The organism is Verrucomicrobiia bacterium, assembly GCA_035629175.1.
Lineage (GTDB): Bacteria > Verrucomicrobiota > Verrucomicrobiia > Limisphaerales > DASXHY01 > DASXHY01.
Genome location: DASPIL010000079.1, coordinates 1 through 57,671 on the forward strand (window position 1 = coordinate 1; position 57,671 = coordinate 57,671).

39 protein-coding genes, 3 tRNA genes, 1 pseudogene and 1 riboswitch (1 of these 44 running past the window's edge) are annotated in these 57,671 nt (G+C 57.6%); of the genes and pseudogenes, 13 read left to right on the plus strand and 30 right to left on the minus strand.

Annotation, left to right across the window (positions count from 1 at the left end; all coding sequences use genetic code 11):
* Positions 1 to 1,109, plus strand: a 1,109-nt coding sequence (locus tag VEH04_14385; GenBank protein ID HYG23968.1) for a hypothetical protein, incomplete at its 5' end; no start/stop codon positions are given.
* Between the two features lie 184 nt (positions 1,110 to 1,293).
* On the opposite strand, the gene VEH04_14390 is transcribed toward VEH04_14385, so the two are convergent.
* A complete protein-coding gene (locus VEH04_14390) occupies positions 1,294 to 1,506 on the minus strand; it encodes a hypothetical protein (GenBank protein HYG23969.1) in 213 nt (70 codons plus the stop codon).
* A 223-nt stretch (positions 1,507 to 1,729) separates the two neighbouring features.
* On the opposite strand from VEH04_14390, the gene VEH04_14395 reads away from it, so the two are divergent.
* Genes VEH04_14395 through secG form a run of 3 tightly spaced genes read left to right on the plus strand, consistent with a single transcriptional unit; the run spans position 1,730 to position 4,235 of the window.
* Entirely contained in the window at positions 1,730 to 2,983 is a 1,254-nt protein-coding gene (locus VEH04_14395; protein ID HYG23970.1) for a phosphoglycerate kinase, read from the plus strand.
* Between the two features lie 28 nt (positions 2,984 to 3,011).
* Positions 3,012 to 3,776: a triose-phosphate isomerase gene (tpiA, locus tag VEH04_14400; GenBank protein ID HYG23971.1), complete on the plus strand. Its 765-nt coding sequence runs from the start codon at positions 3,012 to 3,014 to the stop codon at positions 3,774 to 3,776.
* 3 nt (positions 3,777 to 3,779) lie between these two features.
* Positions 3,780 to 4,235 (plus strand): preprotein translocase subunit SecG, encoded by a 456-nt coding sequence (secG, locus tag VEH04_14405; GenBank protein HYG23972.1) that lies wholly within the window; start codon positions 3,780 to 3,782, stop codon positions 4,233 to 4,235.
* Positions 4,236 to 4,507: 272 nt separating this feature from the next.
* Here secG and VEH04_14410 read toward each other — a convergent pair whose 3' ends face one another.
* The 3 genes from VEH04_14410 to VEH04_14420 all read right to left on the minus strand — a co-directional run bounded on the left by VEH04_14410 (position 4,508) and on the right by VEH04_14420 (position 13,635).
* Complete coding sequence (locus VEH04_14410) at positions 4,508 to 8,824, minus strand: pectinesterase family protein (protein HYG23973.1); 4,317 nt, start codon at positions 8,822 to 8,824, stop codon at positions 4,508 to 4,510.
* Positions 8,825 to 8,915: 91 nt separating this feature from the next.
* Positions 8,916 to 9,554: a response regulator transcription factor gene (locus VEH04_14415; GenBank protein HYG23974.1), complete on the minus strand. Its 639-nt coding sequence runs from the start codon at positions 9,552 to 9,554 to the stop codon at positions 8,916 to 8,918.
* Between the two features lie 82 nt (positions 9,555 to 9,636).
* Positions 9,637 to 13,635 (minus strand): histidine kinase, encoded by a 3,999-nt coding sequence (locus VEH04_14420; GenBank protein ID HYG23975.1) that lies wholly within the window; start codon positions 13,633 to 13,635, stop codon positions 9,637 to 9,639.
* Between the two features lie 198 nt (positions 13,636 to 13,833).
* Here VEH04_14420 and gap point away from each other — a divergent pair, with 198 nt between their 5' ends.
* The 3 genes and pseudogenes from gap to VEH04_14435 all read left to right on the plus strand — a co-directional run bounded on the left by gap (position 13,834) and on the right by VEH04_14435 (position 17,940).
* Positions 13,834 to 14,883 (plus strand): type I glyceraldehyde-3-phosphate dehydrogenase, encoded by a 1,050-nt coding sequence (gap, locus tag VEH04_14425; GenBank protein HYG23976.1) that lies wholly within the window; start codon positions 13,834 to 13,836, stop codon positions 14,881 to 14,883.
* 117 nt (positions 14,884 to 15,000) lie between these two features.
* Positions 15,001 to 17,358 (plus strand): tetratricopeptide repeat protein, encoded by a 2,358-nt coding sequence (locus tag VEH04_14430; protein HYG23977.1) that lies wholly within the window; start codon positions 15,001 to 15,003, stop codon positions 17,356 to 17,358.
* A 249-nt stretch (positions 17,359 to 17,607) separates the two neighbouring features.
* Positions 17,608 to 17,940 (plus strand): annotated as a pseudogene (locus VEH04_14435) (FKBP-type peptidyl-prolyl cis-trans isomerase).
* A 76-nt stretch (positions 17,941 to 18,016) separates the two neighbouring features.
* Here the strand turns inward: VEH04_14435 and tsf are convergent.
* Both tsf and rpsB read right to left on the minus strand, forming a co-directional pair.
* A complete protein-coding gene (tsf, locus tag VEH04_14440; protein ID HYG23978.1) occupies positions 18,017 to 18,862 on the minus strand; it encodes a translation elongation factor Ts in 846 nt (281 codons plus the stop codon).
* A gap of 102 nt (positions 18,863 to 18,964) precedes the next feature.
* Positions 18,965 to 19,762: a 30S ribosomal protein S2 gene (gene rpsB / locus VEH04_14445; GenBank protein HYG23979.1), complete on the minus strand. Its 798-nt coding sequence runs from the start codon at positions 19,760 to 19,762 to the stop codon at positions 18,965 to 18,967.
* Positions 19,763 to 20,045: 283 nt separating this feature from the next.
* Here rpsB and VEH04_14450 point away from each other — a divergent pair, with 283 nt between their 5' ends.
* On the plus strand, positions 20,046 to 21,050 hold the full coding sequence (locus VEH04_14450; GenBank protein HYG23980.1) for a hypothetical protein: 1,005 nt from the start codon (positions 20,046 to 20,048) through the stop codon (positions 21,048 to 21,050).
* Positions 21,051 to 21,203: 153 nt separating this feature from the next.
* On the opposite strand, the gene glmS is transcribed toward VEH04_14450, so the two are convergent.
* From glmS to VEH04_14470, 4 genes are all read right to left on the minus strand, one after another.
* Positions 21,204 to 23,060 (minus strand): glutamine--fructose-6-phosphate transaminase (isomerizing), encoded by a 1,857-nt coding sequence (gene glmS, locus VEH04_14455; GenBank protein ID HYG23981.1) that lies wholly within the window; start codon positions 23,058 to 23,060, stop codon positions 21,204 to 21,206.
* A gap of 184 nt (positions 23,061 to 23,244) precedes the next feature.
* Positions 23,245 to 23,583 carry a hypothetical protein gene (locus tag VEH04_14460; GenBank protein ID HYG23982.1) on the minus strand — a complete coding sequence of 113 codons (339 nt, stop codon included), beginning with the start codon at positions 23,581 to 23,583 and terminating at the stop codon, positions 23,245 to 23,247.
* Between the two features lie 280 nt (positions 23,584 to 23,863).
* A complete protein-coding gene (locus VEH04_14465) occupies positions 23,864 to 25,936 on the minus strand; it encodes a BamA/TamA family outer membrane protein (protein HYG23983.1) in 2,073 nt (690 codons plus the stop codon).
* 113 nt (positions 25,937 to 26,049) lie between these two features.
* Positions 26,050 to 29,781 (minus strand): translocation/assembly module TamB domain-containing protein, encoded by a 3,732-nt coding sequence (locus VEH04_14470; GenBank protein HYG23984.1) that lies wholly within the window; start codon positions 29,779 to 29,781, stop codon positions 26,050 to 26,052.
* Between the two features lie 32 nt (positions 29,782 to 29,813).
* Here VEH04_14470 and VEH04_14475 point away from each other — a divergent pair, with 32 nt between their 5' ends.
* Complete coding sequence (locus VEH04_14475; GenBank protein ID HYG23985.1) at positions 29,814 to 30,302, plus strand: serine/threonine protein phosphatase; 489 nt, start codon at positions 29,814 to 29,816, stop codon at positions 30,300 to 30,302.
* An 11-nt stretch (positions 30,303 to 30,313) separates the two neighbouring features.
* The gene (locus tag VEH04_14480; GenBank protein HYG23986.1) at positions 30,314 to 31,159 is read left to right on the plus strand and encodes a protein phosphatase 2C domain-containing protein; all 846 of its coding nucleotides are present in this window, start codon (positions 30,314 to 30,316) and stop codon (positions 31,157 to 31,159) included.
* Positions 31,160 to 31,227: 68 nt separating this feature from the next.
* Here the strand turns inward: VEH04_14480 and VEH04_14485 are convergent, their stop codons facing one another.
* The 3 genes from VEH04_14485 to VEH04_14495 all read right to left on the minus strand — a co-directional run bounded on the left by VEH04_14485 (position 31,228) and on the right by VEH04_14495 (position 35,081).
* Positions 31,228 to 32,640: an ammonium transporter gene (locus tag VEH04_14485; GenBank protein ID HYG23987.1), complete on the minus strand. Its 1,413-nt coding sequence runs from the start codon at positions 32,638 to 32,640 to the stop codon at positions 31,228 to 31,230.
* A gap of 19 nt (positions 32,641 to 32,659) precedes the next feature.
* Positions 32,660 to 32,998 carry a P-II family nitrogen regulator gene (locus VEH04_14490; protein HYG23988.1) on the minus strand — a complete coding sequence of 113 codons (339 nt, stop codon included), beginning with the start codon at positions 32,996 to 32,998 and terminating at the stop codon, positions 32,660 to 32,662.
* 271 nt (positions 32,999 to 33,269) lie between these two features.
* Complete coding sequence (locus VEH04_14495; GenBank protein ID HYG23989.1) at positions 33,270 to 35,081, minus strand: amino acid permease; 1,812 nt, start codon at positions 35,079 to 35,081, stop codon at positions 33,270 to 33,272.
* Between the two features lie 54 nt (positions 35,082 to 35,135).
* Positions 35,136 to 35,293: riboswitch (cyclic di-AMP (ydaO/yuaA leader) on the minus strand.
* Between the two features lie 128 nt (positions 35,294 to 35,421).
* Here VEH04_14495 and VEH04_14500 point away from each other — a divergent pair.
* The gene (locus VEH04_14500) at positions 35,422 to 37,206 is read left to right on the plus strand and encodes a glutamine--tRNA ligase/YqeY domain fusion protein (GenBank protein ID HYG23990.1); all 1,785 of its coding nucleotides are present in this window, start codon (positions 35,422 to 35,424) and stop codon (positions 37,204 to 37,206) included.
* A gap of 126 nt (positions 37,207 to 37,332) precedes the next feature.
* Here the strand turns inward: VEH04_14500 and fusA are convergent, their stop codons facing one another.
* From fusA to VEH04_14580, 16 genes are all read right to left on the minus strand, one after another.
* Positions 37,333 to 39,528, minus strand: coding sequence for an elongation factor G (fusA, locus tag VEH04_14505; GenBank protein HYG23991.1), 2,196 nt, complete (start codon positions 39,526 to 39,528; stop codon positions 37,333 to 37,335).
* A 139-nt stretch (positions 39,529 to 39,667) separates the two neighbouring features.
* Positions 39,668 to 40,141: a 30S ribosomal protein S7 gene (gene rpsG, locus VEH04_14510; protein ID HYG23992.1), complete on the minus strand. Its 474-nt coding sequence runs from the start codon at positions 40,139 to 40,141 to the stop codon at positions 39,668 to 39,670.
* 29 nt (positions 40,142 to 40,170) lie between these two features.
* Positions 40,171 to 40,563 carry a 30S ribosomal protein S12 gene (rpsL, locus tag VEH04_14515; protein ID HYG23993.1) on the minus strand — a complete coding sequence of 131 codons (393 nt, stop codon included), beginning with the start codon at positions 40,561 to 40,563 and terminating at the stop codon, positions 40,171 to 40,173.
* Between the two features lie 126 nt (positions 40,564 to 40,689).
* Positions 40,690 to 41,016 (minus strand): quaternary ammonium compound efflux SMR transporter SugE, encoded by a 327-nt coding sequence (gene sugE / locus VEH04_14520; GenBank protein HYG23994.1) that lies wholly within the window; start codon positions 41,014 to 41,016, stop codon positions 40,690 to 40,692.
* 82 nt (positions 41,017 to 41,098) lie between these two features.
* Entirely contained in the window at positions 41,099 to 45,244 is a 4,146-nt protein-coding gene (gene rpoC / locus VEH04_14525; protein HYG23995.1) for a DNA-directed RNA polymerase subunit beta', read from the minus strand.
* Between the two features lie 46 nt (positions 45,245 to 45,290).
* Positions 45,291 to 49,148 (minus strand): DNA-directed RNA polymerase subunit beta, encoded by a 3,858-nt coding sequence (gene rpoB / locus VEH04_14530; protein ID HYG23996.1) that lies wholly within the window; start codon positions 49,146 to 49,148, stop codon positions 45,291 to 45,293.
* Positions 49,149 to 49,373: 225 nt separating this feature from the next.
* The gene (gene rplL / locus VEH04_14535) at positions 49,374 to 49,763 is read right to left on the minus strand and encodes a 50S ribosomal protein L7/L12 (protein ID HYG23997.1); all 390 of its coding nucleotides are present in this window, start codon (positions 49,761 to 49,763) and stop codon (positions 49,374 to 49,376) included.
* Between the two features lie 202 nt (positions 49,764 to 49,965).
* Positions 49,966 to 50,478: a 50S ribosomal protein L10 gene (gene rplJ / locus VEH04_14540; GenBank protein HYG23998.1), complete on the minus strand. Its 513-nt coding sequence runs from the start codon at positions 50,476 to 50,478 to the stop codon at positions 49,966 to 49,968.
* A 19-nt stretch (positions 50,479 to 50,497) separates the two neighbouring features.
* Complete coding sequence (gene rplA, locus VEH04_14545) at positions 50,498 to 51,190, minus strand: 50S ribosomal protein L1 (GenBank protein HYG23999.1); 693 nt, start codon at positions 51,188 to 51,190, stop codon at positions 50,498 to 50,500.
* Positions 51,191 to 51,292: 102 nt separating this feature from the next.
* Positions 51,293 to 51,718, minus strand: coding sequence for a 50S ribosomal protein L11 (gene rplK / locus VEH04_14550; GenBank protein ID HYG24000.1), 426 nt, complete (start codon positions 51,716 to 51,718; stop codon positions 51,293 to 51,295).
* Positions 51,719 to 51,831: 113 nt separating this feature from the next.
* Positions 51,832 to 52,380, minus strand: coding sequence for a transcription termination/antitermination protein NusG (gene nusG / locus VEH04_14555; protein ID HYG24001.1), 549 nt, complete (start codon positions 52,378 to 52,380; stop codon positions 51,832 to 51,834).
* A 7-nt stretch (positions 52,381 to 52,387) separates the two neighbouring features.
* Complete coding sequence (gene secE, locus VEH04_14560; GenBank protein ID HYG24002.1) at positions 52,388 to 52,654, minus strand: preprotein translocase subunit SecE; 267 nt, start codon at positions 52,652 to 52,654, stop codon at positions 52,388 to 52,390.
* A gap of 141 nt (positions 52,655 to 52,795) precedes the next feature.
* Positions 52,796 to 52,885, minus strand: a tRNA-Ser gene (locus VEH04_14565).
* A gap of 58 nt (positions 52,886 to 52,943) precedes the next feature.
* Positions 52,944 to 53,019, minus strand: a tRNA-Trp gene (locus tag VEH04_14570).
* A gap of 82 nt (positions 53,020 to 53,101) precedes the next feature.
* On the minus strand, positions 53,102 to 54,289 hold the full coding sequence (gene tuf / locus VEH04_14575) for an elongation factor Tu (GenBank protein ID HYG24003.1): 1,188 nt from the start codon (positions 54,287 to 54,289) through the stop codon (positions 53,102 to 53,104).
* Positions 54,290 to 54,355: 66 nt separating this feature from the next.
* Positions 54,356 to 54,431 (minus strand) — tRNA-Thr (locus tag VEH04_14580).
* Between the two features lie 264 nt (positions 54,432 to 54,695).
* Here VEH04_14580 and VEH04_14585 point away from each other — a divergent pair.
* Positions 54,696 to 55,241 carry a low molecular weight phosphatase family protein gene (locus VEH04_14585; protein HYG24004.1) on the plus strand — a complete coding sequence of 182 codons (546 nt, stop codon included), beginning with the start codon at positions 54,696 to 54,698 and terminating at the stop codon, positions 55,239 to 55,241.
* On the opposite strand, the gene VEH04_14590 is transcribed toward VEH04_14585, so the two are convergent.
* Complete coding sequence (locus tag VEH04_14590; protein ID HYG24005.1) at positions 55,228 to 57,177, minus strand: PAS domain S-box protein; 1,950 nt, start codon at positions 57,175 to 57,177, stop codon at positions 55,228 to 55,230. The two genes, VEH04_14585 and VEH04_14590, sit on opposite strands and share 14 nt — an antisense overlap.
* Before the next feature lie 158 nt (positions 57,178 to 57,335).
* Here VEH04_14590 and VEH04_14595 point away from each other — a divergent pair, with 158 nt between their 5' ends.
* Positions 57,336 to 57,671, plus strand: partial view of an SPFH domain-containing protein gene (locus tag VEH04_14595; GenBank protein ID HYG24006.1) — the beginning only. 666 nt of this gene lie beyond the right edge of the window; only the first 336 of its 1,002 coding nucleotides appear in the window; its start codon is at positions 57,336 to 57,338; its stop codon lies off the right edge, out of view.

Genomic DNA, 57,671 nt, shown 5'->3' on the forward strand with positions numbered 1-57,671 from the left:
ACGTCCGCGTTTTCCCGCGGGCCTTGACTCCCGTCGAGGCAGCGGGGTTCACCGCCACCAATTTCGGGGCTCTGATTTTTGTGCCCACCAACATCGTCGTGCAAGTCATCACTCCAATGGAACTCGGCGCAATCATTGAAGATGACGATCGCCCTAATCCTCCCGGCGCGCTCATCACGGCGTGGACACAGATCGCGGGACCGGCAGAGATCTCCCTGCCCGATCCAGGGGCGCTGACCAACGTGATCGAGTTCACACAATCGGGCGAGTATGTCTTCCGGATCATCGCTGATGACGGACAGGTCAAGGTCTATCAGGATCTTCCGGTCACCGTCGTGGAACCCACCTCGGTGCAGGTGTATGCGTCGGATGGCGATGCCGCAGAGCTTGGTCCGGACACGGGCGAGTTCACCTTTCAACGGATCGGGGATCTCAACTTCGATCTCACGATGCAGGTCACAATGACTGGGACGGCGAGCAACGCGATCGACTTTGTTCAGATACCCTTCTCAAACATCGTTGTCCTGCCGGCGGGTGTGGAAACGTTGACGCTTCCCGTAACTCCATTCCTGGATCATCGCACCGAAGGCGACGAGACGCTCACATTTACGATCGTGACGAACGTTGCCTACACGGTCATTGGCGGGGAGGCGACCGTGACAATCCACGACTCTCCTTATGGAATGTGGAACATCGCGCGGTTCACGCTTGAAGAGCTGACCGACCCATCGTTGAGCGGCGAGGCCGCGGATTTCGACACCGACGGCCGGTTCAACTTTGTGGAATACGCGTTCAACATGGAGCCCAAATCCGTCGAGACGGATTCGCCGATGATCACGACGCTGGAGCTGAACCCGGCGACTTCGCGCCAGCACATCACGCTCACTTACCAGCGGCGCCTCGAACCGACAGACGTGGGATACGAAGTGCGGACATCCAGCGATTTGGTGAACTGGAATTTCGGTTCCGAACACATTGAAGAGATCGAGGTCGTCGACGACGGAAACGGGCTCACTGAAACGGTGAAAGCTCGGGTCGTGGCTCCGTGGCCAACGGGCAGTCGCCAATTCGTGACGATCCGCGTCTGGCTGCGTTCCACTGGGCCATGAACGCAATGGCGGCGCCTGCAGCATGGCACACCGGGACCTGCACCAGAGAAAGATCGCGGTCCGTGACAAAGACGAATTGTCGAGAAGCGTCCTCGAACGCGAGCTTGGCGAAGACCAACAGGATACCCGCGCGGTAAAGCCAACGTCGGCCTCCAGCAGCTCCCTTGTAGCCGGGCTTCGCCACCTACTTGACTTGTTCCGGCGAGTCCCGCAGCCGCTCCTTGAACAAACCCGGTTGTTCATCAAGGTTCGCCACCATGTTCGTGGCTGCCTGCTTCAGTCCCCTTTCCGCATCGAAGCGCAATGGTTCATTCAAATGGAGGGGCGTGGCCGAGCCTCCGATCTGGCTTACTCCAGGCGCGAGAAAGAGCCGCCGAAATGGGAATCCGACAACCATTTTGGCGGAAGGTTGCGCAGGAGGCAGCGCGCTGTCGTGATTCGGATTACAGGTGCGCTGCCAAAATCGGCGAACACTTTCGCAATTTACCGCAATCCAGCCGGCCCTGAATCGTTTTGACTCACTTGGCGAGTCGGATATTCTCCCCGCTCTCGTTTCCCGGGAAACACCGGATAGTGGAATTCGCCCCGGCCAAGACCGCGCGGCTCATGGAGACTGATTTATGGCAAAGCTGACAATTCGAGACCTGAATGTTCGTGGCAAACGCGTTTTCCTGCGCGTCGATTACAACGTGCCGCTTGAGGAAAAAGATGGCCAGATGGTCATCACCGATGACACCCGGATCAAGGAAACTCTTCCGACCCTGAAAGCGCTGATCGAGCAGGGTGGCAAATTAATCCTGACCGCCCACCTCGGCCGCCCCAAGGGCCAGCGCGAAGCCACCATGTCGCTCCGCCCAGTCGCCGCCCGCCTTGCCGAAATGCTCGCGCGGCCAGTCGCGTTTGTCGACGATTGCATCGGAGAAAAAGTCGAGAAAACCGTCGGCATCATGAAGGATGGCGACATCGTCCTGCTCGAGAACGTCCGCTACTACAACGAGGAGGAGAAGAACGATCCTGCGTTCGCCGAGAAGCTGGCGAAGGTTGCTGATGTTTATGTGAACGACGCATTCGGCGCGGCGCACCGGGCCCACGCATCCACGGAAGGCGTTGCGCGCATCGTGTCCAAACGCGGTGGCAAGTGCGCCGCCGGGTTGCTGATGGAACGCGAGTTGAAGTTCCTCGGCGACGAACTGGAGTCGCCCGCAAAACCGTTCGTGGTCATTCTCGGCGGCGCCAAAGTGTCCGACAAAATCAAGGTAATCGACCGCCTCCTTGAAAAGGCCGACACCATCCTGATCGGCGGCGCAATGGCTTACACCTTCAAGCTCGCGCAGGGTTACAAAGTCGGGCAATCACTGGTCGAACCTGAAAAAACAGACGTCGCCCTCTCAGCGCTCGAAAAGGCAAAGCAACGCGGTGTGCAATTCCTGCTGCCGATCGACAACGTCGTCGCCACGCCCGTCAAGACCGACAAGCTCAACAAGAAGGGCAAGCCGATCATTGATCTCAACAACCCGCGCACCAATTCCGAGGAGAACATTCCGGACAACGAGGAAGGCGTGGATATCGGACCAGCGACAGCCAAGAAGTTCGCTGACGTCCTTCTCAGCGCAAAAACGATCCTTTGGAACGGACCGATGGGTATTTTCGAAGACAAGCGTTTCGCAGCAGGAACCAATGCCGTTGCCCAGGCAGTCGCTGAAGCCACGCAAAAAGGCGCCAAGAGCATCATTGGCGGTGGCGACAGCGTGAAGGCGCTGAACAAGGCAGGCCTCGGCAGCAAGGTGACCTTCATGAGCACGGGCGGCGGCGCCAGCCTGGAATTCCTCGAAGGCTCCGAATTGCCCGGAGTCGCCGCGCTGAGCGACAAATAACGAGGCGAGCCCCTACGCATTTTGACACATGAACAAAGAACGAAAACTGATCATTGCCGGAAACTGGAAGATGAACAAAACCGTCGCCGAGGCGCTGGACCTCGTGCGCGGATTGAAGATCGAACTCTCAGGCGTAAAGGAAGTGGATATCGTGGTCTGTCCTCCCTATACGGCGCTGGGAGAAGTTTCGAAGGCGATTCTCGATTCCAACATCCGCCTGGGCGCCCAGAATATGAGCGAGAACAACGTCGGCGCCTACACGGGCGAAATTGCCGCCGTCATGCTTAAGGAATTCTCAGTGCGTTATGTGATCCTCGGCCATAGCGAACGCCGCCAATATCAAAAGGAACCTGACGCGCTGATCGCGAAGAAAGCGGCCGCTGTCCATGCGGCGTCCCTGAAGCCGATCGTTTGCGTGGGCGAAACCCTCGCTGAACGCGAAGGCGGGCAGATGGAACAGGTGCTCGACACCCAGGTGCGGGGCAGCCTCGCCGGCTTGAGCAAGGAACAGATGGCGGAAACCATCGTTGCCTATGAACCCGTTTGGGCCATCGGGACCGGCAAGACAGCAACGACCCAACAGGCGCAGGACGCCCATGCTTTTATCCGGGGAATCCTGTCCAAAATGTTCGACGACAGCGTTGCCAAGAAGGTGCGCATCCAATATGGTGGCAGCGTTAAGCCTTCCAATGCGCGCGAGCTGATGAGCCAGCCGGACGTGGACGGCGCGCTGGTTGGCGGGGCTGCCCTGGAAGCCCGCAGCTTCGCGGATATCATTAAAAACTCGATCTAACGTATGTTTGTTTTTGTCATTGGCCTGGTGACGCTGCTGTTGCTGCTGGATTGTTTCGTTCTGATCCTGCTGGTCCTGATGCAGCTGCCAAAGAAAGAGGCGGGCGCGGGCCTGGCATTTGGCGGTGCCGCAACGGATGCCCTGTTCGGCGCGGGATCAGGCAACTTTCTGACAAAAGCCACGAAGTACGTCGCGGGCGGATTCTTTGTCCTGACCCTGTTGCTGGCCGTGATGCAGAACCATTACGCTCATCGTCCAAATTCCCAGTTCCGCCGCATGCTGGAACGGCAAGCCCAGGCAGTGCCTGCCGCTTCGCCCGACTCCGCACAGCCGGCAGCGGCTCAATCACCCGCCCCGGGAACGCCAGTTGCGGGTGCAGCCCCGAGCACGAACATTGGCATCCTGCCGCTGAACACCGCTCCTGCAAACACGCCTGCGGGAACGAACTCGGGACAATAATCTAAAATTCTTTCTGAGCGGCGGTCCTTGACCGCCGCTTTTTTTTGCCCGTATCCGGCTTGCGCTGCCGCGGAAAATTGCATGCTTTGGAACCTGCCGCGCCGCACCCGGCGCGGACTTCAAACGCTTCAACGTCACGCATGCGAGAATTGCTGCACCGGACTAAGAGTATTGAGTTCGCGTATTCCAGCGGCATGAACGCCGTGCTCCTAACTAACGCAAAAAAACGCCGCGCCCTTTCAGAGCGCGGCGTTGGAACATACCCCGTCAAATCAAGGCACCGTGATGATATAGAACCGCTGCGGATGGTTCGTCGCGATGCTGTCTGTGTAGGGAACAGCTGATCCATCAAAGGCGCCGCTGCTCAATAATGTCCAGGTGTTTGCAACGGGTGTTGCAAGCAGGTCCGAGCTCGCCCACAAACGATAAGGCTGGCCTGCCGCGCCACTGAATGAGAACGCTACATTCCCATCGCTCAGCCGCGTCATGTTGCTGATCATCGGTGACACTCCAGTTCCAACACTGACACTGGCCGCGTCGGAGATCGCATATCCAAGACTGTTCGTCACCCGCAATGAATACAGCCCCGAATCTGTCATCTGCGCATTGGGAATGACGAGCGTTTCGTTTGTTCCTCCAGGAACCGCCATTGCGCCACGATACCACTGATACGAAGGCTCTGGGATTCCGCCGACCGCGGCGCGAAGCGTCACGGTTTGCCCGACAATTGCGTCCCTCGGTTCAGGCTGTCCCGCGATATACGGCGCCAGAACAGGTTCCCATCCAATCGATGCGAATACATTGGTTGGATTGCTCACGGTCAGATATTCAGCCTCGCTGAGCTGGCGCGACCAGGGAACCCTTGCCGAGACGTCCAGCAACGTGGTCCCCGTGATATCGCGCGTTTGATACTCCCAAAAGCGCAGCGTGCTCTTGTCAGCCAGCCCGCCGTCGGTCCAGCCCGCGGGAATGATATGCGAATCCATGAGGCACTTCAGGTAAGCCACATTGCCGTCAGGTCCGGATGTATTCGCGTCACGGCCGAGGCTCCAGCTATTCACCGCGGGTGAGGAACGGGTGAGGGCACATTCCACAAAGATCAGCCCATACACGCCCGCTGGCGTCCGTGCCTGCGTGGTGACGCCCTGCGCGTTGCCCGCGCGCTGCATCGCGCGGATTTCGGTCTTGTAGAAATAACCGATTCCCGAGCCCCAGATGAAATCAACATCGCCTTGAATCAACCCCTTGTTCACGAACGCCGCACTCGAGTTCCCTGTGTTGATCAACAGCGTGTCCTGGAAACTTGCGAGCTTGCAGTTGTCGAGGATGATCCGGGATCCCTGCGCCCGAACGGCTTCTGCCTGCGAACCGCCTTGGGGCGTGCTGTTCGTGAACACGAGATTGCGAAAGACAAGACCACTGCCGCCCGCAAAGAACATCACGCGCGTCGATGTGCCAGCGTTCGCCCCCTGGAACGTGTTGTTGTTCGCATATACCAAAACGCTCTCCTGGTAACCTTCGCCACTGAACGTCAGGTTGTCCTTCCCCGCCGGAACACGGTTGATCTCTTCGTAAGTACCCTTGCGAATGAGGACATGGCGCGGAGTGGTATTTCCCGCTGGCACCCAGTCAATGGCTCCCTGAACGGTCACAAAGTCACCGCTGCCATCCGACGCAACGACAACATCGTTGACAGATGCGGCATCGGGTCCCGCCGTCTTGGTCGTGAAGCGCCACGTGTTGGGGTCGCTGATGCCAGCCTCGCTCGCGCCGCCTGAGTCCTTGAAGAAGCCCGCATCCATCAGCACGTAATACGTCGTGTTGCTGGCAAGCATTCCCAGATGCGGGAAGATTGCGGCAATGTTGCTGCGGATGATCACGGGATACGTGTTGTAGCTGCCGCCTGCGATCACGCGCAACTGGCCGCCGTTGTTGTCATTGAGGCCGAGATCGATGGTGTCCACCAAAGCGTCGTCGGCGTTGTAGATGCGCAGCGTTCCAGTTCCAAGGACGGGCGTCTTGTTGAATCGGATGTAGAGCGGCGTGTCGTAGCAGACATTGCCCGAGCCGCCGGCAGGCGTGAATTGAATCGCGGCGAGATTGGTTGAAGTAACGGTCAGGCTGACAGTCACACTGGTATCGGATCCGCCATCGTTATTGACGAGGACCGCATACGTTCCCGCATCGGAGGGTTGAACGCTGGCAAACGACAATGTGGCGTTCGTCGCCCCCGAAAGCGTACCGCTATTTTTGACCCATTGGTACGTTGGCGGCGGATTGCCCGTCGCAACGACATGGAACGATGCCGGCGTTCCCTGCGGTGCGGTCACGTTGACTGGTTCCTCCGTGATCACGGGCGGCACGAGGACGGTGAGCGTTGCGCTGTTCGTGACAGCCCCCGCCACGTTCGTCGCAACAATCGAATATGTGGTCTGGTCCGCCGGATACTGGGCATTCTCAACAGTGTACGAGCTGTTGTGAGCTCCTGGAATGTCGACGCCATTTTTCCGCCACTGAATGGCGGGACTGGGAACACCCGAAACCGAAGCCGTGAACGTCGCATCCTGGCCTTGTAGAACCGCAAGATTATTCGGCCCTGTAATCACGGGAGCCACATTGCCGGCGCTGATGGTAAGCGTGGCAACCGAACTTGTGATCGCACCGTAAACGTTCGTGATCACCACGGTGTAGTCGCCGCTGTTGGCGACCTGTGCGCTGTTGATGGTCAATGTGTCTGTTGCCGATCCAGAGATGCCGCCGACATCGGAAAGATCGACGTCGTTACGGCGCCATTGATAAGCTAGGGGCTGGATGCCAGCCGCTGCCACACTGAACTGCGCCAGTGAACCCGGAGGTCCGCTGAAACTGGAGGGGTCTTCGGAAATTGTGGGCCGCGGATCGTTCGGAATGTACAGATCAATCGAGGAATTGAAGGTGTTGTTGGACAGCGTCGCACCCGCGAGGCTGGCAGGAAGCGCTCCAAGCGCGAAGTTGTGATGACCAAGGCCGGCCGTCATGTTCGACAAGGTTGTGTATTTGAACAACGCAACTTGCGCGGGATACGACGAGAACAGAATCGAGCTGCCGATGTTGATCGTGTTGCCACCTCCGCCAGTGACCAGGTTCGTCACGGATGCAATGTTCCCCGCCCCTGTCAGGTGGAGCTCAATGCTCGAATCACTCATCATCAACGTGCGCAGCGGCTTGCTGGCACCCAGTGTGTTTGAAACGGCAAGGGTACCGCCCTCAACAACGTTAATCACCTGATTCAAGCTCGCCGCGCCCACGGTTATCATGTTCGCCCGCACAGTGCCGGCATTGATGTTCAGGATTCCAGTGGTCGCCTGCGCAGCGGTCGTGGACTGAATCGTGGACGCGAGAGTCAATGTGTTGTTGACCACGAGTTCGGCGCCGCTGCCATTCACGTTCATGATTCCCATGTTTGGGGTGACGCTCGTGCTTGGGCCGAGCGCCTGATTGCCAAGGAACAGGTTGTTGACATCGATCCTGCCGTTATCAAACGTCAGCACGCCCGTGTTGATGCGCGGAGGATTTCCTCCCGATGCAGTGTGGCTTCCAGAGCAATCGCGTCCCAGGCTCATCACATCGACCAGTGCATCCACGTATCCGCCGGTGAAATCATTGGTTCCCACAGCGTGTTGCGCCGATGAAGCGAACGCGCTCATATCGCCGATGCCCCACCAGGTTACCCTGCTCGAACTGCCACCAACACCACGAAACACAGCAATGGGAGAGGCACCGACGACTCCGGGATCGAAACTCATGACTGCTGCCGAGTTTGCCGAGGCTTTGGACCGCCCGAAGCCCATGCTGTCCACGAAGAAGGCGTTGGTCTGGCCAAGATAAAGAAAGCTGCGCGTGCCCGCATTGTTCCCTGCTCCCACCTGCACCATCTCAATCGCATTGGTCGCGGCGGCAACCGTCATGTAAACCGAAAGCGGCTGGGTGTAGCTCAGGGCAATGACATTGGTTCGCGCCAGATACAACGTACCCGAGTTACGCTGGGCAACGGCATTGGGGAAACTCACCGTGCCGATGCCGATGGAATTGATGTTCGCGATAAAGGTATCGAGACCCTGGAGATTGAGGATGGCGTGCGAGCCGTTCAACGATGCGGTTCCTTGATTCAACGTCAGCCGCGCCGCGGGATGGTTCAGGTTGAGCGCGCCCGATCCGACAAACGTGGAACTGCGAACCAGTGCCACGGCAGGATCCACGATTGTGCCGACGGCCAGACCTCCGGCTCCTGTGACGTTCAACGTCGTGCCTGCTGGGATCGACGTCACGTAATCGTTGTTGGTACTGCCGAAGCGCAGTGAAGCGATCGTTCCGCCAAACATGTCATCGACGGTTGGATTTGCGGCCGTGGCGTCGAAGAAGAACGTGTCATCTGTCGCGCCCGGCGCCGTGCCGAACACGCCTGCCGTGCTGTTTGTCCAATTGCTGCCCGTTGACCAATTGGAATCCGGCCCGGTTCCAAACCAAACCACCGTGTCAGCTTGTGCGGAAAGCATCGGTGCAATGGAAGCGAACAGACCCAAACGAAGTAGGGTTGTGATTTTCATCATAGGGTTGAAGGTGGCCGAAACTAGCGGATGAACAGGAGTTTGCCTAGTTGGACGAAGGTCAAGCCGCGGCCTATGACTTTCGTCATAGCCTTTACCTCAATTGAATCAGCCCCCGCTTGAGCGCCGTCGTCACAGCCTGCGTGCGGTCGGCTGCATGCAGCTTGTTGAAGATGTTGGTGACGTGCGCCTTGACCGTTCCCTCCACAATGCCGAGCGCCTGTCCAATTTCCTTGTTGCTGCGGCCGTTCGCGATCATCTGAAGCACGTGTATTTCCCGTTCGGTCAATGCGTGGTTTCGGAACGACTGCGCCAGCCGGGACGAAATCTCGGGCGGGAAATAGGGCTTGCCCTGGTGCACGGAACGGACCGCTTCAACCAGGATGTTCAACGGCATGTCCTTCAACAAGTATCCCGCAGCGCCCCCCTGCACCGCGCGCTGAATTTCCTCGTCGGTGCCGTAGGTGCTGAGGACGAGAACCACCGCCTCGGCAAACTCCTTCTTCAGCGCGACCGTCGTCTGGATGCCATCGATTCCAGGAAGCCGCAAGTCCATCAGAACCACGTCGGGCCGATGATTGCGGTATGCCTCAACAGCGCTTTCGCCGTCCTCCACTTCAGCAACAACCTGAATATCCGGTTCAATCTGTGCCGCCGTTTGCAGGCCCATGCGAATCAGGATGTGGTCCTCCACCAACATCACACGAATCGGCGCATGAAGCTTCAGGTTCATCGTGCAGCTGCATATCCGAACCGGACCGCGGAAGCGAGAATTCGTTGATGCCTCTGAAGTCTGTCTGCCGTGAAGTTCCGGATTACAGCCCCGGAACCGTGACGCGAACAACCGTGCCTTCACGAGGGCGGCTGATGACATGAAGTTCGCCGCCGATTTTCCGTGCGCGGCTTTTCAGATTCCTCAGGCCCAGATGACCGCCCGATGCAACCAGCGCGGCGTCCGGCAGAAACCCTTTTCCGTCATCCATCACGCTCACGCTGACGCTTCCCAACCCGTACTCGAGAGTCACGCGCACGATGGCGGCGTCAGCATGTTTCAAGGCGTTGTTCAAAGCTTCCTGGCAAACCCGCAGGAGATGATGTTCAACCGAAGTGGGCAACGGCATCGGTTCTCCTAATATTTCAACGATCACCTTCGCTCCATTCGAAGGCACCATCTGCCGGGCAATCTCGCGCAATGCCGTAGGAAGGTCGGAGTTCTCAAGAACTGGAGATTGCAGGTTCCACAGGCTGTGGCGCACCTCCGCGCGGCTGAACCGAACCATATTGCGTGCAAGCTCCAGGTAGTGGCGGACATTTGCTGGATTGCGCTGCAACGCGGATTCAACGCCGTCCAACTGCATCATGATCCCGCTCAATCCCTGCTCGAGCCCGTCGTGGATCTCCCCGGCCAGCCGATCGCGTTCGGCCAGGGTTGCGGAAGCCTGCGTTTCTTTTTCCAGCTTGCGCATGGCCACCTGCAAATCCTTCGTGCGCTCAACCACGCGGCGCTGAAGTTCTCGAATCCACACCATCGCTGCGCCGAGCACGACCACAAATCCAGCGGCAATCGCTGCCGTATGCTTCCATGTCCACCACGGTGGATTGCGAATGACCTTGAGATCCGCCGGCGACCGGAGCAACAGCTGCCACGAAGAAAGGATCGGCGCATCGGCAGGATTGGAAATTTCGGGACGCCAGAGCACTCCAATCGCTTCAACAACACTGCCTGGCTCCATGCGGGCGAGCGGCCGGTCAACGGGACAGACCGCCTTGAAAATACGATCCCCCGCCTGCAGATCACACCATGCAAACCCGCTTTGGACCCGCTGCTCGAGCAGTGTTGCCCGGCTGTTGATCAGGCGGCCGTTCAAGGTCGCGGGGATCTCTCGCGCCAAATCAGCGCTCAAAGGCAGCGGCGGCGCCGCCCGCCCGACTCTCCGCACCGCCGCCCCGTTCACCGTGACTGGAACGTCATGGCTTGCCTGCGGAAATCCAACCACCTCAACCTGATCGCCAGGTTTCAGGGCAGCGTCTGCTTGAAGAGGCACAACGCGGCCCGCATTTCCCGCTTGCTCGAGAAACAACAGGTTCGACCGAGCAAACGTCACCGTTCCCAACACCTTGATCCACCGCGCGTCGCTGTTCGCTCCAAAACTCCGCGCTTCGGCCAGGCTGATCCTCGGCAGCAGAAACGGGTCGACTGGCGGCGTTTCCACCGTGTTCAGAAAGCGCGGCGAGGGCATCAGCAACGCCAGTTCTTCACCCTCACGCACAGCAACTCCGCGGACCCTGACGCGAGCATCGACCAGCGATGAAAACCTTCCGGCTTCCGGCGTTCGAACCCTCACCAATCCATCCTTGATCGCAAGAACCAGCTGCAAGCGATCCACGGCACGCACCACACCTTCGACTTCAAGCCAGTGACCTTCGCCGTCGTTCGGCAACGAACGTGCCGCCCCATACGTGACCGGCCGTGGTAATCGCCCATGCCCCAACAGTGCAATGGTTTCGGGCTCAAACGGCACTGGCCATTTGTCATTCACCCGGCGCCCGCTCATCCGCACACGATCTCCGGGGGCCAAACCCTGGCGGGACAGGCGTGGCGTCATCCTGACAAACATTCCCGCCGTCTCATCCTGAACAGTCACCAGGAGACTTCCCGGCGATGTGTCGCAATACGTCACTGTCCCTTCTATGAACCCGAACAGCGAATCCCGGTCGGCGCGTTCCTTTCCCAGAACAATATCGGCAATGCGCAGTGCCGCCCGCTGATTCGGTTGAGGCGGGGCCCCGAATTTGCGTTGGCTGCCGGTTCGAGAAATCCCGATCAAGCTCGCGTCCCGCAGCATCGGAGTGCCATCCCGCCATTCCAAAAATCCGCTGACTTCCACCATGTCACCCGGTTCCCACGATCCCTCCCGCTTTGGCAGGACGACCACCGACGCATGCTTCCGCTGGAGTCGCAACCAGCAGGGCGGCGAGACGTTCTGGACGCTTGCCATTTCGCTGCGCCCGCTGCGATCGCGTCGAAACTGAAACACAGCGGTGTTGGCGGCTGTCAGGCTGATCGCTGCAAATGGTGCGTTGTTTTCCAGGGATTTGCGCATCATCAAGCCCGCACTCGCCCGGGCGTTCGGGTGGGCCGTTTCCGCAATGCGCGCCGTCAACACCTCGTCGCCCTCCATTGCCTCCGTCACAAAAAAGAACTGGTCCCACACGGATCCTATTCCGATGCCGCTTCCGTGCACCGTTCGAACGTTGTTGGTCGTCTGCATGCCGCCGCTCGTTTGTGGATTGGAAATATCAATTCCGATTGAGCCTCCCGAAAGGCCTGAAATGTGATCGAATCGCGCGGAGTGAATCTGGCCGGCTTCAAACGAGGTAACCATCAGACCCGCCTGCACGGTTTTCTCCATCGGAATTTCCACCACGTTTCCGACCTGGATCCAGTTGCTCCCGTCACCTGAAATTTCAGCGACAAAGGCATCGAATCCCTGGACGGCTACAGCTTCGCCGAGCCTGGCTTCGACCACTCCTCGAACAGATACGCGTTTACTCCATCCCAGCCCCGGCGCGGGAACCTGAAGATCTGCTACCGCGATCAAGGGACCAAACGATCCCGCGCGTTGGTCGAGAACTGAAACATCGTTGGTGGACGCAACGCTTAATCGATACGGATGCAACCCGGCCGAAGTCTGCGAACACTCCAGCACCCCCTTGGCTCGCATGCGCATGCCGTCCCAACGGGGGATCTCTCCGCTTGCCCAATCGAGCACATGAATCTCGAGCGCCGCATCGTCATTTTCCAACTCTACAACAAGCTGGCCGCCCGCAGTTCCAATGAAGCGCACAGTTCCTTCCGCTTCCACGAATTGAAAATTCGCATTGGGCAACGAACCCTCGCTCAACGTGAAACGAAGCGCTTGCGGGTTAATTCGGGGATCCAGAATTTCAATCGCAGGATTGACCGCCGCCACTTCACCAAGGCTCGGGTGCCGCTGGGAAATGGAAGCCACATCGCCCGCGAAAAAATTCGTCCAATATTCCCACACTAAGCCTGAGAGGGATTGCACCCCGTTCAATGCATTGGCAGTCGCCGGGACGAATGCGGATGCAGGAATAACCGACAACTCGATGTTCGGCCCCTGCCACGCCACCGCCAGATTGTCTGTTCCCGTTCCTTCCTCACGAAGGGTTTCGACATAATACCTTTCCCCGCCGCGAAGCGTGATGGGCCCGGAACACTGCGACGGATATTTATTCCATTGCCGCGGCCGTGTTGCGTTGCCTGGTGACACGGAAGCGATGCACCGACTGTTCGCCGCGGACGCGTCGGAACTGAGCCACAATTCCGAGCACCCACGGCTGGCAATCCAGAACGTGTAATCACCCGTCTCCGGTGCGATGAGCAAACCGCGGACACGGGTCAGAAAATGCGAGTTGAAGTCGTTTTGCTCTTCAAACGAGGGCAGCTGGCCGCGGCCCGAAGGCTGCAACGGAAAGGCGGGCTGCGCAGGCGCGTAAACCGCAGCGGAATCCGCCCGCACGCGAACCCGCGTTCCCGAACTCACACGCGGCACGTCACCCGTTATGTGAATCGCCAGAGATCCCGTGTCGTCCTGCAGCACGAGCAGACTCCGTTGCGCGTCCCAGAGTCTCACGACACCATCCAGATTCAGATGCAATGCGTGGCGCGCCTCGCCCGTGGATAAACGAAGGAACTGCTCCGCCGAAGTAACGGGCAAAACACCCAACGAGTCTGCCCTCGCCACGGCGCAAGCCACCCAGATGACCAGCAGGGACACGGAAATCCGCATAGCGCGCAAAGTATGACCCGAGGCAAAATCAGAAGTAAGGGAAAACCTTCCGAAAGGCGTCTTCCAAAAAAAGAGAAGCTTTTTTCAAAATGAAGCCAGAACTTTGCGGAAGTTGAAGTAATGTTTCTTCATTGACCGGTTCAGAGCCGGCGGTATTATCCGCCGTCAAATTTCGGCAAACATATTTGAACAAGCATTATGGCAGTAAAAGTAGCTATTAACGGGTTCGGCCGCATTGGACGCCTGGTTTTCCGGGCGCTGGTTGAACAAGGAATGGTCGGCAAGGACATCGAAGTCGTCGCCGTTGGTGACATCGTACCCGCGGACAATCTGGCTTACCTCGTTAAATACGATTCCATTCAGGGACGCTTCAAAGGCGAAGTGGGGTCGAAGAAATCCGCACCTGACAAGGCGGAGGACGACGTCCTGGTCGTGAACGGGAAGGAAATCAAGGTTGTCAGCGCCAAGACTCCCGCCGAACTTCCGTGGAAAGCATTGGGTGTCGATCTCGTGATCGAATCCACAGGCCTTTTCACCGACGTGGAAAAAGCCCAGGGGCATATCACCGCCGGCGCAAAGAAGGTCATCATCTCAGCTCCAGCCAAGGGTGATTGCCTCACGGTCGTGATGGGCGTCAACCAGGACAAATACGATGCCTCCAAGCATCATATCGTTTCCAACGCATCCTGCACAACGAACTGCCTCGCCCCCGTTGTCCATGTCCTCCTGAAGGAAGGCTTTGGCATCGCGGAAGGCTTGATGACAACCGTGCACGCCTACACGGCCACCCAGAAAACGGTGGACGGTCCCAGCAAGAAGGATTGGAAAGGCGGACGCACTGCTGCCCAGAACCTTATCCCTTCGAGCACAGGCGCGGCCAAGGCCGTCGGTCTCGTGCTGCCCGAAGTCAAAGGCAAGCTCACGGGCATGGCGTTCCGCGTTCCCGTTCCGACCGTGTCGGTCGTGGATCTCACTGTCAAAACCGTCAAGGAAACGAGCTACGCTGAAATCTGCGCTGCGATGAAGAAAGCCAGCGAGACCTACATGAAGGGTATCCTGGGCTACACGCAGGACGAAGTTGTCAGCTCGGATTTCATTCACTGCGAACTGTCATCCATCTTCGACGCCGGCTCCGGCATCGAACTGAACAAGAACTTCTTCAAGCTGGTGAGCTGGTACGACAACGAATGGGGCTATAGCTGCCGCGTTGGCGACCTGATCAAGCTCATGCTGAGCAAGGGCCTGTAAGATTTGCCGTTTGTTTACCTCGGCCGGCTGGAGTTAGCTCCAGCCGGTTTTTTTTTGCCGTGTTGGGATGGCATGCTTTCACCTTCTGCCTTTCCACATCCAGATGGATCGCCTTCAATGGTTGCGTTGGAAAACGTACTCGGCACAAACCTGAAATCCTGGATGGGCGAATGCCCGAGCCGGCCCATTCGCCGTAATGGTTTTCAAAATGCGCTGCAGTTTTTCATTGCCCTCCTGCTCTGCTGCGCCGCTGCAGGTTGCAACCGCGAAGAAAAGCGAGCCACTGATCCTTCGCAGCCTGCGTTCGCATTCGCGGGGTCCGCCAGTTGTCGCGAATGCCATCGGGACACATTCGAGCAATGGCACGGTTCCCACCACCAACTGGCCGAACGTCCCATCGATCCACAACTCGACAGTCGCGCATTTGAGCCGGAACGCCGATTCCAGCACGGTTCGCAATCCGTACGCGTGTTCCTGTCAAACAACGTCCCGTGGATTGAAGCCATCGGCCTCTCCGGCAAACCCGAGGTTCATGCCGTTGCCCGCGTCCTTGGCCATGATCCTCTGCGGCAGTTCCTCGTGGAATTTCCAGGAGGCCGGCTTCAGGCGATGGAAGCCGCCTATGACCCGCATTCCAACAACTGGTTCAATGTCTTTGGGAACGAAGATCGCCAGCCAGGCGAATGGGGCCATTGGACTGGCCGCGGCCTGAACTGGAATTCGATGTGCGCCTCCTGCCACAACACCGGCCTGCAACGAAACTACAGTGCCGCCTCGGATTCCTATCACACTCGCTTTCTTGAAAATGGCGTGGGATGCGAATCGTGTCATGGTTCGATGCAGCCCCATAACGATTGGCAGAAACAATTCGGGAAGAGCGGCCGTCCTGATCCATCGCTTTCAAAATTGACCCGCGTCCAAACCCAGGATTACTGCGGCTCGTGCCACTCCCGTCGCAGTGATTTAACGGGCCAGTTCAAGGCGGGAGAAGCGTTCCTCGACCATTATTCACCGGCGCTCGTGGATGCGTCGGAAACGTATTACGCCGATGGCCAGGTGCGCGACGAAGACTTTGAGTTTGGGTCGTTCCTCGGCAGCCGCATGCATGCAAAAGGGGTGACGTGTATCGACTGCCACAATCCGCACACAGCCAAAACGATTCTCCCAGGAAACTTCCTGTGCATTCGATGTCACGATGGAAGCCGCAGCGACGCTCCGAAAATTGACCCGGTTTCCCATAGCCGCCACAAGGTCTTTGGTTATTCGACAGAAGGTGCGATGACCAACTTCAATCTCGCGGCGTATGACCCCGCCACGATCAAGGAAAAGGGCGGTGAGTGCGTCAACTGCCACATGCCGCAGACCACCTACATGCAGCGCCATCGCCGCCACGATCACGGTTTCACCATTCCCGATCCGCTTTTGACGCGAGAGCTGGGCATTCCGAATGCCTGCACCCGATGTCATCAGGACAAGGATGTGGAATGGGCCATCCACCACTCCAGTGATTGGTACGGCGAGCGACTGAACCGTCCCACGCGTCGGCGCGCGCGCTTGATCGCACAGGCGCAACAACTCGATCCCCAAGCCGCGCCACAACTCCTCGCGTGGCTTCCGAAAGAACCGCTGCCGTATTGGCAGGCTGTGATTGCTGGACTGCTGGAACCCTGGGCTGGGGACGGCAATGTCAGCGCCACTCTGAAATCGTTGTTGCAGCACACCAACGCACTGGTGCGCGCCAGCGCTGCCCGCGCACTTGAACCTGCAGTACACGCACGCAATGCCGAAGTGGTCACCGCATTGCGCCAGGCTCTGAAGGATTCGCAGCGCAATGTTCGTGTGGCAGCAGCCTGGAGCTTGCGGGCCGAGCGCAAACCCGGCTCTCGAGCGGATCAGGAACTGCGGGCTTCCCTTGAGGTGGGCGCCGACCAGCCGCTGGGCCAAATGCAACTCGGGAACTACTTCATCGCGCGCGGAGACTTGCAAACAGCCGTTAGCCACTTCCAAAAAGCTGTGCAATGGGACCAGCGATCCCCCGCGATCCGCCAGCAACTCGCCATTCTGCTCAGCCAGCTTGGAAGGCCCCACGAAGCCGTCGAGCAACTCCAGGCGGCCTGCCGGCTGGCGCCGAGCGATGCGAACTACCGATACGAACTCGGCCTCGCGCACAATGAAATCGGCGATCTATCAGGAGCCGTTCGGGAATTGAGCGCCGCTGTTAAGCTCGATCCGCGTCTTGCCATGGGTTGGTACAACCTTGGACTGGCGCAGCATGCCATGGGTCAATCAGTGCTCGGTTTGGAATCCCTGGCCCATGCCGAACGCCTCGAGCCCGCGCAGGCACGAATTCCTTACGCGCGCGCCACCATCCTGCTGCAGATCGGACAGCGGAACGAAGCCTTTGCCGCTGCGCGCCGCGCTCTGCAGATTGATCCGTCGCACGCAGAATCCCGGGCATTGTTGCAGCTTCAATGACGATTTTGTTTTCGACATGCGATTTACGGCGACTTGACCGTTCCTCTCTCATGTCGGAATCTCCCGGCACACATCATGAAGAACTCAACGTGCTCCCTCATTGTTGCCGCAGGCGTGCTCGCCGGATGCGGCGGCCCGGCTCCGGATGCTACTGAACCCGGAACAACGCCCGGATTGACCTCGGCCACGAATGCTGCCGCGCCGTCAAACGACGCCACGAACAGCGCGAACGCAGTGACCGGCGAATGGAAAACGACAGCCAGCGGGCTCAAGTATCAGGTCCTTAAATCCGGCGGGGGAACACAGTCGCCCAAAGCAACCGACCAGGTTCGTGTCCACTACCATGGAACACTGCTGAATGGGAACGTGTTCGACAGCTCCGTTGAACGAGGAGAGCCCGCCAGATTCCCGCTGAATCGAGTGATACCCGGATGGACGGAAGGCGTGCAATTGATGAAGGTGGGCGACAAGTTCAAGTTCGAGATTCCGCCCAACCTCGCTTACGGCGCCAACAGTCCCGCACCGACCATTCCACCAAACAGCACTCTCGTCTTTGAAGTCGAGTTGCTGTCCATCGAGTAACGCACTGGACTTCTAAACAAAACCCTCTTCCCGCGAACGGGAAGAGGGTTTTCCATTTTAAACAACAGCGAGCCAATCAGCCGACCGCTTCGCCGACCTGGAACCGCACAAAACGGCGGATCGTGATGTCATCGCCGAGTTGCTTCGCAACCGTGGCGACATGCTCCTTGACGCTGATCTCGGAATTCTTCTTAACGAATCCCTGCTCCACCAGGCAGTAAGTCTGGAAAAACTTGTCGAGCATTCCCGCGAGGATCTTTTCCATCGCCTGCTCAGGCTTGCCCTTCAGGCGGTCCGATTGCGCGGCAATGTCCCGCTCCTTCTGGATGACATCCGCGGGCACCTGCTCGCGTGACACAGCAAAAGGATGACCCGCAGCAATCTGCAGGGTGATGTCTTTCACCAACTGCTTGAACTCTTCATTTGCAACGGTGCTTTCCTTGCCCGCGCCGACTTCAACAAGCACGCCGACCTTGGCGCCCGTATGGATGTAGGCGGCAACCAGACCGTTGCCTTCCACTTCCATGCGCGCGTGCCGTGCGATGCGGATGTTCTCGCCAATCTTGGTCACGGCGCCTTCCCGATCTGCTTCGAGGTTCGCGTTGGGATCGGTCGCAATCTTGCGGGCGAGTTCGTCGCCAAATGCCCGGAACGTGTCGTTGCGCGCCACAAAATCGGTCTCGCAATTCACTTCCACCAGCACGCCGAGCTTTCCGCCCGCGGCGATGTGTTGTGCAATGATACCCTCTTTTGCTTCGCGCGACGCTTTGTTTGCGGCGGTTGCGGCGCCCTTCTTGCGCAAAATGTCGACGGCGGCATCCAGGTCGCCCTTCGCTTCAGTGAGCGCCTTTTTGCAATCCATCATCCCCGCGCTGGTCATCTCGCGGAGTTTTGCAACTGTTGCAGCAGTGATTTCAGCCATAAAGTCAGTTGAAGTTAAAAAATTGGAAATGTTTGGACGTTGCGTTGACGACGCGGTTGCGAGCGTTCACTCGGAACCGCGGGCAGCCAGCGCAACCCTGCCTCAGGCCGGCGAACTTTCCGGAGTTGAAGGATCTTCGCCAGCTGCAATTTCCACCGCTTCTGCAGATTCAAATTTCTCGCCCTGCTCGGTGCGGCGGCGGCCGTATTTCGCTTCGTATTCGCCACGGGCGCGGGTGATCGTTTGCGCCACAGTCTGGAGGATCACGCGCACGGAACGGATCGCATCGTCGTTGCCAGCAATCGGGAATTCCACCAGGTCGGGATCGCAGTTCGTGTCAACGATCGCGACAACAGGGATCTTCAGGCGGCGGGCTTCGGCGATGGCATTGTGCTCACGCTTGATGTCGACCACGAACATCGCACCCGGGAATTTGTCCATGGCGCGGATGCCGTCGAAATACTTCACCTGGCGGGCGGCCTCGCGGCGGATCATCGACTGCTCCTGCTTGACGTAATTATTAATGCTGCCGTCGGATTCCATTTTTTCGATCTGCTTGAGGCGGGCGATCGAGCGCTTGATGGTCTGGAAATTGGTGAGCGTGCCGCCGAGCCAGCGTTCGGTGACATAAAACTGGCCGCATTCCTTTGCGGTTTCCTTAACCGCCTGCTGCGCCTGCTTCTTGGTGCCAACGAACAGGACGCGCTCACCCTTGCCAACGATCGAGGCGAGAAAGTCGCAGGCGGCTTCGAGCTGGGTGAGGGTTTTGCTAAGGTCGATGATATGGATGCCGTTGCGGGCATCGAAGATGAAGGGCTTCATCTTGGGGTTCCACCGCTTGGTCTGGTGGCCGAAATGAACGCCCGATTCCAACAATTCCTTAACGCCGATACTGATCACAATTTTCCTTTTGTTAGGAGCCCGCTTTTGCGAACCATCCCGCGGAACACGGGATTTTATTTGATGTTGTTTTGGCCGCCGGAACTCACACGAGCGCCGGGATTGAAGGCCGTTTACCCCCAGCTACCGCTGAAAGGCCCAGCAAAATAGCAGAGGCTTCCTTGCTGGCAACGATTATTTGGGAACTGTTTTGGCCTCCCCGGTGTTTCCCTCGGATGTGATTTGGTGCCGCGCCCCAATAGCGTCTCATCGCAATTCCTGCCATCGTCACAGCCATCAATTCATGAATCACCACGCGCTCACGATGCAACATCTCGCCCGGGTCACCGTCCGAAACCTCTGTTTACTTGCCGTTGCGGCTTCCTCGTTCAGCCTCCACGCCGCCAATCAGGTGCTGACCTGGGGCGACCTCTCGCAAGATTTCCAACTGACCTCTGCATATCGGAAGGGCGTGCGCGAGATCGCGACGGGCAGCTTTCATTGCGCTGCAATTCAGCCCGACCGCCGTGTGCGGGTTTGGGGCGATAATCGCTTTGGCCAGACAAACATCCCAGCCCGGCTGAAGCGCACGCCAGTTCTCGACATCGCCGCGGGCAATGTTCATACGGTTGCGCTGCTTTGGAACGGAACCGTGGCGTCGTGGGGTCCCACAGCCGGAACGTTCGGGGATTACGGGCAGACAACTGTTCCTTCGGGCCTGAAACATGTCTCCGCCGTGGCCGCTGGGGCCTTGCACTCTCTCGCGCTGAAGCGAGACGGAACCGTCGTCGCATGGGGCGCGAACTGGATGGGACAATGTGACGTTCCGGAAAACCTTTCTGACGTCGTTGCCATTGCTGGCGGCGCCTATCACAGCCTAGCGCTGCGCCGCGATGGAACAGTGGTGGCCTGGGGCAACAATGCACAGGGTCAGTGCGACATCTCCGCAGACCTCGACAATGTGGTGGAGATCGCCGCGGCGGGAAACCATTGCATTGCGCTGCGCGCCGATGGGACCGTCGCCAGCTGGGGCGCGTTTGGGCTCGCAACAGTTGATGTTCCGGAAGATCTCGTCGATGTGGTTTCCATCGCGGCGGGCGATTATCACGTGGTTGCATTGAAGGCGGACGGCACGCTTGTGTGCTGGGGATTCAACGAGGCCGGACAGTGTGACATTCCCGAGTTCGCAGGCAAAGTGAAGGCACTCGCCGCAAGCGGAAAACACAGCATGATCCTGCTCGACACTCCGCCGGCAACGACGCGCCGCCCCGCGAAGGTTGTCGCACGGGCGCTGCAACATGTTCGATGACGGCATTCCGCGGCTCATGCGCCGCGGATTCGCAGCATGGCGGCCCAACTCGGAGTGCGCTCGTCGCAAGGCCCCGGGGTTGCGGGAAACGAGCTACCCTGTGATCGGTCCACAGGCCGGAGCGGCTAGCGACGCCGCGTGCTGGCACTCGAGTCACTGAACCGTCACGCTCTTCGCGAGATTGCGCGGCTTGTCCACATCGCAGCCGCGGGCGACGGCAATGTGATACGCAAAGAGCTGTAGCGGCACGCTTGCAAGGATCGGACAGAGGGGCTCCAGGGTCTTTGGCAGGTAAAACACATCGTCGGCGACCTTCTTCACCGTCTCGTCACCCTCAGTTGCCAGGGCAATGACGGGACCTTTGCGAGCACGAATCATGGCCAGGTTTGCCATGGTGCGGTCATACATTGAATCCTGCGGCACCAGGAACACTGTCGGCGTCTTCTCGTCGATCAACGCAATCGGCCCGTGCTTCATCTCCGCAGCGGAATAGCCTTCCGCATGAATGTAGGAGATTTCCTTGAGCTTCAAGGCGCCCTCGAGCGCAACGGGGAAAGTATAGCCGCGGCCGAGAAAGAAAAAGTCGTCGGCCTGGGCATACTTCAGCGCGAGTTTCCGAATCTCCTCATCCCGATCCAGCACCTGTTGTATCTGGGCCGGAAGTGCTTCCAATGCCTTTAACAACTCCGTTGCCCGGTTCACCGACAACATGCGCATGCGTCCCAGAAAGATTCCCAGGAGCGTCAGTATGGATAGGGTTGAAACGAATGCCTTGGTCGATGCCACCCCGATTTCGGGGCCTGCGTGCATGTAGATGCCGCCGTCCGACTCACGGGCAATCGTGCTTCCCACGACGTTGACGATGGCGAGCGCACGATGACCGCGGCGCTTGGCCTCGCGCAATGCAGCGAGCGTATCGGCAGTCTCCCCCGATTGTGAGATGACGAGCAGGATGGTGTTCGGTTCCAATGGGGCGTTGCGGTAACAAAACTCGTGCGCGAACTCCACCTCAACCGGAAGGTGCGCAAGTTCCTCAATCAGATACTCGCCGACAAGCGCTGCGTGCCAGCTCGTGCCGCTCGCCGCGATGACAATCCGGTCGATGGCGCGCAATTCCGCAGGGCTCATGTTCAGGCCCCCAAACTTTGCTGTCGCTCCCTCGAAATCGAGACGCCCTCGCAATGCATTCTCGACGGTTCGGGGTTGCTCGAAGATCTCCTTGGCCATGAAATGCTGGAATTCACCGCGCTCAGCATCCTGCGAACTGAATTCCAGATCGCTGATCTGCACCTTCGGAATATCCGTTCCGAGATTCTGCACATCGAAACGGTCCGAAGTGATCGTTGCGACATCGTAGTCGTTCAGGAACACCACTTTTCGTGTGTGCGCTACAATCGCATTCGCGTCGCTTGCCACGAAGTTCTCACCATCGCCAATCCCAATGATCAACGGTGAACCCCGCCTCGCCCCAACAATAATGTCAGGGTGCGCCGTGCTGATCGCCGCAAGCCCGTAAGTGCCGATCACCTCGCGCAGCGCGTCGCAGACTGCCAGCGTGAGCGCGTTGGATTCACCATTCTTCCCGGCATGTTTCTGATAATGATCGCCGATCAGGTGCGCCAACACCTCGGTATCCGTTTCTGAACAGAACGTGTGGCCTGCACTCATAAGCCGTGCTTTCAGGCGATCGTAATTTTCAATGACGCCGTTGTGCACGACCGCGATTTTCCCGGAACGATCAAGGTGCGGATGACAGTTATCGTCCGAGGGTGGGCCGTGAGTCGCCCAGCGGGTATGGCCGATTCCGAGTTTCCCAACGGGCGGTTCATGGACCAGTGCGCGGGCCAGGCCTTCGTCGATTTTGCCCTTCCGCTTCCGCACGAGCAGGTCGGCCTCATGCAACACCGCCAACCCCGCGCTGTCATAGCCGCGGTATTCGAGGCGCCGCAATCCCTCCAACAGGATCGGAGCTGCCGTTTTCTTGCCGACGTATCCAATAATTCCGCACATAGAAACTGAGCCAAACGTGTTCGCCGGGGTTATACCACACCGGCTGACAGCAGGGAAAGCTCACATTAAGTCGTCGGCAGCGGAGCAAACTGAAGGACAAGATTGTGGCGCGGTGTGACCCTCCCGGGATTCGAAGCCGGATCAATCTCGGCTCCGCAACGGGGAAAACGCGGCCTGGAAAAGGTCACTGTGGGGACGACTGGAACGCGTTCACGAATATGGTGTGGTCCCGGATCCTTTGCTTTTTATCCGGGTCCAGCTCCCATTGGGCAAGATCCTCACCCAACTGTGCAATCATGCCTGCTATGTTCACGCGCTGCCCGGCCTGAATACCAGGAATTGTCTCCTTAAGCCGCACGACGACACCCTTGCCGGATTCGGCACCAACGATGAGATACTGTTCGCTCAGGACGGTTTGAACCGGCACGTTGTTCCAGTTCACCTGGCGCCCGATCAAACCCGTCATGTTGACCTGCCGCGTGACGTCTTCCACAGTTACGAGCGGCTGGCGATCTGTATTCATCGCCGGCCCGGTACCTGGCGATATGCCATGTCCGCTTGGGGATCCTTCCATGGCGTTCGTGGGTAGCGGTTCCGTGGGGGAGCCTGGTTTGCGATCGTTGGAATCCTCGAAACGCTCAGTACACGCCGTAAAACAGAACAAGGAAACCGCCGAACAAATCGCGGCCACACCGGCACGTTTGGCAAGAAAACAGGAATTTCCAGGCATGACCCAACATGCGCTCGAAGGAGCGAAGACGAAAGGGTGCAAAGCGTGGGGGATTATCCCCGCGCACACCAAATCAAAACGGGAAACCGAGCGAGAAATGAACCGCGCCGGATGGGTCTTCGCTGCGGGGATTGAGATTGTGCCCATACTCCACCCGCACCGGGCCGATGAAAGTCTTCCATCGGAGTCCGAGCCCCACGGACACGAGCGTCTCATCGCCCGGATACGCCGACAGGTCCCGGCCAAAGGTGACGGCGTCGGCGAATACGACGACGGACCACGTGGGCGTGAGACCCTGCTCGAACTCGAAATTGCCGAGCAGGTAGGTTTCTGCACCGACCACTTCACCTCGTTCGTTGCGCGGTGCAGCCTCACCTTCCGTGTAACCACGCACCGAGTTTTCGCCACCCGGGAAGAACCGCCGGTTGAACGGCAGATCCTCCGCAGTGCTGGATATGGCGGCTACAAGACCATGGCTGATTCCAAGATGCACCCATTGTGAATCGCTGATGGCACGATGCCACGCTCCCGACATTTCCATTCGCTGGTAATCGACGTCGCCGCCGAGGTAATCGCTTGCCACTTCAAGGTTGGCGAAGAGTTTGTACCCACGCCGTGGATACAAGGGGTTGTCTCGCCGATCGTGATTCAAGTCGGTGATGATTGCGGCTGCCCGGGAATTCTGCACGCCCAGAAGCTCGATATCGGGGTCAACGTCCTGTGCCTGCAGGATCTCGTAGTTGTAGCGGGTGCTGATGTCCGTATGGATGCCGCGAAAATATTTCCGCAAACCGGCGCCGCCTCCGTATTCGAGCCGCGTAAACGAAACCTCCTCGCGACGCAAACCCTCGCCCGTGATGAACACGTCCATGTTTTCGCCGAAAAATTCCGGCATTGTGTACAGGTAATCAGCGCTGGAGGAACGGAATGACTGCACCACCTTCAGCCGCTGATGGTGCGCGCGGCCGAACACATTGAATTGGTCGACCTGGACGCCGCCACGCAGCAACTCGTAACTGCCAAATCCGAACAGCAGGCTTACGTCGATCTGCTTCCCCTCATCGAGAACGTACGTGATGTTTCGCGTGTGCTCGTCGACCGCGTCGTATTTCAGCTCAACAGAATCAAACACGCCGAGTCGCGAGAGCCGATAGCGCCCGCGCTCCGCGCGAATGCGATTGAGCCAGTCGCCATCATCCAACGGGAGGCGGCGCTCGAGGACGGCGTCGCGCGTGCGAACGTTTCCCGAAAAGCTCACTGTCCCAACCCGAACGCGAGGCCCGGTATGCACCACCGCCTTCATGTCGAGCTGGACCTGGTTGGTCTGCGTCGATTGACCGGCTGTTTCAATTGTCACCGTGGTGTCGGGATAACCCATTTGAAAATAATTGGTTCGGAGGCTCTGGCCGTGGTCCTGTTCCCATATCTTCGAGAAAGGCTCGCCAGGATACACCGTGCGGCTCTCGGCGGGTTCCGCGTTGGTGTCGATATAGAGCTCCTGAAAAACCGAGCGCACGATGAATTGCGGACCCTGTTGCACCACCACAGTCGCACGCGTTGCACCCGTCTGAGGATTCGAATCGATGTTGGTTGTGACGACGCTGGCATTCTGGTAACCGAGGCGATGGAGTTGATCCGTGAGGTTCCCGATGCTTCGCTTAAGGCGTTCTGGAGAATACAGTCGATTGCGTTTCAACGACAACAAGCCGCCCGTTTCCACAAAATACGCGCGCGCTGTTTTTTCAGGAACCGCATCGAGACCGGAAAATTTCAGGTCCTCAAAGTAGTAAAACACTCCCGGATCGATTTCAAACTGGACGGCTCGCGCCGCTATGGGCCGCTGCATCGGTTCCTCAACAGGTTCGTCCCAGATATGGATTGCTTCCGTCCCGTCATCAAGCGTCAGCCGCGCCGTGATCACCGGCCTGAGAAACCCGTCATCGTTCAATCGCGAAACCAGCAGGAGCGCCGCGTCCTCGACGAAGTTGGCGTCGTACAAGGTTGGCGGCGTCTTGCCCTCCTGCAGAATCCGCAGCATCTGCCGAAGGCGAAGATTGCCAAGCAGACCGTATCCCGAGATTTTGAGTTTGGCCGGCTTGGGAGGCGCAGGCTGCGCGGCGTCCTGCGCCCGAACTGGAATTGCCATGAACACGACGAGCCAGATACAAAGCAGATTCCTTCCGAGGCAGGCGAACCGCCTGCGAATGCGCTTTCGGACAACGCAAACGCGGTCAAATGCAGCACGCTCGGATTTTGAAGTCACTTGGTGTAAACGCGCCATTTCATCCCGAGATTGTATTGACTGAAACGATCGTATTCGCCAACGACCGACCAGTCATCCGTAAGCCTGTACTCCAGGTCGTAAGTAGGCTTGCCTGAATCGGTCACCTGTTCGCCAGATCGAATAGTCAGCCTGCCATCCCCTCCCCCGCCAATCCCGATATCACTCAGGATGTTTTTCCCGACGAACAAAGCGATACCCTGCGCACGCTGCCGAGTGCTTGTCGCGGTGGCCACGCCTTGCGGCGTCTGGCCTGTCGTCAGCATCAGAACGATCTGTTCTGAGCTCAACGGCGGGCTCGACGAAAACTGGACGACAGGCTGATCCGCGGGGCCAGTCACGTCCATCTGAATGTCATATCCCATGCGCTGTGCCTCAGCCGATACAAACAGCTGCGGATGATAGGGATCCGCACTCGTCAGCGAGACAAAGCCTTGCTTCACGTCGAGGCTGCCGAATGGGAACGTGACAGTTCCGGAGTTGATCCGCACTTCCCCCAGTGCGAGCGGTTCCTTCAATGTTCCCTCCACCCGCATCGTGGTCGAAACAGTCCCGCGGAAGAACGGACTTTGCGCGCGGAGGAACCTTTCACCTTCGACATCGAGATTCAGCCGCCATCCGGCAAACGGTTCCTTATCAAGGCTGAAGTAGGGAGGGCGGCGTTTCGGCGAGGCCACCCTGCCGGGCGCGAGGTCACCGAGGCTGCTCAGGAAAAAACTTTCACGCAGCTGCACTTTTCCCGACACAACCCCGTTTGTTGCTCCACGGTTCGTGATCGACAGGTTGAGATCGGATCGCACGAGAACACTTGCCTGGCGGACGAGAGGAACGTTCTCACCTCGCACATGCAAATTGAAGTCGGGCAATTGTTTCTCACGCAATACTGCCTCGTTCAACGCGGCATTGCCCTGGGCCCTGACGCGCTGCCCCCCGATTTCGGCTGTGAAATTCGTCAGCACCACGTTGGTGCCCGCAAACAGGATCCGTGCATCGATCCCGCGGACAGGTCCCAGTGATTGCAACGGACGCGTTCCGGCATTGTACAGAATCAACTCACCGCCCAAGCGCATTCCCGGCTCGAGCCTTGCGTTGACCGTCAAGTCTCCCTGCGGCGCGAGCACTTCGGGCGCGAAGTCCACAAACGCCGCGAGCTTTGCGTTCTCAATATGCAGCTCTGCTGTCGCCTCGTGCCAATCCGGCAGGCGACGTTCATTTCGCAGCGATTCCCAGAAACCCCGGCCCAGGGGAACAACGCCGCGGGCTGAAACCGGCTGCTCCTGAACAGCAGCCTTCAGCTCCGCGCGCGCTGATTCCTCGTCGAGATTCACATTGAGGTTCAAGTCCGTTAGTGATGGCACCGCTCTCGCAGTTGTCAGTTCAATTTTCTCCGCCTTTGCGCGAATGACCCCCGATGGCCGCACCCAGGTTCCTGAAATATCGATGTGAAGCTCGGGAGCGATGAGGCGAATCGGCAACTGTTCCGCCAGCTGATTCCAGACAGCGGAGTTCGTTTCCGTGAAGGCGCGCACGTTCAACTCGCCGTCGGATCTAAGATCGAGGAAGCCATTCGTGGATCCGGGACGCAGAGCCATCGGGATTGTTCCTTCCGCGCGCGCGACGACCTGCGTGCTGGTGCTCAGTGAAAACTCGTGAATGACGGTGGCGTCCTCATCACCGCTGATATTTGCATGCAGCGCGAACTCTCCGGCCGCGGCGTTCGTGCTGCGCAATTGGGCTGCAATGCCGAACAACATCGGGCCGTTTGTCCAAACGGTCTTGACCTGAATCGTGTCAACAACCACAGGTGCTTTCGGAGGCTTGATGAAGTCAGCCAATAGATCCGTGCTCAAGTTAGTGGCGGAAAGATTCATGGCACCTCGCGACGGCCAGTCGATGGCGGTCCTCATCTCGATTGCCTCTGCGGGTCCCGTCAGCAAGACGGGCGACACATCCAACCGCCACGCGTTGCTGTTCGTCACGACGCCACGCGAAAAACTCGCGGTGACCGGCTGCTGGAGAACAAGATCTCCGCGAGCCGAAGTATGAACCGCCAGTTCGTGCAACGTTAACTCACTTCGATCCCGCGAAACCCCTCCCGCAGCAACCGCCCGCACGGATGCCGCTCCAGAAACTATTTGCAGCTCGAGGCGGCGGAAATTCTCGCGTGTTCCATTCCAGTTCAGTGCAATGTCGATCGGCTTCCCGCCAGGCATTTTCATCTGTGTCAGCCGCATCGATCCCGCATGCTCAAGATTCGTCAACGCCCCCTGCACATGCGACTCGCCCGAGAGCGATTCGAACTCGTAGCCTTGCGGCAGCAGGTCTCGCCCGAAGGCTCCTTCGGTTCGCATCACTCCGTTCTCCAGCATCCTCGTTTCCAAATCCAAGGTGCCCGCCACGAGCGCCTCGGAGCCATCCGTAAGCCTAACTCGCGTTCCGCGCAACTGCACCAGCGGCCATTCAAATTCGCCTTCGAGCTGCACGCTGCGCATCTGCAGGTTTGAAACGGTTACGTCCGTTCCATTCAGGTGGAACGCAACTCGCGGGTAGCGATTGGTCGATGGAAACAACTGGGCTCCGCCCTCGAGAATTCCCGTCCCCGGAATCTGCTCTTGCCGCGAAAGATCCGCGCGGACGTGCAACGCGGCCGGGGCGGTCAGAAAGGGGGGAGAAAACTGAACCTCGGTTTGTTCGGAGAATCGCGCGTCCAGCCACGGGAGGCGCACCTCCGCGGAATCGATCCGGGCGCGATTCGTTGTGCCAGAAGCGCGCACGACGATTTCAATGGGCGGCATCTCTGCTGACGCAGGGGCGCCACGGGCGTTCAGTTCCAGCTCGAACTGGGGAACGAAGCTGTCGTTCGTGGCGAGGCCTGCAGCGTTCCAGTTGCCCCTCAATGTGCCGGTCAAGTTGCCATACTGCTCAAGCTTCAGCATCTGGCCAGGCACCGCGAAGTCGTTCGCCACCACCCGGGCCGACTGCGGCAGCACTGAGCTGCGTCCGAATTCTGCTGCCAGGGCAACCCGATTACTTTGCCAGAGCATCGCACCCGACAACTGAATTTCAGATCCTGTATTGGTGAGTGCTCCGTCCATTTGCAACGCAAGGTTTGGAATGGACGCGGCCAGGTCGAAGATGCGTGACGTTCTTCTCGTGACATCCACGATGGCTTCCAACCCGTTCGTTTGCACGGCGCGCATTCGCAGCCGCCCAGCAAGCCAGGTGATCTCGGGGATTTTCAATTCCTGGTTGGAAGCGGCATGCCATAGCCCATTCGTCAGAGTTGCGTAGGGCATCCATTTCAGCAGCAGATCCACTGCACGCTGAGCATTCGCAATGTTGGTAAATACAGACGCCTCGCCCTTGGAACCGCTGCCGGGCTGAGATTGGTTCTGTGTGGCCTCCCATTGGTGGACCTGCAGGAAAGGACTGTTGGTCCGTCCTTTCAAGGCGTTCCAAAGCCACGCTGGAGGCGTGAACGCCCCTACCCGCTCCGCGCTCAAACTGACCGTCTTGTTGGTAAACGTGAGCTGATGCAGCAAAAACCGGGAGTACCCCTCGCGTTCGTACCGCTGGAAATTCACGCCGTACGACTTCGCCGCAGGCTTAAGCAGCCAGGGCAGCCACACGGGCATGGCTGCCATCAACGCCACCAGCACCAGCGACGGAATAACCAGCCATCGCACCAGCAATTGTCGTTTGCGGCCCACAATGTTTGGCTCAGTATCGGACGGGTGCACCGATGCCGCACTCGGGCATTCGCCCCGGATGGGAGTTCACCTCGCAGTCGAGCTTTCCAATGGCGCGGCACTGGACAATATTGGGGGCCGATTGGGACTGGTTCCGTATGTTGAAAGTCAAAGACACACTTCGCGCGACGGTGCATCTCACCTTCGATGGGCAGGTCATCAAGGCCTACCACGGCCCCAACGCCGGCGAGCGCTTTGACAACGAAGTCCGCGTGCTGCGGCATCTTGAGGCGCGTGGCTGCAACTTCGTTCCCCGCCTGCTTGAGGCTGACCGCGAGAAGATGCGCATCGTCACCACCAACTGCGGAACGCGCGTCGAGCGGATTGACGATCAGCGTGTAAAGGAACTGTTCGGGGAGCTCGAGCAGTTCGGTGTGCGCCACGACGATCCAGATATCCGGAACGTCACGTACCGGCAATCCGACGGGCGCTTTTGCTTGATCGATTTTGAGTTCGCCACCATTCTCCCCGGCTTCGAGTGAACGCCGCGCCGATGCATCCCAACACCCCTGCAAATCCAATCAACGCCACGGGCCTTCGCTGGTTCGGCTGGACCGATCGCGGCAAGGTTCGCAAGAACAACGAAGACTCCTTTCTCGGACTCCAGTTCGATGCGCGCGAGGTCCATCACCTCGGCAGGTTGGGCGAAGCCTCGCTGCAGAACCGCGACTTTGCCTTTGCTGTCAGCGATGGCATGGGCGGTGCGCTCGCTGGCGAATACGCCAGCCGCATCGCGGTTGAGAAGATTACGCACCTGCTGCCGAGGTCGTTTCAACATCGAGCGACGGGAATGAATGCCGGCTTTGCAGATGTCATGGAGGAACTGTTCAGTGAAGTCCATCGCGCGCTGGCATACCTCGGCAGCTGCTATGACGAGTGTTCTGGAATGGAAGCCACGTTAAGCCTTTGCTGGCTGACTCCCGAATGGATGTATTTCGGCCACATTGGCGACAGCCGCATTTATTATCTGCGTGCGCAGGATTCGACCATCAAGCAACTCAGCCACGACGACACGCACGTTGGCTGGCTGTTCCGAAGCGGAAAGATCAATGAGCGCGAAGCGCGGACGCATCCGCGCCGCAACGTGCTTCAGAAGGCGCTGGGTGGAAGCAATCAGTTCGTTGATCCGCAGGTGGGTGCCGTGGGTCTCGAACGCGGAGATATTTTCCTGCTCTGCTCGGACGGTCTGACTGACGGCCTTTACGATCATCATCTGGTCGATCTGCTAAGGACGTCAGCCGAGGGCGCCGACCACAACCCTGCTCGAGCACTTGTCGAAGCATCGCTTGCTCAATCCGGCCGCGACAACACCACCGCCGTTGTAATCGAGGCAACTTGACCTCTTAAAACGAAAAAGGGCGCGTGCATTCAGCAAGCGCCCTGCGCAGTTTTGATTCGTTCGAAGACTTACGATTCTGCGTGGTAGCCTTCTTCACCGTGCTCGGCGAGATCGAGGCCGAGCGTTTCGATTTCTTCACTCGGACGCAATCCCACAACGGCTTTCACGATGTAAGCAATGATTGCGGTTCCGACCACGCTCAAGAGAAGCGTCACGATGATGGCCTTGACCTGGCTCATGAAGAGACCTTCCTTGACCCCTTCGACCAGCGGATTGGCGGCAGGATCGGCCAGGATCCCGGTCAGCAACGCCCCGAGGGTTCCGCCGACTCCGTGGATGCCGAACGTGTCCAACGCGTCGTCGTATCCAAACCACGCCTTGAGCTTGGCTACCGCGAGGTAGGGAATCACACCCGCTGCAACGCCGATTATCATCGCTCCGGTGGTATTCACAAATCCGCACGCGGGAGTGATCACAACCAGACCGCCCACGATGCCTGAGCAGAAACCGAGGACGCTGGGCTTGCCGCGATGAAGGTATTCCACCATTCCCCAAACAAATCCTGCAGTTGCGGCTGCGAGCGTGGTGGTGGCGAATGCATTCGAAGCAACCGCATCAGCGGCGAGTGCGGAGCCCGCGTTGAATCCATACCAGCCTACCCAGAGCATGCCGGTTCCGATCATACACAGGACCATGCTGTGAGGCGGCATGGGTTCGCGTCCGAAGCCGAGGCGCTTGCCGAGGATGATGCACAACACCAGCGCAGACCAACCCGAGGACATGTGCACCACTGTGCCACCCGCAAAATCCAGAGCACGGATTCCAGCCGTGGGATTGAGAATGCCGCTCATCAGGCCGGTGCTGGACCAGACCATGTGGGCGAGCGGGAAATAAACCACAAACATCCACAACGCGATGAACAGAAGAATTGCCGAGAATTTCATGCGCTCCGCAATCGCGCCCACAATCAGCGCAGGGGTGATGATCGCAAATGTTAATTGGAAAATGGCCCACATGCTGTCGCTGATCCACGGAGAGCCCGCGCCCACATTGGTCGGGAGAATTCCTTTGAAGAATGCGAAGTCAAAATTGCCAAAGTAAGGATTGCTTCCGCCAAAACAGAGGCTGTAGCCGCATACCCACCAGATGATTGTCACCATGCCCGCGATGCCAAGGCATTGTGCCATGACTGATAGAACGTTCTTGCGACGGACAAGGCCGCCGTAAAAAAGAGCCAGCCCGGGCAGCGTCATGAAGAGCACCAGCGCGGTCGCGGTCATGATCCAAGCGTTGTGGCCGGGCCCCGGGCCGGCAATGTTTGATTCGCCTTCCGCTCGCGCCGTGTTGTTGGCGTAAGCTTCGAGGTCAGCCAGACGCTGTTCCACCGAGCGTTCAGCGACTGGAGCGTCCGCTGCGATTGTCGAGGCCACAAAGCTCATGGCAAACAGGGCCAGGAGCGTAAAAAAGAGGTATTTCTTCATGAGGTTAAAAACTCCAGGATTACACCGCGTTTTCGCCCTTTTCGTCCGTGCGGATTCGGACGGCTTCTTCGATGGCCGATACGAACACTTTGCCGTCGCCGATCTTGCCGGTCTTCGCCGCCTTCACAATGGCTCCGACGGCCGCCTCCAAGCGGTTGTCGGGGATTACAACCTCGACCTTGATCTTGGGTAGAAAGTCGACGGTGTATTCGCTGCCGCGATAGATTTCGGTATGTCCCTTCTGGCGGCCAAATCCTTTCACTTCGGTAATCGTCATTCCTTCGATGCCGATTTCGGCGAGCGCGTCTTTGACCTCCTCGAGTTTGAACGGTTTGATGATGGCTTCGACTTTCTTCATGTTGGGTTTGTGAATCGCAGGAGCATTCGTGCCTGCCCTTTCCGGCAACAGCCGGCGTTTTGTTTAGAGCGACTCGTGTTTGCGTCTGCAGATCGTTTTGCGATTCCATAGCAAGCGTTCTGCCACACGAAACGTTGAATGAAATTCAACGAAGACACCGCGGAATTCGAAGAAAGAAGCCAAAACGCGCAGAAACCACGTTAATTCAGGCCCTGTCGCTCTGAGTTCACCCTGTCGTGTTTTGCGCACACTGAGCGCTTTTCAGCCGCGCTCAGCTGTGAATCACCAACTGAATGTTCTCAGGAAGATGTCGAGCGACTTCGGTGACCACATCGCCTTGAAGCAGCTTCGCAAGCGCCGTCCGGTGCGGCGCGCCCAACATCAACACGTCGATGCCGAGGGTCGCGGCGAGATCGATGATGGTTGCAGCAGGATCATCACTGACCGTGTAAAGCGGGATGACCGGCACGCCGGACTGCTGGCTGAGTTCAAGGACGCCGGTCATGATGCGTGCGGCGATGGGATCGTTTTGCCATCGTGGGCGCTCCTGCGATTGGGGCGATCCAGGCAGAGATACTGCAAGTTGCTTCACGTACAGCACGTAAAGATTTCCTTCCCGGTATTTGGCTTCTTCGAGTGCGAACTTCAGCACAGGGGTCAACCCGCGCGCAGCGACGAGAATCGCCTGACCTTTGGAAAAATCCGGCCGGAAAGCCGCAAGGGTTTCCGGGCTGACGGCGGCGGCAACTTCCTTGGTTACTGTGATCGTCTCAAGTCCCGCCCTGCGCTGGGCATAGGCTCGAAGGCTCAAACCCGCAATGAGAATGCAAACCACGAAGAACAGCGCATTGGGTTTGGTCTTGGCAATCGTCAACTCCACTGCGAAAAGGATCAGGAACGTCATTACCATGGCACCGCGTTCATACCAGCGCAGGTTAAGCCGACGGTTCACGACGCAGGATCCCACGTTCACGCCGATGGCGCCGACGACGCCGATCGCATACAACTCCATCAATGACACCTGATTGGGCGAAATGATGAGGACAATGACGGGCAATGCGGTCGCGATGACCACTGGCCAGACGGGCATTCCGTGGGCATTCAGCTTCCCGAATTGCCGGGGCATTTCACCGTCGCGCGTCAGCAGGTAAAGCAGGCCGATGAGCGCGCCGATGGCGGTGTTCACCGCGCTCAGGAGGAGCAGTCCAACGACCATGCTGATACCAAGCCCGAACCAGCGCCCTCCTTCAGTTCCCAGCACCAGGGTGCCGTAGTATTCCGCAAGCACTGTGAGCATTTCATCCCATCGATCCAGCAACGCCGTCTTCAGGTCCGGTGAAATGGAAAGCATCGCCCACCCGAGAAGAATCGTCACAAAAACCACTTCGCAGGCGACCACAAAGATGGCGCGCCGCGACGTCTGCGCCACTGAGGGAGCCTCCGGCGAACTGCCGGGATCGAGTTTCATCACGCCTGTGAGGTTGGCAACGGCTTCAATGCCGCTGAGGGCGAGGATGACTCCGACGAAGCCGATCCAATTTGCCGAGAACGTTTGGTGCGGCGCTTCCAGGTGAACGGTTGAGAGGTGGGGAATGCTAAAACAGGCGATCAGTGTGACTCCAATAACCATCGGGATTGCCAGCCAAACGGCGAGGCTGCCGGAGTGCTTGGGTCCAAAAACATTCAGCAGGCCGACTGACAAGGTGACCAGGACAGCGCTGAGCGCCACGAACTCTCGTGGAACGCGAAAATAAACCATGGCCGCCCACGCGCTCAGGGAGGCTGTCACTGTAAAATTGGCAACGAGCAGGAGGGCGCCGATCACCCCAAGCACGCGGCTTTGCGATCGCGCAGACGAGTACACGCCGCCTCCTTCGGGAAAGGACCTGCAAATGATGACGTAAATATAACCAACCAGTCCGGTGAGGAGGCTCACCGCAATGATGTGCGGCAGCGAAGCATAGACGAGCGCGAAAAACGCGGCGCCGATGACATACGCCTTGCTGGAGCCCCAATCCCCGTAGAGCAACGCAGCCGCCCTGATCCACCCGACATTCCGCGGACGATGAGAACCAATTTCCATATAAGTACAGCATTCACCGGCAGAGCCGGCTTCGAGGGTAATGGAAACGCTCCATCGCCCTTAATGTTCGCGCTGACGAGGTTAGCTGTCGGGCTGGAACCATTAAGTGTTCCCGATATCCGTATCGTTAGCCCCGATCCGTCCGCCTAGGCGAACGGAATGTCTGGGTCCCCCGCTGGCTGCACGTCGCAGCCATTAAGCAGACATGAACTGGGCGAAACGATATGGTTTCGCGATAGGAAATCAAGACCGGGAGTGACCCTATGCCGCAAGCTTCGTTCCGATGTGACGCTGGAGCGCCGTTGGACATGTTCACCCCTCTTTGTTACGGTGACGACGCATGAATTTGGAAAAGAGCGAACCCGAAGTTAACGCGACGCCGTCAGACTTCATCCGCGATATCGTTGCCGCGCACGTCGCTGAAGGGAAATATCCGCAGATTCATACCCGCTTTCCGCCTGAACCCAACGGCTACCTTCACATTGGCCATGCCAAAAGCATCTGTTTGAATTTCGGGATCGCACGCGAATTTGGAGGCATTTGCAACCTGCGCATGGACGACACCAACCCCACTAAGGAAGATGTGGAGTATGTTGATTCCATCCAAGAGGACGTTAGATGGCTCATCGGCGGCTGGGCCGACGACAAGCTGGGCCTCAAGCCAAAAGGCAAAACGCCTGGAACCACGGATCGCGAAGGCAAGCCAGACTTCCACGTGCCTGCCGTTGTAGCCTCCGCTGCGGATTCTGAGCCGTTTTACGCGTCGGATTACTTCGGACAAATTTACGAATACGCGCTCCAGTTGATTCGGAAAGGAAAGGCTTACGTGGATGATCTGTCTCCTGAGGAGACGGATGAGTATCGCCGCACGGCGAAGGAAAGCCCGTTCAGAAATCGGAGCATTGAGGAGAATCTCGACCTCTTCAACCGCATGAAGAACGGCGAGTTCCCGGATGGGTCGCGCACATTGCGGGCGAAGATTGACGTGGCGTCACCCAACATCTGGATGCGCGATCCCCTCCTCTATCGGATTCGCCACGCAACGCATCACCACACGGGCGCTGCCTGGTGCATCTATCCGATGTACGATTTCGCGCACTGCCTGAGCGACTATATCGAAGGCATTACGCATTCGATTTGCACGCTGGAGTTCGAAGTGCATCGGCCGCTTTACGACTGGATTCTCGAATCGCTGGCCTTGCCGCGGCCGCTGCCCCGGCAGTATGAGTTCGCGCGCCTGAGCCTTGGATACACCGTGATGAGCAAGCGAAAGCTCATGCAGCTTGTGGATGAAGGCCTGGTCAGTGGCTGGGACGACCCGCGCATGCCAACCATCAGCGGCATTCGACGCCGTGGCGTTCCAGCCGAGGCGTTGCGCGCATTCGCCTACAATATCGGTATCACCAAATACAATGGCATCACTGACGTGTCCGTTTTGGAGCATGCCATCCGCGAGGACTTAAATCGCCGAGCTTTCAGGCGGCTTGCCGTGCTGCGGCCGATCAAGGTGGTGATCACGAATTTTCCCGGCGACCGTACCGACGAATTGGACGCGGTGAACAACCCGGAGGATCCGTCAGCAGGAACCCGCAAGCTTCCCTTCACGCGCGAGTTATTCATCGAGGAGGACGACTTTCGTGAAGTGCCGCCCCCGAAATACTTCCGGCTCAAACCTGGCGGCGAGGTGCGATTGAAATACGCATACATCATCAAGTGTGACGAGGTCATCAAGGACGCGGCCGGCAAGGTGACGGAACTCCGTTGCACCGCCGATCTGGACAGCAAAACCGGTGGCACGACCGCTGGCCGCAAGGTCAAGGGAACTGTCCATTGGGTGAGCGCTGCTCACGCCTTGGACGCGGAAGTGCGCCTATACGACCGCCTTTTCACAATCCCGGAGCCCGATGCCGACGGCGACTTTAAGAAACATTTGAACCCGCACAGTTTGGAGAGGCTGACCGCCAAGTGCGAACCCTCCCTGCGCGATTCCAATGCTCAGGCTCGGTATCAATTCGAACGCCTCGGTTACTTTGCCCTCGATAAGGACAGTACGCCAGGAACGCCGATCTTCAATCGCACCATCACCCTCAAGGACACTTGGGCAAAGGAAGCGAACAAGCGCTGAACAGAGCTTCAGCCGCGATGCTGGCGGGCCCAAGAGGGCCAATCGCCGTTTGCCGCCAGACTGGGCGGAAAGACAAAAAAAGCCGGAATCGTGAGATTCCGGCTTTGCAATTAGCTTTGGAACGTCCTACGTGCGCGCAGCGGGCTTCTTGGCGGCAGCGTCGAGGATTGTGCTCAGAATGCTATTCGGAACCTGTTCGAATGTCAGCGGTTCCATTGAGTAGGAAGCGCGGCCCTTCGAGAGCGACCGGATCGCCGTTGCATATCCGAACATTTCAGCAAGCGGCACCTGGGCGTTCAGAACGGTCTGACCCATCTTGGCTTCAATGCCGTTGATGATTCCGCGCCGGCGATTGATGTCGCCGAGGAGGTCGCCCTGATACTCGTCAGGCGTCGTGCATTCAACCTTCATGATTGGCTCGAGCAGGATCGGACCAGCCTTCTTGAAAGCGTCCTTCAGCGCAAAGATACCGGCCATCTTGAACGCGAGTTCGTTTGAATCGACTTCATGGAAGCTGCCGTCGATGACTTCAACCCGAAGGTCAATCACCTGGTAGCCAGCGTACACGCCGCCCTTGACGGCTTCTTCAATACCATCGATGACAGCAGGGACGTATTCCTTGGGAATCGTGCCGCCGACGATCTTGTTCTCGATTTCAACGCCTTTGCCCTTTTCATTGGGATAGACCTTGATCACGGCGTGGCCGTATTGACCGCGACCACCGGATTGGCGGATGAACTTGCCTTCACCTTCGGCATCCTTGGTGATGGTTTCGCGATAAGCAATCTGGGGAGCGCCCGCATTGGCTTCCACCTTGAATTCGCGCATCAGGCGGTCGCGAATAATTTCCAGATGCAACTCACCCATTCCCGCAATGATCAACTGGCCGGTTTCCTCGTTCGTGAAACATCGGAACGTGGGATCTTCTTCGGCCAGGCGCTGCAAGCCCTCGGACATCTTGTCGCGATCCGCTTTCGTCTTCGGTTCCACAGCCATGCTGATGACAGGTTCGGGGAACGTGGGCGGTTCCAGCGTCACGTCCAGGTCCTCATCGACCAGCGTGTCACCTGTCGTGATATTGCGAAGACCAACCAGCGCCGCGATGTCGCCCGCGTAAACGGAATCGATATCCTTGCGTTCGCTGCCTTGAATGATCATCAGGCGGCTGACGCGCTCGCGTTTGCGCGTGCGCGGATTGTAAATCGAGTCACCCTTCTTCAGGTGGCCTGAATAAACGCGGAAAAACACCAGCTTCCCCGCGTACGGGTCTGTCCAAAGCTTGAACGCGAGGGAGCAGAATTTGGCATGATCATTGGATTCGACCACAACGGTCTTGTCCGTTCCAAGCTCAAGCCCTTGAGCGGGCGGAATGTCCAGAGGACTGGGCAGATAATCGACAACCGCATCAACGAGAACCTGGACGCCCTTCTTTTTAAAAGCGGAGCCACAGAGTACCGGGATCAGTTCGATCTTGCAGGTGAGCCTGCGAATTGCTGCCTTTAGGATTTCGGGAGTAATCGCCTTTTCCTCGATCACCATTTCGGCAATCAGGTCGTCCTTGTTTGAAACCGCATCAATCAGTTCAGCCAGAGCGGCCTTCGCGCGCTCCTGATATTCAGCAGGAACTTCGGCAACTTCGTAATTAAGCCCTTCGTTCGCCACATCGCCGGGTCCCCAGACATATGCCTTCTGGTTCACGACGTCGATGACCCCCGCAAACTTGTCCTCTGCGCCGATGGGCAGGAAAATGGGGAATGCGTACGCCTTAAGCTTCGTGCGCATGTCGTTGAGCGCATTGTCAAAGTTCGCGCCGGTGCGGTCCATCTTGTTGACAAACGCAATGCGCGGAACCTTGTACTTCGTTGCCTGCCGCCAGACGGTTTCCGATTGCGGCTGCACGCCCGCAACGCCGCAGAACACTGCCACAGCCCCGTCCAAAACGCGCATCGAGCGCTCCACTTCGGCGGTAAAATCCACGTGTCCCGGAGTGTCGATGATGTTGATCCGATGCGGAATGTCGCGGAACGCCTTGTAGATTGCGTCTTCGCCCGGCTTCATTGCCTTCTGGGTCCAAAAGCTCGTGACGGCGGCTGAGGTGATCGTGATGCCACGTTCGCGCTCCTGCTCCATCCAGTCAGTCACCGTGTTGCCGTCGTCCACGTCGCCGATCTTGTGAATGAGACCGGTGTAAAAAAGAATACGCTCGGTGGTAGTGGTTTTTCCGGCGTCAATGTGCGCTGCGATACCGATATTGCGCGTCCGCTCCATCGTGTATTGACGATTGGGGGAATTGACTGGGTTGGCGTCCGTTGCTGCTTGCATGTTAAAACTTCTATTTCGCTGCGTTCTGTAAGAACGCTGCCGTTATTACAAAAATTCGCTGCGCCCTCAAAAGGAACGCAGCTCCATGAGAATGAAAACGCCCCGACGACATCCTCGGGGCGCGTTCGATAAATTGCTTCTACCAGCGGAAATGTGCAAACGCTTTGTTCGCCTGCGCCATCTTGTGGACTTCATCCCGCTTGCGGATGGCATTTCCCTGACCCTGGTAGGCTTCCATGATCTCGGCTGCCAGCGCATCCTTCATGGGGGTGCCCTTGCGAGCGTCCGCAAAATCCACCAGCCAGCGCAGTGCAAGCGCGAACTGACGGTCAACCGTGACTTCAACGGGGACCTGATACGTGGCACCGCCAACACGGCGCGCCTTGACTTCGAGGCGCGGCTTGGCGTTGTCCACTGCGCGTTGCAACACATCGAGCGGGTTCACCGTCGGATTCTTCTCGGCGAGATTGTTGAACGCGCCGTAAACGATGCGTTGTGCAGTGGCCTTCTTGCCGCTGATCATGACCGTATTCACAAGGCGGGACACGAGCGTATTGTTGAACTTCGCATCCTTTTGGACGGGCCGGCGGGTAGCTTGTCTTCTTCGGGACATGGAATCTAAAAGCGTTGTTTTTTAGTAAATTACTTGGCCGCCGGCTTGGCTGCCTTCGGGCGTTTCACGCCATACTTCGAGCGGCTTACCCGGCGCTTCTCGACGCCGGCGGCATCGAGGGTCCCGCGAACGATATGATAACGCACACCCGGTAGATCCTTAACACGACCGCCGCGAACCAGGACGATCGAATGCTCCTGCAGGTTGTGGCCTTCATCAGGGATGTAGGCGATCACTTCGAAGCCGTTGGTCAGACGCACTTTTGCGACCTTGCGCATCGCCGAGTTGGGCTTCTTGGGCGTGCGGGTCATCACCTGGATGCATACACCGCGGCGGAACGGGGAGTTCTCCAAAGCGGGAGACTTGGACTTGTACCGAATTTTGGTACGCCCTTTGCGAACTAATTGATTGATCGTCGGCATTTGAAATTATTAACCGTTGCCTCTACCGGGACAAACGGAGCGCGGAATATAACAAGCCTCATTTTCGTTGCAACTAGAATTTGGCCAATTTGCGCTGTTCGCAAAAATTCTTGCTGGGTCGCTGCTTCATTGGCCGACAGGTGAGGCAAATTTGAGCCCGACCACCCCGGCAACAATCAAACCGACACAAACCACACGCAAAACCTCTCGCGATTCACCCAAAAAAGCCATGCCGATCACCGCCGTCCCCGCGGCTCCAATCCCAGTCCAGACGGCATAACCTGTCCCCACAGGTATCGTCTTGAGCGCAGCCGCCAGCAATCCAAAACTCGCAATCATCGCCAGAATGGTGGCCACGCTCGGCCACAGCTTGGAAAAACCTTCCGTGTACTTTAGGCCTATCGCCCAAGCGATCTCAAGGAGGCCTGCAATGACCAGATATGTCCAAGCCATAATCAATCGCCTTTCTCGATGCAGTTCAAGGAAAAGGCCGGTTTCCTAGGGAAACCGGCCCTTCATAATAATTCTGCGAGGATCAGCCAACCAACGGATTTTCCGTTGGCGCGGTTTCCAATGCATCCTCGAGGAGCGGTTCCTCGGGCAACTCTACCAAAGCCTTCAGTGTGACTTTGCGATGATGATCGAAGCCAGTGCCCGCCGGGATGATGTGTCCCATGATCACATTCTCCTTGAACCCGCGCAGGTAATCGACCTTAGCCCGGGTGGCAGCCTCGGTCAGGACACGGGTGGTATCCTGGAACGACGCGGCGCTCAGGAAGCTTTCGGTTTCGAGCGATGCTTTGGTAATACCGAGGAGCACAGGTTGTGCTTCCGCGGGTTTGCCGCCCATCTTCTCGACGCGCGAATTTTCTTCCTCGAACTCCAGCTTGTCGATCTGCTCTCCCCACAGGAATGTGGTGTCGCCAGGTTCAGTGATCCGCACCTTGCGCAGCATTTGGCGCACGATGATTTCAATGTGCTTGTCATTGATCGTCACACCCTGGAGGCGGTAAACCTCCTGGACTTCGTTGACGAGATGTTCCTGCAACTCCTGCGGTCCGCAGATGTCCAGAATTTCGTGCGGGTCGATCGGGCCTTCAGTCAACTGCTGGCCTTTCTTGACGTAATCGCCCTTGAACACAATGACGTGCTTGCCGATCGGGATGAGGTGTTCCTCTTCCACGGCCGTCTGCTGGTCCTTGATGACAATGCAGCGCTTGCCGCGGACACTCGGTCCGAAGTCAACGATGCCGTCAATCTTCGAAATCTCCGCGGCGTCCTTTGGACGGCGGGCTTCGAACAGTTCCGCGACGCGTGGGAGACCACCCGTAATGTCCTTTGTCTTCGCACTCTTGCGCGGAGTCTTGGCCATCAGGGTTCCCGCGACGATCTTGTCGTTCTCGTTCACCACGATATGAGCGCCTGAAGGAATCGGGTAGCTCGCCGTGATCTCATTCTCGTCGTCGAGAATGATGATCTGCGGATGCAGGTCTTCCTTGTGTTCGATGACGACCATGGCTTCCTGCTGGGTCTGCTCATCCATTTCCTGCTTCATCGTGACACCTTCGATGATGTCATGGAACTTCACGCGTCCTGCCTTCTCCGAGAGAATTGGAACGTTGTAAGGATCCCATTGAACGAAGGTTTCGCCCTTCTTCACCGTGCCACCGTCGACCGCAGAGATGACTGCGCCGATCACGACATTGTGATTCTCCAGTTCGCGGCCGTCTTCGCCCATGATCGACACCGAACCGTTCTTGTTCAGAACGATGTTGTTGCCATCCTCGAGCTGCACGATGCGGAGATCGTTGTAACGGATTTTGCCTTCGAACTTGGCTTTGATCTGCGGGACCTTGAATTGAGCCGAAGCCGTTCCACCGATATGGAACGTACGCATCGTCAACTGCGTTCCGGGCTCGCCGATTGACTGGGCGGCAATGATGCCGACCGCTTCGCCGAGCTTGACCAGGAGACCGGTTGCCAGGTTGCGTCCGTAACAATATTTGCAGACGCCATGCTTGCTTTCGCACGTGAGCACGGACCGGATCTTCACCTTCTCAACCCCAGCCGTGTCGATTGCCTTTGCCCGGATCTCATCGATCTCGTTATTGGCTTGGGCTAGCGATTCCTTCGGATTGTTGGGGTTCTTGACGTCATCGCACGAGAAGCGGCCGACCAACCGGTCAGCAAGCTTCACGACCACGTCGTCACCTTCCGAGATCGCCTGCACCCAAATACCATTCGAGGTGCCGCAATCTTCCTCGCGGATGATCACGTCCTGCGCCACATCGACCAGCTTGCGGGTCATGTAACCCGAGTCAGCGGTCTTGAGCGCGGTATCGGCAAGACCCTTGCGGGCGCCGTGCGTCGAGATGAAGTATTCGAGCACCGTCAGGCCTTCGCGGAAGTTCGACAAAATCGGTTTTTCGATGATGTCGCCGCTCGGCTTGGCCATCAGTCCGCGAACACCTGCGAGCTGGCGAACCTGCTGGCGATTGCCGCGGGCGCCGGAATCCACCATCAGGTAGACAGGATTGAATTCCTTCTTGCCCTGGTTCTTCTCCAGCGTGCGGAACATGACGTTTGCGATCTGGTCGGTGCAATGCGTCCAGATGTCGATGATCTTGTTGTAGCGTTCGCCAGGAGTGATGACACCCTTGCGATACTGCTTCTCAACTTCCTTGATTTGCTTTTGCGCGGCTTCGATCTCTTGATCCTTCTCAACGGGAATGATCATGTCGTCGATGCCGATCGACACGCCGGCCTTAGTTGCCTCGCGGAAGCCGAGTTCCTTGAGTTTGTCGAGCATGATGACTGTTTTCTCATGGCCGCAAACCTTGTAGCAGCGCCAGATGAGATCGCCGATCTCGCTCTTCTTCACAACCTTGTTGGGGAAGCCCAATTCCGACGGCCAGATCTCAGAGAAGATCACGCGGCCGACTGTCGTTTCGATGACCTTGCGGTTCGCGTCGCCGTAAACGGTTTGCTTGCCGATGTCGGGGTTTGCCATGCGAATCCGCTCATGCGTCGTCACAGCGCCATCGTCAAACGCGAAGATCACCTCGGACTTGGATCCGAAGAGCTTCAGCGTGCGCGAGTCTGTAGGCGCAGGTGTGCGGGGTTCGGCCGTGAGGTAATAACAGCCCAGCGTAATGTCCTGTGTAGGCGTGATGATCGGTTTGCCGGATGAAGGCGAGAAGATGTTGTTGGTCGCCATCATCAGCAGGCGCGCTTCCATCTGCGCTTCCACCGACAGGGGCACGTGAACAGCCATCTGGTCGCCGTCGAAGTCCGCGTTGTAGGCGGTACAAACCAGCGGATGAATGCGAATGGCTTCGCCTTCAATCAGCTGCGGTTCGAATGCCTGCACCGACAGTCGATGCAACGTTGGCGCGCGGTTCAGCATGACTGCGTGTCCTCGCGTGACTTCTTCGAGAATATCCCAAACCTCGCTGGTCTGGCGCTCAATCATCTTCTTGGCTGAGCGCACAGTGTGCACGTAGCCGAGTTCCTTGAGGCGGCGGATGATGAACGGTTCGAACAGCACGAGCGCCATTTTCTTCGGCAAACCGCACTGATTCAGCTTCAGTTCTGGACCAATGACGATCACGGAACGGCCAGAGTAATCCACGCGTTTCCCGAGCAAGTTCTGGCGGAAGCGTCCACTCTTGCCCTTGAGCATGTCGGACAGCGACTTAAGCGCGCGATTTCCGGCGCCTGTCACGGCACGGCCATGTCGGCCGTTGTCGAACAGAGCGTCCACGGCTTCCTGCAACATGCGCTTTTCGTTGCGAATGATCACTTCAGGCGTCTTGAGCTGGAGCAGGTTCTTCAACCGATTGTTGCGGTTGATGACGCGGCGATACAGGTCGTTCAGGTCGGACGTCGCAAATCGGCCGCCTTCGAGGGGAACCAGCGGACGCAGGTCCGGTGGAATGACAGGCAGCACAGTGAGGATCATCCATTCCGGACGGCTCTTGGACTGCTGCAGGCCCTGGAGCAGCTTGATTCGCTTGGCAATTTTCTTGCGGATCTGCTTGCTCTTGGTTTCGGTCATGCCGATCTGCAACGCGTCGATCTGCTTCGCAAGGTCAACCTTCGACAAAGCATCCCGCACGGCTTCGGCTCCCATCTTTGCCAGGAACGCGTCGGGTCCGTAGGTTTCACGCGCCTCACGGTATTCGTGCTCGCTCAACAATTGGTTCTGTTTGAGCGGCGTCGAACCCGGATCGATCACCATGTAATCTTCGTAGTAAATGACCCGCTCGAGGTTGCGGGCAGTCATGTCCAGTGCAAGGCCGATCCGGGACGGCATGCACTTGAAGAACCAGATATGGCAGACGGGAACGGCCAGTTCGATATGGCCCATGCGTTCGCGACGAACGCGGGCAAGCGTCACTTCCACGCCACAGCGATCACAAACGACCCCGCGGTGCTTGATGCGCTTATATTTTCCGCAGGAACATTCCCAATCCTTCACAGGGCCGAAAATGCGTTCGCAGAACAGGCCGCCTTTTTCGGGCTTGAACGTGCGGTAATTAATGGTCTCGGGATTTTTGACTTCGCCTTTGGACCAGGAACGAATGGCATCGGGTGACGCGACCGAGATCGCGACGTACTCCACCTGATTCACCTTGTCCAAGCCAAGCAACTCACGCGCGCTTTCTTTGGTGCTAATCATACAGATTTCTTCCAGCGGGTTTCCCCGCACTCAATTTCAATTCGGATTAAAGAGCCACTGCCGGTTCGGAAGCCGCCTGCTCGACGGGGTTGGAATATCCAACCTTCACGTCCAGTCCGAGCGACTGCATTTCCTTCACCAGCACGTTAAAGGATTCCGGAATGCCGGCCTCCAGTGAGTTGTCGCCTTTGACAATGCTTTCGTAGATGCGCGTGCGGCCCTGGACGTCGTCTGACTTGACCGTGAGCAACTCCTGCAGCGTGTAGGCGGCGCCATAGGCTTCCATAGCCCAGACTTCCATTTCGCCGAACCGCTGGCCGCCATACTGCGCCTTGCCGCCCAAGGGTTGCTGGGTGACCAGCGAGTACGGTCCGACAGCACGTGCGTGGATCTTGTCCGCCACGAGATGTCCCAGCTTCATCATGTAGATGTAGCCGACAACCACTTCCTGGTCGAAGCGTTCTCCCGTGCGTCCGTCGACGAGGTGTGCCTTGCCATGGTTCGGCAGTTTCGCCTGGTCAAGGAACCCGCGAATTTCCTTTTCCTTGATGCCATCGAACACAGGCGTCGCAAACTTCATTCCGAGCAGCTTTGCCGCCCAGCCCAAGTGAGTTTCGAGACACTGCCCGACATTCATACGGGAAGGCACGCCCAGCGGATTCAAAACGATCTCCACCGGGGTTCCGTCCTGCAGGAAGGGCATGTCCTCTTCGGCAACGATCTTGGCAATGACACCCTTGTTACCATGGCGTCCCGCCATCTTGTCACCGACCGAGAGCTTGCGCTTGGAAGCGATGTAGACCTTGACGGACTTGACCACGCCGCTGTCGGTGCCTTCACCGGCTTCAGCGCGTTCCATCTCTTCGTCGTACTGCATCTGCAGGTCGTCGAACTTCTTCTTAAACTGGCCAATGATCTCGTTGATCTTGTTGCGAATCGGCGAAGGATCGATCTCGATGCGATCGTAAACCATCGCGAGCTTGCGCAGCAGCGTCTTCGTGATCTTGCGATTGGCCGGGATGATGATCTCCCCGGTTTCGCTGTTCACGACATCGAGAGGAATTTTTTCACCCAGGAGGATGTTCGAGAGCGCTTCAGTCAGTTGATCGCGCAGTTCGTCGGTCTTCTTCTTGTATTCGTCCTCGACCTGCTTGGCCTGCTTCTTCTCCTCAGTAATGACAGCGCGTTCGCGTTCCGATTCCTTCTTGGAAGAAACCTTCACGTCCATCACGATGCCGTAGGTGCCCGAGGGGACCTTCAGCGAAGTATCCTTAACGTCTGCGGCCTTTTCACCGAAAATGGCGCGCAGCAATCGCTCTTCCGGCGCCAGTTCCGTTTCGGACTTCGGAGTGATTTTCCCGACGAGAATGTCGCCAGGTTTCACTTCGGCGCCGACGCGAATGACACCGTCCGGCCCGAGGTTCTTCAACGCTTCATCGCCAAGGTTCGGGATGTCGCGGGTGATTTCTTCAGGCCCAAGCTTGGTATCGCGGGCGGCCACTTCGAATTCATCGATATGGATCGATGTGAAGATGTCTTCCTTAACGATCTTTTCGCTGATCAGGATGGCATCTTCGAAGTTGTAACCGTTCCACGGCATGAACGCGACGAGCACGTTCCGCCCGAGAGCGAGTTCGCCGCCCTGAGTGCACGGACCGTCAGCAATGACCTGGCCCTTCTTCACATGCTCACCCTTTTTGACCAGGATCTTCTGGTTGATGCAGGTGGCTGCGTTTGAACGCATGAACTTGCGCACGGGGTAAACCCAAACGCCCTTCTCCGCGTCCGTCTTAATCTTCTTCTTGGTGTCCGGCAGCTTGCCGTCCGTCGAAATAATGATCTGATTGCCAACAACCGACGCGACTTTGCCGGCTTCCTCAGCAACGATGACTGCGCGGGAATCCCGGGCAACCCGATCCTCGAGACCCGTCGCGACGAGCGGAGACTCCGTCACCAGCAACGGCACTGCCTGGCGTTGCATGTTTGAGCCCATCAGCGCGCGATTGGCGTCGTCGTGCTCCAGGAATGGAATCAGCGAGGCAGCAACCGAGACGAGCTGCTTCGGTGAAACATCCATGTAATCAACGCGGGCCGGTTCAAGATCCACGAAGTCGCCGCGGCTGCGGCACACAACGGTGGGTTGCGTGAACTTGCCCTTGTCATCCACTGGCGTATTTGCCTGTGCGATGGTGTAGGCCTCTTCACGATCCGCAGTCAGATATTCAATGCGTTCGCTGACCTTTCCGCTCTCAACCTTGCGATACGGAGTCTCGAGGAATCCGAAGTCGTTGATTCGGGCGAAGGTTGCGAGTGACGCAATCAAACCGATGTTCGGCCCTTCAGGGGTTTCCACGGGACAAATGCGGCCGTAATGCGACGGATGAACGTCGCGGACTTCGAATCCGGCGCGATCGCGTGAGAGACCGCCAGGCCCGAGCGCAGACAACCGGCGCTTGTGCGTCAGTTCGGCGAGCGGGTTGATCTGGTCCATGAACTGCGACAACTGGCTGCGACCAAAGAAATCGCGGATCACAGCCGATAGCGCCTTCGGATTGATAAGCTTCTGCGGCGACATTGCTTCTACGCCCTGGTCAAACAGCGTCATGCGCTCCTTGACGAGGCGTTCTGTGCGGGCAAGGCCCACGCGGCATTGATTCGCCAGCAGTTCACCCACGGTACGAACACGGCGGCTGCCCAAATGATCGATGTCATCCAGCGTGCCCTCGCCCTTCTTCAAGCGGAGCAGGTACTTCGTCGCCGCAACGAGATCTTCCTTTGTCAGGATGCGTGAGTCGCCACCCTTGATGCCGAGCTTCTGATTGATCTTGTAACGGCCGACGCGTCCGAGATCATAGCGTTTCGGATCGAAGAACAGACGCTTGATCAACGCGCGGGCGTTGGCGGCAGTCGGTGGATCTCCAGGGCGAAGGCGGCGATAAATATCCTTCAACGCCTCCTCCTCGTTCTTCGCGGGATCCTTCTTCATGCACTTGATGACGATCCCCTCGTCCGCGGTCGTGTCGACCACCTTGATTTTGTTGACGCCGAGTTCGGCGATCTGCTTCACGACCGCTTTCGACAGCGGTTCGAAGGCGCGCGCCACGACAAGACCCTTGTCCTGGTCAACGGCATCCTCGATCAAAACCTTGTTAGGCAGGTCATCATGCTTTTCGGCTTCTTTCACACTCATCTCTTCGATGTCGTAGAACAGCCGCAAAATTTCTTCATCGGATCCGCGACTCTTGTCGGCATCCTTGCCCTTGGCTTCCTTGCCTTCGGAATCCAGGAAACTGAGCGCGCGGAACAGTGTGGTTGTCAGGAATTTCCGGCGGCGCTTTTTGCGATCCAGATAGACATAGAGCAGGTCGCTGGTGTCGAACTGGGCCTCGTACCACGAACCTCGGTCCGGGATGATGCGGAATGAATGCAGCGTTTTGCCGTTGGGATGCTGGGTGGCTTCGAAGGCAAGCCCGGGGGAGCGGTGCAACTGGCTCACGATGACGCGTTCGGCGCCGTTGATGACGAATGTGCCCTGGGGCGTCATGAGCGGGAGTTCGCCCATGAACACTTTTTCTTCCTTGGTTCCCTTTTCTTCCTTCAGGAGGAATGTGACGTACAGCGGGGCGCCGTAGGTCAATCCCTCGCGCAGGCATTCCAGCCAGTCGAGCTTGGGCTCGCCAATCTCGTAGGAATGAAAGTCGAGCACGCATTTCCCGTCATAGCTCTCGATAGGGAAAACTTCCGTGAACACGGCTTGCAGTCCCAGATTTTTCCGCTTGGACTGCGGGATTTCCGCCTGCAGGAACTCACGATACGAATTGGTCTGCAATTCGATGAGGTTCGGTGGCGCGATGATTTCCTTGATCTTACCGAAGTTGACACGTTCTGTTGCTCGCGATGGCATTTTGACCTTAATCACTGTGGGCAAGCTGTATGGCTGGCCCGTTATTTCTTCTAAACGACACAAGGCAAGTACCCTGTATGAACAGCGAACTTGCCCGACTTTCAGTCACCGAAATGGCTCGATGCCCTTCTGTCTGTTAATCGAAAAACTCCCAAAAATATTCCGCTTCCGCAGGTGAAAGTGGGGCGGCGACACAAAGCCGCCGCCCCAGATTCAAACGCAGGTTTACTTTACTTCAACCTTGCCGCCGGCTTCTTCAAGTTTCTTTTTGGCGGCATCAGAATCCGCCTTGTTGGCTCCCTCGAGCACGGGCTTCGGAGCACCTTCAACCAGCGCCTTGGCTTCCGCCAGGCCGAGGCCGGCTTTCACTTCGCGAACAGCCTTGATCACTGCGATCTTCTTGTCTGCCGGAACGGATGCCAGGATCACGTCAAATGTGTCCTTGGCAGCTTCTGCAGGAGCCGCAGCTCCACCGCCACCACCAGCAGCAGCAACTGCGACAGGCGCAGCGGCCGTGACACCCCACTTGTTTTCGAGCTCTTTCACGAGGTCAGCGATCTCGATGACTGTCGCGTTGCTCAATTGATCTACAATACTTGCTTTGTCTAACGCCATGTTACCTTTCGTCTCGTCGTCTCCGCATATCACCATCGCATTTGCGCCAGTGCGTCACATTGCGGGAGGTTTAAGTTCGTTTTGAACCGACGATTTACGTTGTTTTTGTTGTATCCCGGCCCGCTGGCTAAAACGGGCCGGAAATTTATCCCAGATTTGCGTTTGTGCAACTTGCAGACTGAACAAACGTGAAATCCGTCGGTTATTGGGTTTTCTCCGCCTTGGCCTGGAGCACGCGCGCCAGCTGGGTTGCAGGAGTGTTCAGCAATACGACCAGCTTGGTCGCTGGAGCGTTCAAAACACCCAGCAACCGGCCACGGAGCACCTCTATGGAAGGAAGATCCGCCAGCGCAATCAGGTCAGTGTCAGCCAGGCGCTGATTGTTAAGGAAGCCGAACTTGAGCTTCAGCTTTTCAAATTCCGCCGCAAAGGTCTTTACGATCTTCGCAGCCGCGGAAATGTCCTTCTGCCCCGTGACAACGGCAAGCTGGCCGGCCAGTGAGCCGTTCAGATCCGCAACGCCAGCTTCCTTCGCAGCAATGCGGAAGATCGAGTTCTTCACGACGTGAACCTCCGCGCCAGCGCCGCGAAGGCGCTTCCGGAGTTCCGTCATGTGACCCACTTTGAGGCCTTGATAATCCACAACGATGAAGAACGGCGACGCGTTCAACCGCGTGAGATATTCCTGTGTTAAAGTTTTCTTTTCGAGACGCATGTTCGTGTTTCGTTGGAGGTTAGGCAGCGAACTCGCGCAAATCCACAGCCACACCGGGGCTCATGGTCGCCGAAATCGTGCAACTCTGGATGTAAGTTCCCTTCACGCTGGAAGGTTTTGCCTTGGCAACCGCGTCGATCACAGCACGGGCATTCTCCTCGAGCTGGGCGGGCGCAAACGACGCCTTGCCGACTGGCACGTGAATGTTTCCGGCCTTATCGATTTTGAATTCCACACGGCCGGCCTTCACTTCGCGGACTGCTCGGGCAGTGTCTTCGGTGACCGTTCCAGTCTTCGGGTTTGGCATAAGACCGCGTGGTCCCAGGACCTTGCCCAGTTTGCGAACTTCCACCATCGCCTCAGGAGTGGCAACGGCGACGTCAAAATCCGTCCATCCGTCGGTGCACTTCTTGATCATGTCCTCAAAGCCAACGAACTCCGCGCCCGCGGCGCGCGCTGCATCGGCTGCAGGACCGCTCTTTGCAAACACGAGAACCCGCACGGTCTTTCCGCTGCCGTGCGGCAGAGGAACCGTTCCACGGACCATCTGGTCTGACTGCTTGGGATCCACACCCAGTCGGAAGGCAAGATCAACGCTTTCGTTGAACTTGGCCTTGGGAAACTTGTGCAGGACTTCAACGGCGGACTTCAACGGATACGTTTTCCGGGTGTCCACCATTTCCAACGCTTTTTTGAATCGTTTACTGGGCATTTATGGAATGCGGTGCAAGCGAGCTTTTGGCTCTCCCGCGGTTGTGTGTTTGTTTTGAGATAGGTCCCACGACCGTTCCGGTCTTGTGAGATCTATAAAATCTTAGCCAACGACGTCGATGCCCATGCTTCGTGCCGTGCCCGAGATCACCCGGAAAGCGGCTTCTTCCGAAGCAGAGTTCATGTCCTTGTACTTCATCTTGACGATTTCCATCACCTGCTTGCGGCTGACTTTGCCGACCTTTTCCTTGTGCGGCACCTTGGAACCAGCGGTGATTCCGGCCGCCTTCTTGAGCAGAACCGCGGCTGGGGGCGACTTGGTGATGAAGGTAAACGATTTGTCCTGGTAAACAGTAATGACCACCGGGATTACCAGACCAGCGTCGGCCTTCGTGGCTGCATTGAATTCCTTGCAGAACGCCATGATGTTGACGCCGTGCTGACCGAGCGCGGGACCCACGGGGGGCGCTGGGTTGGCCTGCCCGGCCGGAATCTGCAGCTTGATCTGTCCTGTAACTTTCTTTGCCATACAAGTATTTGCGACTTCGGTTTACCACTGACGATTTACAGGCTCGCGGCGCGAACACCATGGTGTTCCCAACGTCGCCAACCAGAGATCATCCAATATAAACCATAAATTGTTTACGCCTTCTCCACCTGCCAATACTCCAGTTCCACAGGCGTATTGCGGCCGAAGATATTCACAGTCACCTTGAGCTTGCCACGATCAGGCTCAATTTCCTCAATAATACCACTGAAATTGAGAAATGGACCATTGTTGATCTTGATTGTCTCGCCAATGTCGAAATTGACCTTCGGCTTCTCGGTCTCTTCAGACGCTGAAATCTGGGCTTTAATCGATTCGACCTCGTCGGCCGGAGTTGGCGTGGGCGGCTCACCGCCGACAAACCCAATCACGCCCTGGGTTTCCTTGATGAAGTACCAGGGCTTCTCAATGAGGCGCTTGTTCTCATCCAGCAGCACCATGTCGACAAACACATACCCGGGCCAAAGCTTGCGAGTGGAAACGGTCTTCTTCTGATTTCGGACTTCCACGACTTTTTCCATCGGAACGAGGACTTCCTTGATGTAGTCGCCCATCTCTTCGGGCTTAATGCGTTTCTCGATGCTCTCCTTGACCTTCTGCTCCTGGCCTGAAAGCGTGTGAATGACGAACCACTGGCTTTTCATATTTCGATCACGCCTTGGAAATGAGCAGGATAACCTCGAAGAACACCCGGTCGATAATGATTGTGAACAAGCCCAGAACCGCGATGGAAACGGCAACCAGCACAGTTGACCCCTTGAGTTCATCCCATGTCGGCCACGTGCACTTGCGCAACTCTTCCTTCGTCTGGGCGACGTAATTCGAGAGCCTGAGCAGCAATCCCTTCCGCCATGCAATGACGAAGAGAACCAGGACCACAGCGATCCAAATCCCGATCTTGATTAAGTCTTTATTCACAAAATGTTAGCCGTTCCGGCAATCTTCGTTTTAGTTGCGCTGTTGGCGCATCCTCGCGGAAGCTCAGGCGCGATTCACTATCCGGCGCTCAACCCTGCCGCGCGTTGCAATCGTTCGCTCATGAGCGCAGCAATCCGAGACTGGCGGAGAGGGAGGGATTCGAACCCCCGGTGCGCTTTCACGCACAGCGGTTTTCAAGACCGCCGCAATAGACCACTCTGCCACCTCTCCCACGCTGCGCTGAATCTCAAATCTGAGATTCCAAATTCGAGATCCAGCGGAGCGTGGCTGGCAGGGCGTGCAGGACTTGAACCTGCAACCAACGGTTTTGGAGACCGCTACTCTACCAATTGAGCTAACGCCCTAACCGCAAATACCATCCGTTCCGACAAAAAAGGAGGCGGGGATTTTATCCCCGCACTCCAAAGAATTGTCGAATCCAGTTGCTTACTTCATCACTTCGGAAACGCGGCCCGCGCCAATCGTGCGGCCACCTTCACGAATTGCGAAACGCAAGCCCTTTTCCATCGCAACCGCCTTTTGCAGTTCGACTTCGACCGCTACGTTATCGCCAGGCATGACCATTTCCACACCCTCGGGCAGCGCCAATGTTCCAGTCACGTCGGACGTGCGGAAGTAGAACTGCGGGCGGTAATTGGTGAAGAACGGCGTGTGCCGGCCACCCTCGTCTTTCGTCAAGACGTAGACTTCGGCCTTAAACTTCGTGTGGGGCGTAATCGATGCCGGCTTGGCGAGAACCATGCCGCGTTCGACTTCTTCCTTCTTGGTGCCGCGGAGCAGCACGCCGACGTTGTCGCCAGCATTCGCACTATCCAGAAGCTTTCGGAACATTTCGATGTCCGTCGCGACGGTTTTACGCGTGTCGCGGAGGCCAACGATTTCCACTTCGTCCATCTTCTTGAGAACGCCACGTTCGACACGGCCCGTCACGACAGTTCCGCGGCCTTCAATGTTGAACACGTCTTCGACGCACATCAGGAATGGCTTGTCGACTTCGCGCACGGGATCAGGAATGAACGAGTCCAACGCGTCCAGCAGGTCGGAGATCGCCTTCTCACCTTCGGGCTTGCCAGCGAGGGCAGCAGTGGCGGAAGCGCGGATGATCGGGGTCTTCTCACCGGGGAAACCATACTTGGTCAGGAGATCGCGAATTTCCATCTCGATCAGCTCCAGCAGGTCCGCGTCAGCGAGGTCAACCTTGTTCAGGCAAACCACGATGCTCGGCACGCCGACCTGGCGGGCCAGGAGGATGTGTTCGCGGGTCTGAGGCATCGGGCCGTCAGCAGCGCTGACAACCAGGATTGCGCCATCCATTTGCGCCGCGCCCGTGATCATGTTCTTCACATAGTCAGCATGGCCGGGACAATCCACGTGCGCGTAATGCCGCTTGGGGCTCTCGTATTCCACGTGAGACACAGCGATCGTGACGGTCTTGGTTTCGTCGCGCACCGTGCCGCCCTTGGTGATATCCGCATACGAAATCGGAGGCGCCATGCCCTTGCGATTCTGAACGGCGACGATGGCCGCGGTCAGGGTGGATTTACCATGGTCAACGTGGCCGATCGTGCCAACATTGACGTGCGGTTTCGTTCGTTGAAATTGCTCTTTTGCCATGTGCGATCTCCTGCTGTGTTTGTCTGTTTACGACTGCGATTAATTATTGCGCTTCTGCTGCTTAAATGGAGCCCATGATCAGGATTGAACTGATGACCTCATCCTTACCAAGGATGTGCTCTGCCAACTGAGCTACATGGGCACCGGCCAAAATCAATTTCCTGATTCAATTTCCTGATGCCTGAAAGACGACAAAAAACCGTTCCCCCGCTTTCTTCCTGCGGAAATCTGAGGGACGAAACGGATTGTGCGTCTTTTTACGGCCCGACTAACAGCGCTGCAAATTACGGAACGAGCGAAAACGTGTCAACGGGTTTGTCAAAAATTTTGCAATGCGCAGTGACCCTCGGTAGCTCTATTGTTTTGGATTGAATACGGCAGCAGTTTTCCTGAAAGTCTGTTGCACATGCGCATCCATACAACCGCCACAGGGGTTGACGACCACGCGCCAACCGCCGAGCAGCAGAGCCCTTCCAGACCAGGTGCCGATGTCCTGTTTCTCTGCACTGGCAACTACTATCGAAGCCGGTTTGCTGAGGAACTGTTTAATCATCTGGCAGTCCGCCGCCGCATCCCACTGCGGGCGCATTCGTTGGGTTTCACACCGCATCCCGACACGAATCCTGGCTTCCTCTCGACCTTTGCGATCGCCGCGCTGGCTGAACGAAACATCGCCCCGGCAAGCACCCGCATGCCACAAGCGGTCAAAGCCGCGGATTTCATCACCTGCCGTCGGTGCATCGCAATGAGCGAGACGGAACATCGCCCCATAATGGAATGCCTGTTTCCGTCCTTGATCCACACGGTTCAATTCTGGTCCGTCGAGGACCTTGCCTGGGAACAGCCCCACTCCGCCCTGGGGAAGATTGAATCGTCGGTTGCCGCCTTGATGAGCGAACTCGTTGAGGGTGCCTCCTCCCCAACGAGCGCTGCTGCGGTCACGCCTTCGTGAGCTCGATCCAAAAGCTGGTTCCGGAAGCCGGATCAGACTCAAACCCGACGCTTCCTTCCATTCGTTCCATCGCCTTTTTCACGATCGCAAGGCCAATTCCCGTCCCGGGAAAACGGCTTTCCGGATGAATCCGGCCAAAAATGTGGAATAAACGGTGGCGATGTTCGGGAGCGATGCCAATGCCATTGTCGCGAAACCAAAGTCGCACCGACCCGCCGCGATCCTCGCATTCGACTTTTACGAGCGGCTTTACACCCGGCGCGACAAACTTCACAGCGTTGCGAAGGAGATTGGAGACGCACTGCGTCAGGTAAGCCTCGTGTCCAAGCACCTGTTCGCATCGGGAAACATCAACCACAACGCCCGCCTTGTGCTCTGCGATGTCGGGATAGTGGTCGATGACCCCGTCAATCAATGGCGCCAGGCTGACGGGTGACAACGTGATTTCACCCTTCGCGACTTTGCTGTACGTCAGGATATCCCGGACGAGCAGGTCCAGTCGGGCCGCGGCTTTCTGCATGCGATCGATATAACCCAGCGCTTCTGCGCTGAACTCACCGCGGTAATCCTCCACAAGCACCCGCGCGTAACCTTCGATGGCGCGCAATGGAGATCGCATGTCGTGCGAGACGCTGTAGGAAAACGCCTCGAGCTCTGCAATGGTTTCCTGCAATCGCGCAGTGCGCTCGGCAACGGCCTTCTCAAGCATCTCAGCGTGCTTTTGCAATTGCTGCTGCGCCTCGGCAAGCGCTCTCTCCGCCTGCTTCCGTTCGGTGATGTCATGAAATACAACTCCAACCTGCCGGCGTGTTCCATCGCCCACGCGAAACGCATACACCTCCAGCGTCCGCGAACCCGACCTTAGATCGCGTTGCAAGCGCAACGGTTTTCCGAAGGTTGCAACCTCGTCGTAAATGCGAATCCAGTCTTCGGCTTCCGTGCCAAGGATGTCGCGGACAGTCCTTCCGGCCACCATCTCAACCCCTGATTGGTGGGGAACCGCCGGGTTCGCAGCCACATGGCGGAAATCCACGATTCCTGCAGGCGATTCGATTTTCTCAACAACACAAAACCCTTCCGCCATTGAAGTAAAGAGCTCTCGATACCGCTCTTCGCTCTCCCGCAATGCCTGTTCTGAGCGCTTGCGGTCAGTCACATCGCGCGTCGTGCCCGCGATCAATTCGATTTTTCCATCAGGCCCAATGACTGGCGTGAAAATGTATTCGTAAACGCCAAAGATTCCGGTGCCTGGCGCCTTGAATGGGACCTCGCCTTTGATCGATGACTTGGTATTGATAACCTGCGCAATTTCCCGCATGTGCATATCGTGATGCCATTGCTCGTACCCGAGTTCACGGCAGGTCTTGCCGACGATGTCGTTCAGGACCATTCCCCACACTTCCAGGAGTCGCCGATTCGCATAAAGGAAACGGCCTTGAAGATCGAAGAGATAAACGAAATCCGGCGTGGTTGACGCAACGCCTTCAAAAAGGCGGACCTGACGTTCGTATCGTTCCAGGGTCTCGCAAGCCGATGCTTCCGCCCGCTTGCGCGCTGAGATGTCGACCGTGACGCACACTGCGTTTTCGGTCTTGCCCAAATCATCAACGACGGGCGCAACACTGTTGCTCACCCATACGCGGGCACCGTCTTTGCGCACGTACTCCTTCTCAAGGACGAATGAAGTGCCATCCCGCCAAAGGCGTTCGAACAACAGCATGTTTTGCTGCAAGTGCTCCGGCGCCGTGATCGCCTGCATTTGCAGTTCGAGAAGTTCCCTGCGCGGATAGCCGGTGATCTGGCAGAACCGGTCGTTCACAAACAAAAACCGTCCAGTCACATCGACCTGGCTGATCCCCACAGTGACTTGTTTGACGATTGCGGCGAAGCGTCTCTCGCTGACGGGGGTGGGGCCAGAGGCTGACACGGTTTCCATGCTGTGACTCACAAGGACTGATTACGACCACTGCAATTTAAGGAATTCATCGATTCGGACAATTACAATCTGAAACAACTTCAGATCATCACGGCACCAAAATTGAGTTGACCAGTGACATATCGGAGTGATATCACATCGATACCAAAAGGAAATCTATGAAGAACCCATCAAACAAGCCGGTCAGTTCGGAACGGGAGGCTACGGCCATGAGCGGTTGGGCAATGTTGCTGTTTAACCTGGGCCTGCTCTTCGGAATGTTGTTGGCCGCCATTGCAGTCTTGATCGCCACTGCCAAAACGGACGAGAACAACCTGTTGCTGTGGCTGCTTCCCATCGCTTTGGTAGGATTCATTTCGATCATCCTGCTGTGCGGCCATTTCTCTCTGCAGCCAAATGAGGCCAGGGTCTTGATCTTGTTTGGAGAGTATAAGGGCACTATCCGCCAAAGCGGCTTTTGGTGGGCCAACCCCCTTTATTCGCGAACACGCGGT

What these genes read in the sequence shown, in the direction of transcription:
- VEH04_14490 (HYG23988.1), bottom strand. Translation starts at nt 32,998, where the DNA reads ATGAAGAAAGTCGAAGCCATCATCAAACCGTTCAAACTCGAGGAGGTC.
- VEH04_14390 (HYG23969.1), bottom strand. Translation starts at nt 1,506, where the DNA reads ATGGTTGTCGGATTCCCATTTCGGCGGCTCTTTCTCGCGCCTGGAGTA.
- VEH04_14420 (HYG23975.1), bottom strand. Translation starts at nt 13,635, where the DNA reads ATGCGGATTTCCGTGTCCCTGCTGGTCATCTGGGTGGCTTGCGCCGTG.
- sugE (HYG23994.1), bottom strand. Translation starts at nt 41,016, where the DNA reads ATGGCTTGGACATATCTGGTCATTGCAGGCCTCCTTGAGATCGCTTGG.
- rplL (HYG23997.1), bottom strand. Translation starts at nt 49,763, where the DNA reads ATGGCGTTAGACAAAGCAAGTATTGTAGATCAATTGAGCAACGCGACA.
- rplA (HYG23999.1), bottom strand. Translation starts at nt 51,190, where the DNA reads ATGCCCAGTAAACGATTCAAAAAAGCGTTGGAAATGGTGGACACCCGG.
- glmS (HYG23981.1), bottom strand. Translation starts at nt 23,060, where the DNA reads ATGTGCGGAATTATTGGATACGTCGGCAAGAAAACGGCAGCTCCGATC.
- rpsG (HYG23992.1), bottom strand. Translation starts at nt 40,141, where the DNA reads ATGTCCCGAAGAAGACAAGCTACCCGCCGGCCCGTCCAAAAGGATGCG.
- VEH04_14395 (HYG23970.1), top strand. Translation starts at nt 1,730, where the DNA reads ATGGCAAAGCTGACAATTCGAGACCTGAATGTTCGTGGCAAACGCGTT.
- VEH04_14475 (HYG23985.1), top strand. Translation starts at nt 29,814, where the DNA reads ATGCCGCACTCGGGCATTCGCCCCGGATGGGAGTTCACCTCGCAGTCG.
- rplJ (HYG23998.1), bottom strand. Translation starts at nt 50,478, where the DNA reads ATGCGTCTCGAAAAGAAAACTTTAACACAGGAATATCTCACGCGGTTG.
- gap (HYG23976.1), top strand. Translation starts at nt 13,834, where the DNA reads ATGGCAGTAAAAGTAGCTATTAACGGGTTCGGCCGCATTGGACGCCTG.
- fusA (HYG23991.1), bottom strand. Translation starts at nt 39,528, where the DNA reads ATGCAAGCAGCAACGGACGCCAACCCAGTCAATTCCCCCAATCGTCAA.
- VEH04_14450 (HYG23980.1), top strand. Translation starts at nt 20,046, where the DNA reads ATGAATCACCACGCGCTCACGATGCAACATCTCGCCCGGGTCACCGTC.
- VEH04_14590 (HYG24005.1), bottom strand. Translation starts at nt 57,177, where the DNA reads ATGGAAACCGTGTCAGCCTCTGGCCCCACCCCCGTCAGCGAGAGACGC.
- tsf (HYG23978.1), bottom strand. Translation starts at nt 18,862, where the DNA reads ATGGCTGAAATCACTGCTGCAACAGTTGCAAAACTCCGCGAGATGACC.
- VEH04_14430 (HYG23977.1), top strand. Translation starts at nt 15,001, where the DNA reads ATGGTTGCGTTGGAAAACGTACTCGGCACAAACCTGAAATCCTGGATG.
- VEH04_14410 (HYG23973.1), bottom strand. Translation starts at nt 8,824, where the DNA reads ATGATGAAAATCACAACCCTACTTCGTTTGGGTCTGTTCGCTTCCATT.
- VEH04_14480 (HYG23986.1), top strand. Translation starts at nt 30,314, where the DNA reads ATGCATCCCAACACCCCTGCAAATCCAATCAACGCCACGGGCCTTCGC.
- VEH04_14415 (HYG23974.1), bottom strand. Translation starts at nt 9,554, where the DNA reads ATGAACCTGAAGCTTCATGCGCCGATTCGTGTGATGTTGGTGGAGGAC.
- VEH04_14465 (HYG23983.1), bottom strand. Translation starts at nt 25,936, where the DNA reads ATGGCAATTCCAGTTCGGGCGCAGGACGCCGCGCAGCCTGCGCCTCCC.
- rpoC (HYG23995.1), bottom strand. Translation starts at nt 45,244, where the DNA reads ATGATTAGCACCAAAGAAAGCGCGCGTGAGTTGCTTGGCTTGGACAAG.
- tpiA (HYG23971.1), top strand. Translation starts at nt 3,012, where the DNA reads ATGAACAAAGAACGAAAACTGATCATTGCCGGAAACTGGAAGATGAAC.
- rpsL (HYG23993.1), bottom strand. Translation starts at nt 40,563, where the DNA reads ATGCCGACGATCAATCAATTAGTTCGCAAAGGGCGTACCAAAATTCGG.
- secG (HYG23972.1), top strand. Translation starts at nt 3,780, where the DNA reads ATGTTTGTTTTTGTCATTGGCCTGGTGACGCTGCTGTTGCTGCTGGAT.
- VEH04_14585 (HYG24004.1), top strand. Translation starts at nt 54,696, where the DNA reads ATGCGCATCCATACAACCGCCACAGGGGTTGACGACCACGCGCCAACC.
- VEH04_14460 (HYG23982.1), bottom strand. Translation starts at nt 23,583, where the DNA reads ATGAATACAGATCGCCAGCCGCTCGTAACTGTGGAAGACGTCACGCGG.
- VEH04_14495 (HYG23989.1), bottom strand. Translation starts at nt 35,081, where the DNA reads ATGGAAATTGGTTCTCATCGTCCGCGGAATGTCGGGTGGATCAGGGCG.
- tuf (HYG24003.1), bottom strand. Translation starts at nt 54,289, where the DNA reads ATGGCAAAAGAGCAATTTCAACGAACGAAACCGCACGTCAATGTTGGC.
- rplK (HYG24000.1), bottom strand. Translation starts at nt 51,718, where the DNA reads ATGGCAAAGAAAGTTACAGGACAGATCAAGCTGCAGATTCCGGCCGGG.
- nusG (HYG24001.1), bottom strand. Translation starts at nt 52,380, where the DNA reads ATGAAAAGCCAGTGGTTCGTCATTCACACGCTTTCAGGCCAGGAGCAG.
- rpoB (HYG23996.1), bottom strand. Translation starts at nt 49,148, where the DNA reads ATGCCATCGCGAGCAACAGAACGTGTCAACTTCGGTAAGATCAAGGAA.
- VEH04_14500 (HYG23990.1), top strand. Translation starts at nt 35,422, where the DNA reads ATGAATTTGGAAAAGAGCGAACCCGAAGTTAACGCGACGCCGTCAGAC.
- VEH04_14485 (HYG23987.1), bottom strand. Translation starts at nt 32,640, where the DNA reads ATGAAGAAATACCTCTTTTTTACGCTCCTGGCCCTGTTTGCCATGAGC.